The 57,671-nt window shown below is 74.8% G+C and carries 48 protein-coding genes, 3 pseudogenes and 1 riboswitch (1 of these 52 running past the window's edge); of the genes and pseudogenes, 38 read left to right on the top strand and 13 right to left on the bottom strand.

The features are described from left to right. From LWC35_RS15675 to LWC35_RS15625, 11 genes are all read left to right on the top strand, one after another. Window positions 1-1,360: the 3' portion of a valine--tRNA ligase gene (locus LWC35_RS15675; RefSeq protein ID WP_232870859.1), read on the top strand. Its footprint begins 1,268 nt before the window's first position; the window shows 1,360 of its 2,628 coding nt (coding positions 1,269-2,628); its start codon lies off the left edge, out of view; it ends in the stop codon at window positions 1,358-1,360. A 43-nt stretch (window positions 1,361-1,403) separates the two neighbouring features. Beyond that, complete coding sequence (folC, locus tag LWC35_RS15670; protein ID WP_372463054.1) at window positions 1,404-2,888, top strand: bifunctional tetrahydrofolate synthase/dihydrofolate synthase; 1,485 nt, start codon at window positions 1,404-1,406, stop codon at window positions 2,886-2,888. Further along, a complete protein-coding gene (locus tag LWC35_RS15665) occupies window positions 2,885-3,277 on the top strand; it encodes a DUF4233 domain-containing protein (RefSeq protein ID WP_232870858.1) in 393 nt (130 codons plus the stop codon). The genes folC and LWC35_RS15665 overlap by 4 nt, the downstream gene beginning before the upstream one ends. Before the next feature lie 52 nt (window positions 3,278-3,329). Then, entirely contained in the window at window positions 3,330-3,869 is a 540-nt protein-coding gene (locus tag LWC35_RS15660; protein ID WP_232870857.1) for a DM13 domain-containing protein, read from the top strand. Window positions 3,870-3,914: 45 nt separating this feature from the next. Next, complete coding sequence (gene ndk, locus LWC35_RS15655; protein ID WP_232870856.1) at window positions 3,915-4,325, top strand: nucleoside-diphosphate kinase; 411 nt, start codon at window positions 3,915-3,917, stop codon at window positions 4,323-4,325. A gap of 234 nt (window positions 4,326-4,559) precedes the next feature. Then, complete coding sequence (locus LWC35_RS15650) at window positions 4,560-5,483, top strand: ABC transporter ATP-binding protein (protein WP_232870855.1); 924 nt, start codon at window positions 4,560-4,562, stop codon at window positions 5,481-5,483. Beyond that, complete coding sequence (locus LWC35_RS15645; protein WP_232870854.1) at window positions 5,483-6,322, top strand: ABC transporter permease; 840 nt, start codon at window positions 5,483-5,485, stop codon at window positions 6,320-6,322. Before LWC35_RS15650 ends, LWC35_RS15645 begins: the two co-directional genes overlap by 1 nt. Next, complete coding sequence (locus LWC35_RS15640) at window positions 6,319-7,149, top strand: ABC transporter permease (protein ID WP_232870853.1); 831 nt, start codon at window positions 6,319-6,321, stop codon at window positions 7,147-7,149. Before LWC35_RS15645 ends, LWC35_RS15640 begins: the two co-directional genes overlap by 4 nt. 754 nt (window positions 7,150-7,903) lie before the next feature. Continuing rightward, complete coding sequence (dapA, locus tag LWC35_RS15635) at window positions 7,904-8,782, top strand: 4-hydroxy-tetrahydrodipicolinate synthase (RefSeq protein WP_232870852.1); 879 nt, start codon at window positions 7,904-7,906, stop codon at window positions 8,780-8,782. Between the two features lie 548 nt (window positions 8,783-9,330). Next, window positions 9,331-11,274, top strand: coding sequence for a TIGR03960 family B12-binding radical SAM protein (locus LWC35_RS15630; RefSeq protein WP_232870905.1), 1,944 nt, complete (start codon window positions 9,331-9,333; stop codon window positions 11,272-11,274). Next, on the top strand, window positions 11,267-11,791 hold the full coding sequence (locus LWC35_RS15625) for a GNAT family N-acetyltransferase (protein WP_232870851.1): 525 nt from the start codon (window positions 11,267-11,269) through the stop codon (window positions 11,789-11,791). Before LWC35_RS15630 ends, LWC35_RS15625 begins: the two co-directional genes overlap by 8 nt. A 4-nt stretch (window positions 11,792-11,795) precedes the next feature. Here the strand turns inward: LWC35_RS15625 and LWC35_RS40280 are convergent, their stop codons facing one another. After that, complete coding sequence (locus LWC35_RS40280; protein ID WP_232870850.1) at window positions 11,796-14,366, bottom strand: lysylphosphatidylglycerol synthase domain-containing protein; 2,571 nt, start codon at window positions 14,364-14,366, stop codon at window positions 11,796-11,798. A gap of 194 nt (window positions 14,367-14,560) precedes the next feature. Between LWC35_RS40280 and LWC35_RS15615 the strand changes: the two genes are divergently transcribed. The 7 genes from LWC35_RS15615 to LWC35_RS15585 all read left to right on the top strand — a co-directional run bounded on the left by LWC35_RS15615 (window position 14,561) and on the right by LWC35_RS15585 (window position 23,941). Next, window positions 14,561-15,382, top strand: a complete 822-nt coding sequence (locus LWC35_RS15615; protein ID WP_372463053.1) for a TIGR03936 family radical SAM-associated protein — start codon at window positions 14,561-14,563, stop codon at window positions 15,380-15,382. A gap of 163 nt (window positions 15,383-15,545) precedes the next feature. Beyond that, window positions 15,546-19,118 carry a translation initiation factor IF-2 N-terminal domain-containing protein gene (locus LWC35_RS15610; protein ID WP_232870849.1) on the top strand — a complete coding sequence of 1,191 codons (3,573 nt, stop codon included), beginning with the start codon at window positions 15,546-15,548 and terminating at the stop codon, window positions 19,116-19,118. A 136-nt stretch (window positions 19,119-19,254) separates the two neighbouring features. After that, the gene (rplU, locus tag LWC35_RS15605) at window positions 19,255-19,563 is read left to right on the top strand and encodes a 50S ribosomal protein L21 (RefSeq protein ID WP_232870848.1); all 309 of its coding nucleotides are present in this window, start codon (window positions 19,255-19,257) and stop codon (window positions 19,561-19,563) included. Window positions 19,564-19,576: 13 nt separating this feature from the next. Beyond that, complete coding sequence (gene rpmA / locus LWC35_RS15600) at window positions 19,577-19,834, top strand: 50S ribosomal protein L27 (RefSeq protein WP_037043345.1); 258 nt, start codon at window positions 19,577-19,579, stop codon at window positions 19,832-19,834. A gap of 106 nt (window positions 19,835-19,940) precedes the next feature. After that, window positions 19,941-21,533: a GTPase ObgE gene (gene obgE / locus LWC35_RS15595; protein WP_232870847.1), complete on the top strand. Its 1,593-nt coding sequence runs from the start codon at window positions 19,941-19,943 to the stop codon at window positions 21,531-21,533. A gap of 55 nt (window positions 21,534-21,588) precedes the next feature. Beyond that, window positions 21,589-22,701, top strand: coding sequence for a glutamate 5-kinase (gene proB / locus LWC35_RS15590; RefSeq protein ID WP_232870846.1), 1,113 nt, complete (start codon window positions 21,589-21,591; stop codon window positions 22,699-22,701). A 61-nt stretch (window positions 22,702-22,762) separates the two neighbouring features. Continuing rightward, entirely contained in the window at window positions 22,763-23,941 is a 1,179-nt protein-coding gene (locus tag LWC35_RS15585; RefSeq protein WP_232870845.1) for a methyltransferase domain-containing protein, read from the top strand. 189 nt (window positions 23,942-24,130) lie between these two features. On the opposite strand, the pseudogene LWC35_RS15580 reads toward LWC35_RS15585, so the two are convergent. After that, window positions 24,131-24,322: pseudogene (locus LWC35_RS15580) on the bottom strand (nitroreductase/quinone reductase family protein); the annotation flags it as partial. Between the two features lie 212 nt (window positions 24,323-24,534). Here LWC35_RS15580 and LWC35_RS15575 point away from each other — a divergent pair. Then, the gene (locus LWC35_RS15575) at window positions 24,535-24,732 is read left to right on the top strand and encodes a hypothetical protein (protein ID WP_232870844.1); all 198 of its coding nucleotides are present in this window, start codon (window positions 24,535-24,537) and stop codon (window positions 24,730-24,732) included. 215 nt (window positions 24,733-24,947) lie between these two features. Here LWC35_RS15575 and LWC35_RS15570 read toward each other — a convergent pair whose 3' ends face one another. The 3 genes and pseudogenes from LWC35_RS15570 to LWC35_RS15560 form a co-directional block, all read right to left on the bottom strand. Continuing rightward, window positions 24,948-25,406: a DUF6918 family protein gene (locus LWC35_RS15570; protein ID WP_232870843.1), complete on the bottom strand. Its 459-nt coding sequence runs from the start codon at window positions 25,404-25,406 to the stop codon at window positions 24,948-24,950. 684 nt (window positions 25,407-26,090) lie between these two features. Further along, window positions 26,091-28,184, bottom strand: a pseudogene (locus LWC35_RS15565) (RecQ family ATP-dependent DNA helicase). Window positions 28,185-28,415: 231 nt separating this feature from the next. Further along, entirely contained in the window at window positions 28,416-29,534 is a 1,119-nt protein-coding gene (locus LWC35_RS15560; RefSeq protein ID WP_232870842.1) for a lipase family alpha/beta hydrolase, read from the bottom strand. A gap of 140 nt (window positions 29,535-29,674) precedes the next feature. On the opposite strand from LWC35_RS15560, the gene LWC35_RS15555 reads away from it, so the two are divergent. The 3 genes from LWC35_RS15555 to LWC35_RS15545 all read left to right on the top strand — a co-directional run bounded on the left by LWC35_RS15555 (window position 29,675) and on the right by LWC35_RS15545 (window position 32,740). Beyond that, window positions 29,675-30,277, top strand: a complete 603-nt coding sequence (locus LWC35_RS15555) for a TetR/AcrR family transcriptional regulator (RefSeq protein WP_232870841.1) — start codon at window positions 29,675-29,677, stop codon at window positions 30,275-30,277. 133 nt (window positions 30,278-30,410) lie between these two features. Continuing rightward, entirely contained in the window at window positions 30,411-31,286 is an 876-nt protein-coding gene (locus tag LWC35_RS15550) for an AAA family ATPase (protein WP_232870840.1), read from the top strand. A 23-nt stretch (window positions 31,287-31,309) separates the two neighbouring features. Then, window positions 31,310-32,740: a vWA domain-containing protein gene (locus tag LWC35_RS15545; protein WP_232870839.1), complete on the top strand. Its 1,431-nt coding sequence runs from the start codon at window positions 31,310-31,312 to the stop codon at window positions 32,738-32,740. A gap of 167 nt (window positions 32,741-32,907) precedes the next feature. Here LWC35_RS15545 and LWC35_RS15540 read toward each other — a convergent pair whose 3' ends face one another. Next, the gene (locus LWC35_RS15540; protein ID WP_232870838.1) at window positions 32,908-33,693 is read right to left on the bottom strand and encodes a S41 family peptidase; all 786 of its coding nucleotides are present in this window, start codon (window positions 33,691-33,693) and stop codon (window positions 32,908-32,910) included. A 148-nt stretch (window positions 33,694-33,841) separates the two neighbouring features. On the opposite strand from LWC35_RS15540, the gene LWC35_RS15535 reads away from it, so the two are divergent. The 3 genes from LWC35_RS15535 to LWC35_RS15525 all read left to right on the top strand — a co-directional run bounded on the left by LWC35_RS15535 (window position 33,842) and on the right by LWC35_RS15525 (window position 35,997). Further along, window positions 33,842-34,858, top strand: a complete 1,017-nt coding sequence (locus tag LWC35_RS15535; RefSeq protein WP_232870837.1) for an iron-siderophore ABC transporter substrate-binding protein — start codon at window positions 33,842-33,844, stop codon at window positions 34,856-34,858. A 132-nt stretch (window positions 34,859-34,990) separates the two neighbouring features. Continuing rightward, complete coding sequence (locus tag LWC35_RS15530) at window positions 34,991-35,353, top strand: SPW repeat domain-containing protein (RefSeq protein ID WP_232870836.1); 363 nt, start codon at window positions 34,991-34,993, stop codon at window positions 35,351-35,353. A 74-nt stretch (window positions 35,354-35,427) separates the two neighbouring features. Beyond that, window positions 35,428-35,997: a TetR/AcrR family transcriptional regulator gene (locus tag LWC35_RS15525; RefSeq protein ID WP_232870835.1), complete on the top strand. Its 570-nt coding sequence runs from the start codon at window positions 35,428-35,430 to the stop codon at window positions 35,995-35,997. Window positions 35,998-36,000: 3 nt separating this feature from the next. Here LWC35_RS15525 and LWC35_RS15520 read toward each other — a convergent pair whose 3' ends face one another. Both LWC35_RS15520 and LWC35_RS15515 read right to left on the bottom strand, forming a co-directional pair. Further along, window positions 36,001-37,188 carry an MFS transporter gene (locus tag LWC35_RS15520; RefSeq protein WP_232870834.1) on the bottom strand — a complete coding sequence of 396 codons (1,188 nt, stop codon included), beginning with the start codon at window positions 37,186-37,188 and terminating at the stop codon, window positions 36,001-36,003. Between the two features lie 193 nt (window positions 37,189-37,381). Continuing rightward, complete coding sequence (locus LWC35_RS15515) at window positions 37,382-38,110, bottom strand: MsnO8 family LLM class oxidoreductase (protein ID WP_308194554.1); 729 nt, start codon at window positions 38,108-38,110, stop codon at window positions 37,382-37,384. Here LWC35_RS15515 and LWC35_RS15510 point away from each other — a divergent pair. The 8 genes and pseudogenes from LWC35_RS15510 to LWC35_RS15475 all read left to right on the top strand — a co-directional run. Then, entirely contained in the window at window positions 38,009-38,653 is a 645-nt protein-coding gene (locus LWC35_RS15510; protein ID WP_232870833.1) for an alpha-ketoglutarate-dependent dioxygenase AlkB, read from the top strand. The two genes, LWC35_RS15515 and LWC35_RS15510, sit on opposite strands and share 102 nt — an antisense overlap. Window positions 38,654-38,715: 62 nt before the next feature. Then, window positions 38,716-39,330 (top strand): nicotinate-nucleotide adenylyltransferase, encoded by a 615-nt coding sequence (gene nadD / locus LWC35_RS15505; protein WP_232870832.1) that lies wholly within the window; start codon window positions 38,716-38,718, stop codon window positions 39,328-39,330. Between the two features lie 77 nt (window positions 39,331-39,407). Then, the gene (rsfS, locus tag LWC35_RS15500) at window positions 39,408-39,794 is read left to right on the top strand and encodes a ribosome silencing factor (protein WP_232870831.1); all 387 of its coding nucleotides are present in this window, start codon (window positions 39,408-39,410) and stop codon (window positions 39,792-39,794) included. Next, a complete protein-coding gene (locus LWC35_RS15495; RefSeq protein ID WP_232870830.1) occupies window positions 39,791-40,417 on the top strand; it encodes a histidine phosphatase family protein in 627 nt (208 codons plus the stop codon). The genes rsfS and LWC35_RS15495 overlap by 4 nt, the downstream gene beginning before the upstream one ends. Window positions 40,418-40,460: 43 nt before the next feature. After that, on the top strand, window positions 40,461-41,297 hold the full coding sequence (gene octT / locus LWC35_RS15490; protein WP_232870903.1) for a diglucosylglycerate octanoyltransferase: 837 nt from the start codon (window positions 40,461-40,463) through the stop codon (window positions 41,295-41,297). A 167-nt stretch (window positions 41,298-41,464) separates the two neighbouring features. Then, window positions 41,465-42,310 (top strand): DegV family protein, encoded by an 846-nt coding sequence (locus LWC35_RS15485; protein WP_232870902.1) that lies wholly within the window; start codon window positions 41,465-41,467, stop codon window positions 42,308-42,310. Between the two features lie 334 nt (window positions 42,311-42,644). Next, on the top strand, window positions 42,645-43,817 hold the full coding sequence (locus LWC35_RS15480; protein WP_232870829.1) for a ComEA family DNA-binding protein: 1,173 nt from the start codon (window positions 42,645-42,647) through the stop codon (window positions 43,815-43,817). Next, window positions 43,814-46,069 (top strand): annotated as a pseudogene (locus LWC35_RS15475) (ComEC/Rec2 family competence protein); the annotation flags it as partial. The gene LWC35_RS15480 and the pseudogene LWC35_RS15475, both read left to right, overlap by 4 nt. 249 nt (window positions 46,070-46,318) lie before the next feature. On the opposite strand, the gene thrC reads toward LWC35_RS15475, so the two are convergent. After that, complete coding sequence (thrC, locus tag LWC35_RS15470) at window positions 46,319-47,584, bottom strand: threonine synthase (RefSeq protein ID WP_232870828.1); 1,266 nt, start codon at window positions 47,582-47,584, stop codon at window positions 46,319-46,321. A 6-nt stretch (window positions 47,585-47,590) separates the two neighbouring features. Continuing rightward, window positions 47,591-47,735, bottom strand: a riboswitch (SAM riboswitch). Between the two features lie 241 nt (window positions 47,736-47,976). Between thrC and holA the strand changes: the two genes are divergently transcribed. Then, window positions 47,977-48,945, top strand: coding sequence for a DNA polymerase III subunit delta (gene holA, locus LWC35_RS15465; protein ID WP_232870827.1), 969 nt, complete (start codon window positions 47,977-47,979; stop codon window positions 48,943-48,945). A gap of 415 nt (window positions 48,946-49,360) precedes the next feature. Here the strand turns inward: holA and rpsT are convergent, their stop codons facing one another. Further along, a complete protein-coding gene (rpsT, locus tag LWC35_RS15460; RefSeq protein WP_232870826.1) occupies window positions 49,361-49,627 on the bottom strand; it encodes a 30S ribosomal protein S20 in 267 nt (88 codons plus the stop codon). A 302-nt stretch (window positions 49,628-49,929) separates the two neighbouring features. On the opposite strand from rpsT, the gene LWC35_RS15455 reads away from it, so the two are divergent. From LWC35_RS15455 to LWC35_RS15445, 3 genes are read left to right on the top strand one after another with little or no spacing between them, the layout of a single operon-like run. Further along, on the top strand, window positions 49,930-51,705 hold the full coding sequence (locus tag LWC35_RS15455) for a circularly permuted type 2 ATP-grasp protein (RefSeq protein WP_372463052.1): 1,776 nt from the start codon (window positions 49,930-49,932) through the stop codon (window positions 51,703-51,705). Continuing rightward, window positions 51,705-52,649 (top strand): alpha-E domain-containing protein, encoded by a 945-nt coding sequence (locus LWC35_RS15450; RefSeq protein ID WP_232870825.1) that lies wholly within the window; start codon window positions 51,705-51,707, stop codon window positions 52,647-52,649. Before LWC35_RS15455 ends, LWC35_RS15450 begins: the two co-directional genes overlap by 1 nt. A gap of 2 nt (window positions 52,650-52,651) precedes the next feature. Continuing rightward, window positions 52,652-53,494, top strand: coding sequence for a transglutaminase family protein (locus LWC35_RS15445; RefSeq protein ID WP_232870824.1), 843 nt, complete (start codon window positions 52,652-52,654; stop codon window positions 53,492-53,494). Between the two features lie 85 nt (window positions 53,495-53,579). Here LWC35_RS15445 and LWC35_RS15440 read toward each other — a convergent pair whose 3' ends face one another. Continuing rightward, the gene (locus LWC35_RS15440) at window positions 53,580-55,019 is read right to left on the bottom strand and encodes a DHA2 family efflux MFS transporter permease subunit (RefSeq protein ID WP_232870823.1); all 1,440 of its coding nucleotides are present in this window, start codon (window positions 55,017-55,019) and stop codon (window positions 53,580-53,582) included. A 156-nt stretch (window positions 55,020-55,175) separates the two neighbouring features. Here LWC35_RS15440 and LWC35_RS15435 point away from each other — a divergent pair, with 156 nt between their 5' ends. Continuing rightward, window positions 55,176-55,928 (top strand): alpha/beta fold hydrolase, encoded by a 753-nt coding sequence (locus LWC35_RS15435; RefSeq protein ID WP_232870822.1) that lies wholly within the window; start codon window positions 55,176-55,178, stop codon window positions 55,926-55,928. On the opposite strand, the gene cynS is transcribed toward LWC35_RS15435, so the two are convergent. Continuing rightward, window positions 55,929-56,393, bottom strand: coding sequence for a cyanase (gene cynS, locus LWC35_RS15430; protein WP_232870821.1), 465 nt, complete (start codon window positions 56,391-56,393; stop codon window positions 55,929-55,931). Between the two features lie 113 nt (window positions 56,394-56,506). Next, window positions 56,507-57,580 (bottom strand): glycosyltransferase family 9 protein, encoded by a 1,074-nt coding sequence (locus tag LWC35_RS15425; RefSeq protein ID WP_232870820.1) that lies wholly within the window; start codon window positions 57,578-57,580, stop codon window positions 56,507-56,509. Between the last annotated feature and the right edge of the window lie 91 nt (window positions 57,581-57,671).

The following is a 57,671-nucleotide window of genomic DNA, read 5'->3' as shown; positions in this document are numbered from 1 at the left end:
CTGGTACGGCCCCGAGGGCCAGATGGTCTGCGTCGGGCCGGACGAGGAGCCGCCGACGGGCGAGGGCTGGCGCCAGGACGAGGACGTCCTCGACACCTGGTTCTCCTCGGGCCTGTGGCCGTTCTCCACGCTCGGCTGGCCGGACGAGACCCCGGACCTGGAGCGGTACTACCCGAACTCCGTCCTGGTCACCGGCTACGACATCCTGTTCTTCTGGGTCGTCCGGATGATGATGTTCGGGACCTACGCGATGGGGCGCTCGCCGTTCCAGGACGTCTACCTGCACGGCCTGATCCGGGACGAGCACGGCAAGAAGATGTCGAAGTCCAAGGGCAACGTCATCGACCCGCTGGAGCTCATCGACACCTACGGGGCGGACGCGCTGCGGTTCACCATCGCCCGCGGGTCGAACCCGGGCACGGACATGTCGCTGTCCGCGGAGTGGGTCGCGGGTTCGCGCAACTTCACCACCAAGCTGTGGAACGCCGTCCGGTTCGCGCTGGCCAACGGTGCCGACCCGGCGCTGCCGCTGCCGCAGCGGCCCACCGACGCGGACCGCTGGATCCTCGGCCGGCTGCGCGAGGTCCGGGAGCAGACGGACGCGCTGCTGGAGGACTTCCAGTTCGCGAAGGCCACCGAGGGGCTCTACCACTTCACCTGGGACGAGCTCTGCGACTGGTACCTCGAGCTGGCCAAGCCGCAGTTCGACGACCCGGCCACCGCGGAGGGCACCAGGGCGGTCCTCGGGCACGTCCTCGACGCGCTGCTGCGGATCCTGCACCCCGTCGTCCCGTTCGTCACCGAGGCGCTGTGGACCGCCCTCACCGGCGGCGAGACGGTCGTGACGGCGCCCTGGCCGGGGGAGGACACCGGGCTGCCGGTCGACACCGCGGCCGTCGCCCGGGTCGAGGCGCTGCAGAAACTGATCACCGAGCTCCGCCGCTTCCGCACCGAGCAGGGCCTGCCGGACCGCAGGTCGGTCGAGGCCCGGCTCGTCGGGCTCGACGCCGCGGGCCTGGCCGGGCACGAGAAGGCCGCCCGGTTCCTCACCCGCCTCGACCCGGCCGGCGCGGACTTCGCGCCGACCGCGACCGTGGAGGTCGCGCTCGCGTCGGGGACCGTGCACGTCGAGCTGGACACCTCGGGGGCGATCGACGTGGCCGCCGAGCGGGCCCGGCTCGGCCGCGACCTCGCGGCCGCGCAGAAGGAGCTGGAGCAGGCCGAGAAGAAGCTCGGGAACCCCAAGTTCACCGAGAAGGCCCCGGCCGCGGTCGTCGACGGGATCCGGGCCCGGCGGGAGGCCGCCGTCGCCGAGATCGAGCGGGTCACGGCCCGGCTCGAGGGACTGCCGGCCTCATGATCGCGGTGAGCCCGGCCCGGCGCGCGAGGGGTGCGGAGCAGCGGTGACGGATCCGGAACCCCCGGAGGGCGAGGGCGAGGTCCGCGCCCCCGAGGAGCAGGCCCAGGACGCGGTGATCTCGCACGTCCTGGACCAGATCCGCGGGTCGGACACCCCGGACGTCGTGCCCGCACAGTCCACGGTGGCGGGGTACGCCGAGTTCCTCGCCGTCGAGGCCGAGCTGGACCGGCGCTGGCCGGAGACGGTCATGGAGCCGTCGCTGGACCGGATCCGCGCGCTCGTCGAGGTCCTCGGCGACCCGCAGAACGGCTACCCGGTCGTGCACCTGACCGGCACGAACGGCAAGACGTCGACGGCCCGCATGGTCGACGCGATCCTCAGCGAGATCGGCCTGCGGACCGGCCGGTACACCAGCCCGCACCTGCAGCGGGCCACGGAGCGGATCAACCTGGACAACCGGCCGGTCTCGCCCGAGCGGTACGTGCAGGCCTACCGGGACGTCGAGCCGTTCGTGGACCTGCTCGACGCGAAGAACGAGATCCGGCTGAGCAAGTTCGAGGTGCTCACGGCCATGGCCTACTCGGCGTTCGCCGACGCGCCGGTCGAGGCCGGGATCGTCGAGGTGGGGCTCGGCGGGCGCTGGGACGCGACCAACGTCGTCGACGCCCGGGTCTCCGTCATCACCCCGGTCGGCCTCGACCACGCCGAGTACCTCGGCACGGACCTGCTCGGGATCGCGCGGGAGAAGGCCGGGATCATCAAGCCGGGGTCCGTCGCCGTGCTCGCGGCGCAGGACAAGGAGGTGGCCGAGGTGCTCATCGAGCGCTGCGCCGAGGTCGGCGCCCAGGTGGCCCGCGAGGGCGCCGAGTTCGGCGTGCGCGAGCGGGAGCTGGCCGTGGGCGGGCAGCTGCTGGAGCTGCAGGGCCTGTCCGGCCGGTACGACGACATCTTCCTGCCGCTGCACGGCGAGCACCAGGCGTCGAACGCCGCGATCGCGCTGGCCGCGGCCGAGGCGCTGGTCGGCGCCGGGCCTCAGCAGCCGCTGGATGCCGACGCGGTGCGGGCGGCGTTCGCGTCGGTCACCTCGCCCGGGCGGCTGGAGCCCATGCAGGGCGGCCCCGGCAGGCCGACGGTGCTGATCGACGCCGCGCACAACCCGCACGGCGCCCGCGCGCTGGCCGCCGCCCTGATGTCGGAGTTCCGGTTCACGCGGCTGGTCGCCGTGATCGGCGTGATGCGGGACAAGGACGCGAAGGGCCTGCTGGAGGCCCTCGAGCCGGCGGTGCACGAGGTCGTGGTGACCATGAACGCGTCGCCGCGGGCGATGGACCCGGACGAGCTGGCGGCGCTGGCCGTCGAGGTGTTCGGGCGGGACCGGGTGAGCGTCGAGCCGCAGCTGGCGGCGGCGATCGACCAGGGCGTCGAGCTGGCCGAGGAGGCCGGGGACTCGGGCGTCGGGGTGATCGTGACCGGCTCGGTGGTGACCGCGGGCGAGGCCCGGTCGATCTTCGGGAAGGAGCCGGCGTGAGCACGGAGCCGGTGCGTCCGCCCGCCACGGACCCGATGAAGGGCTTCCGCGGCGTGTGCGCGGGGCTGCTGGTGCTCGAGGCGATCGTGGTGCTGCTCGGGGTGCTCGTCGTCGCGAGGTTCACCCAGGGCGCGCTGAACCCGGTCGCGATCACCGTCGTGCTGGTGCTCGGGCTGCTGATGATCGTCGCCTCCGGGCTGCAGCGCCGGCCCTGGGGGCTGGGGTTCGCGCTGGTCCTGCAGGCCGGGCTGCTGGCGACCGGGATCTTCCACGTCTCCCTGCTGGCGATCGGGCTGCTCTTCGTCCTCGTGTGGGGCACGGTGCTGTGGATGCGCCGCGACGTCGCCCGCCGGATGGCCCGCGGCCAGCTGCCGTCCCAGCAGCAGTAGCGACCGTCGTCGGGCTCTGGTCACGGGGCCCGCGGCCCGGCATCCTGCGCGCATGTCCGGTCGCCCGGGGGCGCGCCGCGGATGGCGGCGCCGGTCCGTCCTGCTGCCCGCCGCCGTCGTGCTCGCGCTGGTCGTCGCGGCCGGGCTGGTGTGGTTCGAGCCGTGGAAGCTCGTCGTCGACGCGCCGGTGGCGGAGCCCGCTCCCGTGGCCGCGGCCCCGGGCGGCGTGCCCGCGGCGGCGCCCGTCGTGCTCGCCTCCGGCACGCTCGTCGCCCACGAGCACGCGACCACTGGGAGGGCACTGCTCCTCGCGCTGCCGGACGGGTCCCGGGTGCTGCGCCTGCAGGACCTGGCCACGAGCAACGGGCCACGCCTGCGGGTGTGGCTCACCGACGCGCCCGTCCTGCCCGGGCGCGACGGCTGGTACGTGTTCGACGACGGCCGCCACCTCGACCTCGGCCCGCTGAAGGGCAACGTCGGCAGCGCCAACTACCCCGTCCCGGCCGGGGCCGACCTGACCGGGCTGACCAGCGTGAGCATCTGGTGCGAGCGGTTCTCGGTGTCGTTCGGCGCGGCCACGCTGGCCGCCTGACGGCCCGGTGACGACCCGACCGGGGGCGTCGCTACGCTCCGTCGCGTGACTGAACGCACCCTGGTCCTCGTGAAGCCCGACGGCGTCGCCCGGAACCTGATCGGCGAGTGCCTGGCGCGCATCGAGCGCAAGGGCCTCACGGTGGTGGCGCTGGAGATGCGCACCGTCGACCGCGATCTGGCGAGCCAGCACTACGCCGAGCACGACGGCAAGCCCTTCTTCGAGTCGCTGCTCGAGTTCATCACCTCCGGCCCCGTGGTCGCGGCCGTGGCCGAGGGCCCGCGCGCGATCGCGGCGTGGCGGCAGATCGCCGGTGGCACCGACCCGGTCGAGAAGGCCACCCCGGGCAGCATCCGGGGCGACTTCGGCCTCGAGACCCAGTCGAACCTGGTCCACGGCTCGGACTCGCCCGAGTCCGCGGAGCGTGAGATCAAGCTCTGGTTCCCGAACCTCTGAGCGGGGCCGAGGCGACGGCCGGGCTCACGGGCCCGGCCCCGCTCGCGCGCGGCGGCACCGGGCTCCCGGGGTGGTACGCCGCGCGGGGCTGGACCGAGGTCGGCCGGTTCCCCGCCGCGTTGCGGCTCGGACCGGACGACGTCCGCGACGAGCACTGGTTCCAGCGCGCGATCGGGCCGTGCGGTACGCGGAATCGACGAGAAAGTGTCGGCCCCGCCCGTTAGCGTTCCGGGCGTGGGGGACGGACTGGTCCAGGCGCGGGACCTGCGCAAGCGCTTCGGGACGTTCGAGGCCGTCCGCGGGATCGACGTGGACGTCGCGCAGGGCGAGGTCTTCGGCTTCCTGGGGCCCAACGGGGCGGGCAAGTCGTCGACCATGCGGATGATCGCGTGCGTCTCGCCGCGCACGTCCGGGTCGCTGCAGGTCCTGGGGATGGACCCGGACCGGGACGGGCCGCGGATCCGGGCGCGGCTCGGCGTCGTCCCGCAGCTGGACAACCTCGACACCGAGCTGTCCGTCCGGGAGAACCTGGAGATCTACGGCCGCTACTTCGGGCTGCCGCGCAGGCACGTGCGGGCGAAGGCGGCGGAGCTGCTGGAGTTCGCGCGGCTCACGGAGCGGGCCGAGGACCGGGTGGAGCCGCTGTCCGGCGGCATGAAGCGCCGGCTCACGATCGCCCGTTCCCTGGTCAACGACCCCGACCTCCTCCTGCTCGACGAGCCGACCACGGGCCTGGACCCGCAGGCCCGGCACCTGCTGTGGGAGCGGCTGTACCAGCTCAAGCGCGAGGGCGTCACCCAGATCATCACCACGCACTACATGGACGAGGCCGAGCAGCTGTGCGACCGGCTGGTCGTGATGGACGGCGGGGTGATCGTGGCCGAGGGCTCGCCCGCCGAGCTCATCGAGCGGTGGTCCACGCGGGAGGTGCTGGAGCTGCGGTTCGCCCCGGAGGACCGGCCCGCGGCCGCGGACCTGGAGCGCCACGCCGAGCGGGTCGAGGTCCTGCCGGACCGCGCGCTGCTCTACACCGCCGACGGGGAGCGGTCCCAGGCCGCGCTGCACGCCGCCGGGCTGCGGCCGCTGTCGGCGCTGGTGCGGCGCTCGACGTTGGAGGACGTGTTCCTCCGCCTCACGGGCCGGACGCTGGTGGACTGATGGCGATCGAGGAACGCGCGGCCGCCGCCCGCGCGGCCCCGGCGGCGGCTCCCCGGTGGGTGCACGGGGTGCTGCTGGTCGTCGAGTCGTTCTGGCGGTGGTACCGGCGCAACTGGCGGGCCACCGCGGTGTCGTCGGTGCTGCAGCCGCTGCTGTTCCTGCTCGCGTTCGGGCTCGGCTTCGGCAGCCTGATCGCGACCCGCCCCGGCGCCGCGGCGGCGACCGGAGGCGTGCCCTACCTGGTCTGGCTGGCCCCGGCGCTGCTGGCGATGTCCACGGTGCAGAGCGCGGCTTTCGAGATGACCTATCCCGTGCTCTCCGGCTTCAAGTGGCAGCGCGTGTACCTGGGCATGGCCGCCACGCCGCTCACCGGCGCGCAGATCGCGCTCGGTCACCTCGTCTGGGTCGCGGCCAAGATGACGCTCACCGGCGCGGTCTACCTCGTCCTGATCGCGCTGTTCGGCGGGGCCGCCTCGATCGGGGTGCTGGGCTCGCTCGCCGCCGCGGTGCTGACCGGGGCGGCCGTCGCGGCGCCGGTCATGGCGTTCTCGGCGAGCCGGGAGGACGAGGGCGCGGCGTTCAACGCGCTGTTCCGGTTCGTCGTGCTGCCGATGACCCTGTTCTCCGGCACGTTCTTCCCGGTCGCGGCGCTGCCGGCGTGGGTGCAGCCGCTGGCGTGGATCTCGCCGCTGTGGCACGGCACCGAGCTCGCCCGTGCCGCCGCGCTGGGCACCGGCACCGCCGGGGCGGTCCTCGGGCACCTCGCCTACCTGCTCGCGCTGCTCGCCGTCGGGGCCTGGCTGGCGGTCCGGGTCTTCACCCGGAGGCTCGCGCCGTGACCGCCCTCGACACCGCCACCCGCGCCGCCCCGGGGTGGGCCCGGCTGCTCCCCGGCGGCAGCTACGCCGGCCGCTCGCGCATGCTGCTCCTGCGGTCCGCCACCGCCTCCCGCCGCACCTGGCCGGCGATCGTGTCCGGGTTCGCCGAGCCGGTGTTCTACCTGCTGGCGATGGGGTCGGGGCTGGGCTCGCTGGTCGGCACGCTGCCCGGGCCGGACGGCCGGCCGATCTCCTACGCCGCCTGGATTGCTCCGGGCCTGCTGGCCGCCTCCGCCATGAACGGCGCGGTGTTCGACGCGACGTTCAACGTGTTCTTCAAGCTCAAGTACAACCGGCTCTACGACGCGATGCTGGCCACCCCGCTCGGCCCGGTCGACATCGCGCTCGGCGAGATCGGCTGGGCGCTGCTGCGCGGCGGGCTCTACGCCACCGGCTTCCTCTCGGTCATGGCGGTCGCCGGGCTCCTCACCTCGCCCTGGGCGCTGCTGGCGCTCCCGGCGGCGCTGCTCGTGGCGTTCGCGTTCGCCGCGATCGGGATGGCGGCGACCTCGTTCATGCGGTCCTGGCAGGACTTCGACCTGGTCACCCTCGCCGTGCTGCCGATGTTCCTGTTCGCCACGACCTTCTACCCGCTCGGCGTCTACCCGCGTCCGCTGCAGATCCTCGTCGAGTGCCTACCGCTGTTCCACGCCGTCGAGCTGATGCGCGGGCTCACCACCGGTGCGGTGCACCTGGGCCTGCTCGGCCACCTCGCGTACTTCCTGGTCATGGCGGCGGTCGGGGTCGTCGTGGCCGCACGCAGGCTCGAGGCGCTCCTGCTGCGATGACGGTGGTCGCCGTGCCGGTTCCCACGCCGGGCCCCGCTCCGACCGCTCCGACCGCTCCGACCGCACGACGGAGCCCGCCAGCGCCACCAGGCCCAGTGCCCCGGTGAGCCAGGCGCCGAGCGCGACGGGGCACCGCGTCAGCGTCTGCACCGCGGCCACCACCGAGGTCGCCCCGGCGGCGGCCAGCGCGACCTGGTGCGGCCAGCACGGCAGCCGCCCGGAGCGGACGAGGCCGCCGGTGACCAGCGCGAGCACCGCGAGCCCGAGCAGCAGCAGGACCGGCACCCGGCCCGCCCGCCCCAGGCCCAGCAGCGTCCGGACGTGCCACTCCGCCACCCGTGTGACCGGCACGTCGTGCCACGGCGACCCCCACCACCGCAGCCCGAGCGCCGCGACCGCGAGCAGGGCCGCGGCCGTGCCCGCCTCACGCAGGCGCGGCAGCTCGCGGGGTGCGGGGCGGGGCCGCCGCCGGGCCGGCGGGGCCGGGGAGGACACCGCGCTCATCACCGCTCCTCCGCTCCTGCCCGGACCCGCAACGCTGCCCGGAACGCTAGGCAGTGGCGGGGAGCCGGTCGCCAGTGCGAGCCCCCGGATCCGGGCGCACCATCCCCCCGGCCCGGGTGGGGCCAGCACCACCCCCGGATCGCCCGGGCCGGGGCCGGGGACCCTGCCCACCCGGGCCGGATCGCCCTGGGCTCGTGTCGCGCGCGCTTGCTACCGTCGCCGTCGCGTTCGCGTCACGAAGGGCATGCTCATGATCACCGGAAGTCTCGTCGCGCTGGTCACTCCCATGCGGGAGGACGGCTCGATCGACCACGAGGCGCTGGAGCGGCTCGTCGAGCGGCAGGTGCTGGCCGGGACCGCGGCGATCGTGTCCGTGGGCACGACCGGCGAGTCCTCCACGCTGTCGGTCGAGGAGCACACGGACGTCATCCGCCGCACGATCGACGTCGTCGGCGGCCGGGTCCCGGTCATCGCGGGCACCGGCGCGAACAACACGGACGAGGCCATCCACCTCACCCGGTCCGCCGCGGCGGCCGGCGCCGACGGTGCGCTGCTCGTCACGCCGTACTACAACAAGCCCCCGCAGGAGGGGCTGTTCCGGCACTTCAAGAAGGTCGCCGAGGCCGTCGACATCCCGCAGTACCTCTACAACGTCCCCGGCCGCACCGCCTGCGACATGCTGCCCTCGACCGTGGAGCGGCTCGCCGAGGTGCCGAACATCGTCGGGCTCAAGGAGGCCAAGGGCGACCTGGACCGGGTGCGCGACCTGGTCGCGCTGGGGCTGACCGACTTCGCCCTCTACTCCGGGGACGACGCCACCGCCCGCGCCAGCATGCTCGCCGGCTTCCACGGCGACATCTCGGTCACCGCGAACGTCGCGCCCGAGCAGATGGCGCGGATGTGCAAGGCCGCCATCTCCGGCGACGACGAGGAGGCGGCCGCCATCGACGCCGACCTCGCCGGCCTGCACCGGGCCCTGTTCGCCGAGCCCAACCCGATCCCGGTGAAGTGGGCGCTGGCCGAGATGGGCCTGATGCCCCGAGGCATCCGGCTGCCGCTGGTCCCGCTCGACGAGTGGCACCACGAGGACGTGCGCGCCGCGCTGCGCACCGCGGGGCTGCTCGACTGACGGCGGCCGGGCTCAGCCGCCCGGGCCAGGGCGTGCCGGCGGCCGTGCAGCCACGCGGCGAACTCCGGTAGGTCCGGCTCGGCGTCCCGGGGGACGGGAGGGCGCGGTCCGCGCGTCTCGACGCGCGGCGGCCCGAGCAGGCGGACGACGACGGCGGGCCCCGCCCCGCCGTCCTCCCCCCGTCCCGGCCCGTCCGGGTCCATCCGCGTCCTCCCGTCCACGGGGAAGGAGCCCAGGAGGGCAGCGCCCGATACGTCCGGCGGCGCCCGTTCGGCCGGTTCCGCCGTTCGCGTCAGACCCGTTCGCCCATCATGAGCAGGTGCTCGGACTCCCGGAGGGGTGAGGTCGGCGGCGACCGTGCCGTAGCCGCCGGAGGCCCGCAGCGCGCGGTGCCTGGGGCCGACGGCGCGGATCGGGTCGGTGGTCGGGGTGCTCATGGGGCTCCTCGTCGGGTGCTCTCGCGGTGATGCCGGTCACGGGGAGCGTGGCGGGGGAGCGTGTGCGGAGGAGTAATCGGCGCGGGGCTACCCTGGGTCCGCGTGAGCGCTGTGCTGTCAGGGTCCGTCTTCCCGGCCCTCGAACCGCTTCTGCCGCGGGTGTCCAAGCCCGTGCAGTACGTCGGCGGCGAGCTGAACGCGCAGACCAGACCGTGGGAGTCCGCCGAGGTGCGGTGGGCGCTGCTGTACCCGGACGCGTACGAGGTCGGCCTGCCCAACCAGGGCGTGATGATCCTCTACGAGGTCCTCAACGAGCGCGCCGACGCCCTCGCCGAGCGCTGCTACGCCGTCTGGCCGGATCTCGAGGGGCTCATGCGCGAGCACGGGGTCCCGGCCTTCACGGTCGACTCGCACCGCCCGATCGGCGCGTTCGACCTGCTCGGCGTCAGCTTCTCCACCGAGCTGGGCTACACCAACCTGCTGACCACGCTCGACCTCGCCGGTATTCCGCTGCACGCGGCCGACCGCGACGAGAGCCACCCCGTCGTCGTCGCGGGCGGGCACGCCGCCTTCAACCCGGAGCCGATCGCCGACTTCGTCGACGTCGCCGCGCTGGGGGACGGCGAGGAGGTGGTCGGCGACATCACGGACGTCGTCAAGGCGTGGAAGGCCGAGGGACGCCCGGGTGGCCGCCGCGAGCTGCTCCTGCGGCTGGCGAACACCGACGGCTGCTACGTCCCGTCGCTGTACTCGGTGACCTACTCCGGCGGCGCGATCGCCGCGGTCACGCCCGAGGCGGGGGCCCCGGCCACCGTCCAGAAGCGCACCACCAGCGACCTCGACGAGTGGCCCTACCCGAAGGCGCCGCTCGTCCCGTTGGCCGAGACCGTGCACGAGCGGGCCAGCGTGGAGATCTTCCGCGGCTGCACCCGCGGCTGCCGGTTCTGCCAGGCGGGCATGATCACCCGCCCGGTGCGCGAGCGGTCGCTGCCGGGGATCGGCGCGATGGTCGACGCCGCCGTGCGGGCCTCCGGGTTCGACGAGGTCGGCCTGCTGTCGCTGAGCAGCGCCGACCACTCCGAGATCGCCGACATCACCAAGGGGCTGGCGGACCGCTACGAGGGCACCAACACCTCGCTCTCGCTGCCCAGCACCCGCGTCGACGCCTTCAACATCGACCTCGCGAACGAGATCAGCCGCAACGGTCGCCGCTCCGGGCTCACCTTCGCCCCCGAGGGCGGGTCCGAGCGGATCCGCCGGGTGATCAACAAGATGGTGTCGGAGGAGGACCTCATCCGCACCGTCTCCGAGGCCTTCGCGCAGGGCTGGCGGCAGGTCAAGCTCTACTTCATGTGCGGGCTGCCCACCGAGGAGGACGAGGACGTCCTCGAGATCGCGGGCATGGCGCACCGGGTCATCCAGGCCGGCCGCGCCGCCTCGGGTCGCAACGACGTGCGCTGCACCATCTCCATCGGCGGTTTCGTCCCGAAGCCCCACACGCCGTTCCAGTGGGCGGCGCAGGCGCACCCGGACGTCGTCGACGCCCGGCTGCGCAAGCTCCGCGAGGCCGTGAACAGCAACAAGAAGCTCGGCCGCAACATCGGCATGCGCTACCACGACGGGCAGCCCTCGCTCATCGAGGGCCTGCTCGCCCGCGGCGACCGCCGGGTCGGCGCGGTGATCGAGCGGGTGTGGCGCGAGGGCGGCCGGTTCGACGGCTGGTCCGAGCACTTCTCGTACGAGCGTTGGACCACCGCGGCGAAGGCCGAGCTGGAGCCGTTGGGCGTCTCGCTGGAGTGGTTCACCACCCGGGAGCGCGAGGAGGGCGAGATCCTGCCCTGGGACCACCTCGACTCCGGGCTGGAGCGGGACTGGCTCTGGGCGGACTGGCAGGACGCGCTGTCCGGCCGGGAGCAGGACGACTGCCGCTGGACCCCCTGCTTCGACTGCGGGGTGTGCCCGTCGACGGGCGCCGACATCGAGGTCGGGCCGAGCGGGACGACGCTGCTCCCGCTGACGGTGGTGAACCCCGTCGGGCGGGAGCTGGGTGGCTGAGGAACCGCAGCCGGCCGGTTCCCAGTCGGCGGGCACCCGGCAGATCACCGTCCGCGTCGCGGACGAGCGCGACGTCGAGGCCCTCGCCAGGCTCCGCCGCGCCTGGACCGAGGAGCGGGCCGGGCGCCCCGTCCCGGACCAGGCGTTCGAGGCGGCGTTCGCGCAGTGGGCGCGCGTCGAGCAGCCCCGGCGGACCTTCTGGCTGGCCGAGATCGGCAGCGACCGGGCCGGCTGGACGCCGATCGGCTCGATCAACGTCGTGGAGATCGTCCCGATGCCCCGCCCCGGGACGCGCGCGGGGAGGGTCGGGCAGGTGGGCAACGCCTTCGTCCTCGAGGCCTTCGCCGACCGCGGGGTCCCGCGCGCCCTGCTGCAGGCCGTCGTCGACCACGCCCGGGAGCGCCGCTACCGGCGGCTGATCCTCGCGCCGACCGCCCGCAGCACGACCTTCTACCGACGCGCGGGCTTCCGGCCGGCGGGGGAGACCCTGCTGGTCCTCGAGCCCGGTCCGGAGTAGCCGGTCAGACCACACCCCGGTGTTGCAGGTAGCGGAACATCCCGATCCCGGGCAGCACCGGCAGCCAGTAGGTCAGCAGCCGCGAGGTCAGGGTCGCCGCGACCGCGGGCGCGGGGGCCACGCCGACGGCGACGAGTCCGGCGACGAGCAGCGCCTCCACCGCGCCGAGGCCACCCGGCGTCGGGGCGATGTGCCCGAGGGTCTGCCCGACGACGAACACCACCAGCACCTCCAGCCACGGGAAGTGCGGGTCGAAGGCGGCCAGGCAGGTGGCCAGGCCGAGCGCGGACACCAGGTGGTACGCGGCCGCGCCGCCGAAGAGCTGCGCCGCCCGCAGCGGGCGCCGGATCGCCCCCCACAGCTCGCGGACGACCTGCAGCCCGGGCCGGACGATCCGCCGTCGGCCGAGCGGTGACCCGAGGACGAGCCCGGCCAACACGAGGATCCCGGCGATCGCCCCCAGCAACGGCCAGCCGGTGGGGATCTTCACGAACCGGAGCGTCCCGGTGATGCCCACCGCGAACACCCCGACCACGCAGATCACGGCCGAGACCGCGCCCGTCGCGGCGAGGTTCAGCATCGTCACGCCGACGGCGAGCGAGCGACGCATCCCCAGCTTCTCCATGAACGCGATGTTGATCCCGAAGAAGCCGACGCCGCCGGGCGTGGTGCGGCCGGTGAAGGCCGCGGCGACCTGCACCTCCACGGTGCGCCGGAACGGCAGATGGGCGTCGCAGGAGCCCAGCAGGGACACCGCGGACAGCACGATGGCCAGCATCCCGGTGAACACGGCCAGCGCGAGCCACCACCAGTTGGCGTCGCGGAGCAGGCTGACCGTCTCCGGCAGATCGGCGAGCTGCGGCAGCAGGAGGTAGATCGCGCCGCCCAGGAAGAGCATCGTGACCAGCGCGCGCGGCCGGACGGGCGACGGGTAGCTCGGCAGCGGCCGCCCGATCCGGTCGGCCAGTGCCTCGCGCAGCTCGCTGAACAGGTAGTGGCCCTCGGCGATCTGCTCCCGGACCCCGCGGTGCAGGGCGAGGGGCTGCAGGTAGGCCAGCGCGGCCTCGAGCCGGTCCGCGGACAGGGTGCGGTGCGCCGCCGACACGGTCCGGTCGACGCCCACGATGGAGACGAGGGTGATCAGCACGTCGGCGAGGTCCTGGGCCAGCAGCGACGGGCTCGCCCCCACCTGGCCGAAGGTGAAGTTCAGCAGCCAGGGGTCCCCGTCGGCGTCCACCAGGATGTTGTCGGCCTGCAGGTCGTGGTGGGCGATGTGGGCCCGGCCGAGGATCGCGACCTGTGCGCACACCGCGTCGAGCAGGCGGTCGTCGATCTGCGCGGCGGGCAGGTCGGCGAGCCGGCGGCCCTCGACCACCCGGTGGACCAGCACCGGCGAGCCGTGCTGGATCACGCAGGCGAGCTCCACGGGCGGGGTCCGCACCCCCGCGGCCTCGGCCAGGCGCGACACGTAGGCCTCGTGCTCCACCTCGTGGTGCGTGCTCGACACCCGGGGCACGTCCTGGACGTCGATCGTCGCGAGCAGCCGGCGGAACCGGTACCAGGGGCCCGCCCGCCGGTGCAGCCGCGCCACGGCGCGCGCCCGGAGCCGCTTGCCGTCGCGGGTGGTGATGGTGAAGCGGCGCGGGCCCAGCAGGTGGGTGCGCTCCTCGTGGATCTCGTCCGGGCACAGCCCGGCCTCCTCCAGGGTGCGCCGCACGGCCTCGACGGACGTCCGGCGCCCCGGCGCGCCGCCGACGAGGTGCGACGCCGACCCCGCGCCCCAGCCGACCAGCGCGCCGGCGAACACGGCGAGCGGCAGCACGCCCAGGTACACCTCGGCCAGCGCGACGGCGACCGCCACGACCCAGGCGACGGACGTGGCCTTGCGCGGCAGGTAGGGGGCGACAGCGGTGACGAGGGCCGCCGCGACGGCGGTGTGGGTGGCGGCGAAGGCGAACCCCTCGGGGCCCGGGAGCCGCAGGCCGAGCTCGCCCACCAGCTCGGGTGGCACCGGCCGGGTGGGCACGACGTGCCCGAGCGCCGTCGTCACCAGCCAGGCGACCGTGCCGGCCGCGATGAGCTGCAGCGCCGCGCGGACGTGTTTGACGTACAGGGCGACGGCCGCCGCCCCGGCCACGCCGGCCCACGACCCGACCCACAGCAGCCCCACGGCGACCGGGGTGAAGCCGGCGGGGAGGGCGCCGATCTCCTCGAAGATCGCCGCCTCGACGGGGTTGACGGCGCCGTCGGCCGCGAGCGCGCACAGCGTGACGACCGCGGCCGCGAGGACGATCCGCACGACGTCGCCGGGCCGGCGGCCGACGGAGAACCGCCGCAGCGAGCGGGGCCCGGGCGCGGGGACCGGGCCCTCGGCGGAATCCTCGGCGGAATCCTCGGCGGGATCCTCGGCGTGTTCCTGCTGCCGGTCGTCCGTCCGGCCCTCCCGTCGTGCCGCGTCGCCCGTCCTGCGCGGGCCGCCGCCGGCCCGCTGGCCGCCGCCGTCCCCGGCGCCGTCCCCCGCGCCGTCCCCGGCCTGCTCGGCGGCCCGTTCCTCGAGGCTGCTGCTCTCGTCCACGCTCCCGACCTCGCCCTCGACCCCGCTCCCGTTCCCGTTCCGCCGCGCCCGGCGTCCGTACCGACTGCGACGAGTGTGTCCCCGCAACCCGCGCGGCCCAACCGCCGGATCGGGGCTCCGTCGCCGGCCGCCCGGGTGGCGCGGCCGGTGGGCCGGGCGGCGGGACCACGGGGGCCGGGGCCTACCCTCCTCCCGTGGCTCGAGTGCGACCCGGGGAGGCCGCGAACCCCGCCCCGCCGACGGTGCAGCGCGTCCGCGTGCGCTTCGCCAAGCGCGGGCGGCTGCGGTTCCTGTCGCACCGTGACGTGGCCCGCAGTGTGGAGCGCGCGGTGCGCCGCGCGGGCGTCCCCGTGTCGCACTCGCACGGCTTCAGCCCGCACCCGCGCATCTCGTGGATCGGCGCGGCCCCGACCGGCACGGCCAGCGAGGCCGAGTACCTCGAGATCGGCCTGACCCGCGAGGTCGATCCGGAGGTGGTGCGGGCGGCGCTCGACGCGGCGCTGCCCGCGGGCCTCGACATCCTCGACGCCGTGGTCGCCGAGCCGCCGGCCCTCGCGGACCGGATCGACGCGAGCCTCTGGCGGATCGTCCTGCCCGGTGTCCCCGAGGCGGCGTTGCGGGCGGCGGTCGAGGCGCTCCTGGCCCGCGACACGCTCGTGGTCGAGCGGGTCATGCCGGCCGGGCGGCGGGAGATCGACGTCCGGGCGGCGGTCGTGTCGGCAACCGTCACGGCCTGCGACGACGTGCCCGTGGCAGGCCCGCCGGAGGGTGACGTACCGGGCGGAGTCACACCGGAACCGGACGCCGCCGGACCGGACTGTGCGATACTGACGGCGGTCGTACGGCAGACGACACCCGCTGTTCGACCCGACGACGTGTTGGGTGCTCTCGACGTTGTCGCAGGCCTGAAGCCGCCGGTGCCCGCGAAGGCGACCCGGATGGCGCAGGGCCTGCTCGACGACCGGGGCCGCCTCACCGATCCGCTCGGACCGGGCCGGGTCACCGCCCGGGCCTGACCGCCGCGGAGCGGTGCCGCCGCCGGCCCGGGGTGGGTCGGCCGGACGCGGCGTCGAGCACCGCCGAGCGACCAGGATTGCCCGGCCCGCACCGCGGGACGGGAGAACGCGTGAGGCCCCTGTGCGGCCGCCCTCGAAGGGCGCCCGGGGGCGAAGGAGTTGGATGTCGATCAACGATGCGCCCGCCGGGGGTTCCGGCGGGCAGTTCTCCGTGTCGGAACTGCCGGAGAAGCTGCGTGTGCACGCCCTCGCCCGGCTGATCGGGCGGACCAGCAAGGAGGTCCTCGCGGCGCTCGCCGAGCTCGGCAACGCCGCGCGGAGCGCGCAGGCCGGCGTCGACCGGAAGACGGCGGAGCAGGTCGTCACCGCGCTGCTCGGCGAGCGGGCCGCCGCCGGGGCCGCCACCCAGCCCGGCGCCGAGCCGGCCGCCGAGCCGGGGTCCCGGTCCGCCGCCCCCGAGTCGGACACCACGGAGGAGACCGCAGCGCCGGAGACGGTCGCCGCGGCCGAGACCGGCGGTGCGACCCTCGCCGAGGAGTCCTCCCCGGCCGCCGAGCAGCCCGCCGCCGAGCAGCCCGGCGCGGACACCCCGGCCGCGCAGACCGAGGGCCCCCTCTCGCCGGTCTTCGCCCCGCCCGCCCCGCTCTTCCAGGCTCCCCTGCCCGATGCCGCTCCCGCCCGCGGTCGGCGCCGGAAGGCCGCCGCGCCCGCCGCGCCCGCCGCTTCCGCCGAGGAGGCCGGGACCGCCGAGGACACCGGTGCCGGCCCCGCCGAGGACGAGGCCGCCCCGAAGCCCCGCCGCACCCGCCGCCGCGGCGGTGGCAAGGCCGAGCCGGAGGCCGCCGAGGAGACGACCGAGACCCCCGCCGAGGCCACCGCGCCGGCGGACGAGTCGGAGACGAGTGACGACACGGAGGTGGCCGACGCCTCCGACACTTCCGACACCTCCGATGCGGCCGACGAGGGCGACGACGAGGCCGCGGGCCGCCGCCGTCGGCGCCGGGGCCGGCGTGGCCGTGGCCGTGGCCGCGGCGAGAACGGCGAGGCCGGCGAGGACGCCGACGGCGAGGCCGGGGACGGCACCGAGGACGCCGACACCGCGGACTCCGACGAGTCGGCCGACGACGCCGACACCGAGGACGAGGACGGCGACGAGGAGGGCGACGCCGGCGGTTCGCGCCGCCGCCGTCGTCGCCGTCGTCGCCGCGGCGCGGGCGACCCGTCCGACGAGCGCGGCGACGACGACCCGCCGAACACCGTCACGAAGGTCCGGCAGGGCCGGGACAAGGACCGGGACAAGGACCGGGACAAGGACCGGGACTCCCGCGACTCCGGCGACGACGGGGTGCAGTCCGTCCGCGGCTCCACCCGGCTCGAGGCCAAGCGCCAGCGCCGCCGGGACGGTCGCGACGCCGGCCGCCGGCGCCCGCCGATCCTGTCCGAGGCCGAGTTCCTGGCCCGGCGCGAGTCCGTCGAGCGGTCGATGGTGGTCCGGCAGAGCGGGCCGCGCACCGAGATCGGCGTGCTCGAGGACGGGGTGCTCGTCGAACACTTCGTCGCCGACGCCGGCAACGGGTCGTCGGACCGGTCGGCCCCCGCCTCGATGGTCGGCAACATCTACCTCGGCCGCGTGCAGAACGTGCTGCCGAGCATGGAGGCCGCGTTCGTCGACATCGGCCGCGGCCGCAACGCCGTGCTCTACGCCGGCGAGGTCGACTGGGACGCCGCCGGGCTCAACGGCAAGGCCCGCCGCATCGAGCAGGCCCTCAGCAGCGGCGACAGCGTGCTCGTCCAGGTCACGAAGGACCCGGTCGGGCACAAGGGCGCCCGGCTGACCACCCAGATCAGCCTGGCCGGCCGCTTCCTGGTCTACGTGCCGAGCGGCGGCGCGGCGGGGATCTCCCGCAAGCTGCCCGACGTCGAGCGCAAGCGCCTCAAGGACATGCTCAAGGAGATCGTCCCGGCCGACGCCGGCGTGATCATCCGTACGGCCTCCGAGGGCGTGAGCCACGAGGCCCTGGAGCGCGACGTCCGCCGGCTGCAGGCGCAGTGGGAGGTCGTCAAGGCGAAGGCCGAGAAGACGGGCCCGAAGGCGCCGAAGGCCCCCGCGCTGCTCTACGAGGAGCCGGACCTGCTGGTCAAGGTCGTCCGGGACCAGTTCAACGAGGACTTCTCCTCGCTGATCGTGTCCGGTGACGACGCGTGGGAGACCGTCTCGGACTACGTCGAGCACGTCGCTCCGGAGCTGGCCGACCGGCTGCACCGGCACGTCGGTCCGAAGGACGTCTTCGCCGAGTACCGGATCGACGAGCAGCTGCTCAAGGCGCTGGACCGCAAGGTCTGGCTGCCCTCGGGCGGCACGCTGGTGATCGACCGGACCGAGGCCATGACGGTCATCGACGTCAACACCGGCAAGTTCACCGGCTCCGGGGGCAACCTCGAGGAGACCGTCACGCGGAACAACCTGGAGGCGGCGGAGGAGATCGTCCGCCAGCTCCGGCTCCGCGACATCGGCGGCATCATCGTGGTCGACTTCATCGACATGGTGCTCGAGGCCAACCGGGACCTGGTGCTGCGCAGGCTGACCGAGTGCCTGGCCCGGGACCGCACCCGGCACCAGGTGGCCGAGGTCACCTCGCTGGGCCTGGTGCAGATGACCCGCAAGCGGGTCGGCGGCGGGCTGCTCGAGCACTTCTCCACCCCGTGCGAGCACTGCCGTGGCCGGGGCGTGATCGTCTCGACCGACGGCGACCACGTGCACGTCGTGAACGGCAGCGCCGGTGGCGGTGGCGGCGTGGAGGGCGGCCGCAAGCGCGGCCGGCGCCGCGGCGAGGACCGCGACCGCGCCGAGCACACGCACACACCGGACACCCGCAGCGCGGCGGCGGCCGCCGCCGAGATCGTCGCGGCCGCACGGCACGCGGGCGGGAGCGCACCGGCCGACGTCGCCGACGTCGCCGACGTCGAGGACACCGACACCCCGGCGGGCCTGGCCGGTCCGGCCGCGGTCGTCGAGGTGGTCGAGGCCACCCCGGCGCCGGTCGCCGAGGCCCCCGAGGCGCCCGCGGGCATGGACGAGCCGGACACCGGTCGTCCCGCCCGGCGGCGTGGGCGGCGCCGGGCCGAGCGCCCGGCGGGCAGCTCCGGCAACGCCGAGGCCGTCGTCGTGACGGCGGAGGTGCCGGAGGAGCCCGCGACGGACTCCGGGGGGGTCGCGGAGCCGGCGGCTCCGGAGACCGCTCCGGTCGAGGCGGCCCCGGCCGCGGAGGCGGCGCCCCAGGACGTGTCTGCGACCGCGACGTCGAACGGGCACGCCCCGGAGCCCGCGGCGGCGGCCCCCGCCGTGAGCGAGGTCACCGAGTCGGCGGCGTCGATCGAGGCGAGTGGGTCCACCGGGTCCACCGAGCCGGCCGACGCCCCGGCCCGGCCCGAGAAGCGCCGCCGGGTCACCCGCTCGGCCGGCGCGCCGAGCACGGCGGCCGAGCCGGTCGTCGTGACGGCGCCGCTGCCGGACTCCGGCAGCGGTTCCGGCCCGGCCGCCCCCGCGCACCCGGAGCCCGCGAACGACACCGCGGTGACCTCCCGTCCGCGCAGGTCGCGGCGGGCGGCGTCGCGCCCGGCGGGTCCGCCGAGCGAGGGCGAGGCGGCCGGCACCGGCACCGTCACGGTGACCTCGTCCGTCGGGGCCGGCACGCAGGACGGCCCCGCGGGATCGACCGGGGGGGACCCGGTTTGACCCTGCGATTTCCCCTTCCGTACCCTGGGAGTCAAGGAGCCGCGGCCCAGTGCTGCGGCGTGCGTGCCGCGCCCCGTTCGTCGGGACCGGGCCGCCCATGAGTCCCCCCGAGAGTTTCAGGAGTCGTGCGTCAACGATGTACGCGATCGTCAAGACCGGCGGTAAGCAGTACAAGGTGGCCGTCGACGACGTGCTGACCGTCGAGAAGATCGACGGCGAGCCCGGCGCCGAGATCAGCCTGCCCGCCGTGCTGCTCGTGGACGGCGACAAGCTGACCACGGATACGGATGCACTGGCCAAGGCCTCGGTGACCGCAACGGTCGTCGAGCACACCAAGGGCCCGAAGATCCGGATCCACAAGTTCAAGAACAAGACCGGGTACCACAAGCGTCAGGGCCACCGTCAGCCGCTGACCAAGGTCCAGGTCACCGGCATCAGCGCGTAAGGAGACCTGCGCCATGGCTCACAAGAAGGGTGCGTCCAGCTCCCGCAACGGGCGCGACTCGAACGCTCAGCGGCTGGGCGTCAAGCGGTTCGGCGGTCAGACCGTCAACGCCGGCGAGATCCTGATCCGCCAGCGTGGCACCAAGTTCCACCCGGGCGACGGTGTCGGCCGCGGTGGCGACGACACGCTCTTCGCGCTCGTCGAGGGTGCCGTCCAGTTCGGCCACAAGCGCGGCCGCAAGGTCGTCAACGTGGTGCCGGTCGAGGCCTGAGGCCCGACCACCACAGGCAGTTCGCGAGCGGCGGGCCCCGGGCTGGGGTCCGCCGCTCGTGTCGTCTGGGCGGCTCCGCCGCCGGGACGGAGAGGAGTAGTCAGACATGTCGCGGTTCGTCGACCGGGTCGTCGTGCACGCCACCGCGGGGGCGGGCGGCAACGGCTGCGCGTCGATCCACCGCGAGAAGTTCAAGCCGCTCGGCGGTCCGGACGGGGGCAACGGCGGCCGCGGCGGCTCGGTGGTGCTCGTCGTCGACCCGGGCGTGCACACCCTGCTCGACTTCCACCACCGCCCGCACGCCGCCGCGAAGAACGGCAAGCAGGGGCAGGGCGGGTTCCGGGCCGGCGCCAACGCCGAGGACCTGGAGCTGCGCGTCCCGGACGGCACCGTGGTGTTCGACCAGCGCGGCGAGATCGTCGCGGACCTGGTCGGGCCGGGCACCCGGTTCGTCGCCGCCGAGGGCGGCCGGGGCGGGCTGGGCAACGCCGCACTGGCCTCGCAGGCGCGCCGGGCCCCGGGGTTCGCGCTGCTCGGCGAGCCGGGCGAGGCCCGCGACCTCACCCTCGAGCTCCGTTCCATGGCCGACGTCGGCCTGGTCGGTTTCCCGTCCGCCGGCAAGTCCTCGCTGGTCGCGGCCCTGTCCGCGGCCCGGCCGAAGATCGCGGACTACCCGTTCACCACGCTCGTCCCGCAGCTCGGCGTGGTCACCGCCGGTGACTCCGCCGACGGCACCGTGTTCACCGTCGCCGACGTCCCGGGCCTCATCCCCGGCGCCTCCGAGGGGCGCGGGCTCGGCCTGGACTTCCTGCGCCACATCGAGCGCTGCTCCGTGCTGGTGCACGTCGTCGACTGCGCCACCTTCGAACCGGGCCGCGACCCCGTGGCCGACGTCCAGGCCCTCGAGGACGAGCTCGCCCGCTACACCCCGGCGCTGGGCGGCGACCTCGCCGACCGGCCCCGGCTCGTCGCGCTCAACAAGATCGACGTGCCCGACGCCGCCGACATGGTCGAGATCGTGACCGCCGACCTGCAGGAACGCTTCGGTTGGCCGATCTTCCCGATCTCCACCGCCAGCCGGAAGGGCCTGCGCGAGCTGGCCTTCGCGATGGGCGAGCAGGTCGCGGCCTACCGGGCCGCGCAGCCCGTGGTCGAACCGACGCGGATCGTGCTGCGCCCGCAGGCCGTCGACGACGCCGGGTTCACCGTGGAACCGGACCCGCAGCTCGAGGGCGGCTTCCTGGTGCGCGGCCCGCGGCCCGAGCGCTGGATCCGGCAGACGAACTTCGACAACGACGAGGCCGTCGGCTACCTGGGCGACCGGCTCGCCCGGCTCGGCGTGGAGGACGCGCTCGCCGAGGCCGGCGCCGTGCCGGGTTGCCCGGTCACGATCGGGGACGTCACGTTCGACTGGCAGCCCAGCACCCCCGCCGGGATCGCGCGGGTCATGTCCGGCCGCGGCACGGACGCCCGCGTGGAGGGCGGATCGGTGCGGGTCAGCGCCGCGGAGCGCAAGCTCGCGAAGCTCGCCCGCCGCAGGCACCTCACGGACGCCGAGCTGGCCGAGGGCGCGAGCTACGCCCACGAGGCCCGCTGGACCAACGACGCCGGCGACGAGGACGACGAGGAGCTCTTCGAGCTCGGCGAGGACGAGCTGGAGGTCTGGGCGGACTCCGACGACCAGGACGGGGCCCGGTGAGCGGAGCGGCGCAACTCGGTCGCCCGGCAGTGCCGACTCGCGGGATGGTCTGCCGGTGACCGACACCCGCAGGCTGCTCGGCGACGCCCGCCGGGTCGTCGTCAAGGTGGGGTCGTCGTCGTTGACCAGCCTGGCCGGTGGGCTCGACCCCGCCCGCCTGCACCGGCTGGTCGACGCGCTCGCGGCCCGGCGCGCCGCCGGATCGCAGGTCGTCCTGGTCAGCTCCGGTGCGATCGCGGCCGGCCTGGCGCCGCTCGGGCTGGCCCGCCGGCCCCGGGACCTGGCCACCCAGCAGGCCGCGGCGAGCGTGGGGCAGCTGCTGCTCGCGCACGCGTACTCGGCCTCGTTCCTGCGCCACGACCAGCGGATCGGGCAGGTCCTGCTCACCGCGGACGACATGATCCGCCGCTCGCACTACCGCAACGCCCAGCGCACCCTCGAACGGCTGCTGGGGCTCGACGTCATCCCTGTCGTCAACGAGAACGACACCGTGGCCACGGACGAGATCCGCGTCGGCGACAACGACCGGCTCGCCGCCCTCGTCGCGCACATCGTCGGGGCGGACGGGCTGGTCCTGCTCAGCGACGTCGACGGGCTCTACGACGGCGATCCCCGCCGCGCCGGCGCCACCCTGCTCGCCGAGGTCGACTCGCCCGCCGACCTCGATGCTGTCGCGGTGGCGAAGCCCGGTCAGGGCAGCCTCGGCACCGGCGGGATGGCCACGAAGATCACGGCGGCGGCGATGGCGTCGGCCTCGGGGATCCCGGTGCTGCTCGCCGCGGCCGACGAGGTGGCCGACGCCCTCGACACGGAGGGGCCGAAGGTCGGCACCGCGTTCCGGGCGTCCGGGCGGCGGATGTCCGCGCGGCTGTTCTGGATGAAGCACGCCGCCGACGTCCGCGGGCGCCTCGACCTCGACGCGGGCGCCGTGAGCGCGGTGGTCGAGCGGCGGCGGTCGCTGCTGGCGCCGGGCGTGCACGGCCTCGACGGCGACTTCGTCTCCGGCGACGTCGTCGACCTGGTCGGGCCGTACGGCGCGGTCGTTGCCCGGGGCGTGGTCAACTACGACGCCGCGGAGCTGCCGGGCATCATCGGGCGGCGCTCGTCGGACCTGCCCCGCCACTACCGGCGGGAGATCGTCCACGCCGACGACCTCGTGCTCCTCTGAGCGGGTCCCGGGCGTCGGACCACGGATGCGGTGGACGGCCGGACGGGGGCAGACTCGGCGGATGACCGACCCGGACCAGGCCCGTGCGCGGCTGGTGCGCGGCCTCCGCGCGCACGGCTGCGCGCTCACCCCGGCCGTGGTCGAGGCCTTCCTGGCCGTGCCGCGGCACCTGTTCCTGCCCGACGTCCCGATCGACGACGCCTACGCCGACGAGGCGGTGCCGACCCAGGTCGTCGACGGAATCGCGACCAGCTCGGCGTCGCAGCCCTCGATGATGGCGATCATGCTCGAGCAGCTCGCGCCGGCCCCGGGGCACCGCGTCCTGGAGATCGGCGCCGGCACCGGGTACAACGCCGCGCTCCTCACCCGGCTCGTCGGGCCGTCCGGCCGGGTCGTGTCGGTGGACATCGATGCAGAGCTGGTCGAGGACGCCACGCGGCACCTCGCGCAGGCGGGGGTCACCGGCGTCGACCTGCGGGTCGGCGACGGCGCGCTCGGGGTGCCCGAGGCCGCCCCCTACGACCGTGTCGTGCTCACCGTCGGCAGCTGGGACCTCCGGCCCGAGTGGGTGGCCCAGCTCGCGCCGGGCGGGCGGCTGCTGCTCCCGCTCACCGTCCGGGGCAGCCAGCTGTCGGTGGCGTTCGACCTGCGGCCCGACGGGGTGCTGGAGAGCCGTTCGGTGCGCAGCTGCGCGTTCATCCGGCTGCGCGGGGCGGGAGCGGGGCCGGAGGCGACCGAGCGGGTGGGCCCCGGGTGGGCCGCCCAGGTGCAGGAGGGCACCCGGCCCGATCTCGAGGCGGTTGCCGCGCTGCTCGACGAGCCGCGGAAGCTGCACCGCTCGACCGGGAGCCTGGATCGCGCGGACGTCTGGGACGGGCTGGGGCTGTGGATCATGCTGGCCGTCCCCGGCGCCCTGCGGCTGCTGACCGGCGACGCCGAGGACCCGCCCGGGCACTGGCTGGTCCCGACCGGACAGGGCCGCGCGACGGTGGCGGTCGCGGTGCCGGGCGGGCTCGCCGCGCTGGTGACCGAGCCCGCGGGGGTGCGCGCCTTCGGGCCCGAGGGCGAGACGGCCGTGCAGCTGCTGCGGGCGGGGGTCGAGGCCTGGCACGCGGCCGGCCGTCCGCACGCGGCGGACCTGCGGATCCTCGCCGTGCCCGCCGGGGCGGCGCTGCCCGGCGAGGGCGCGGTCGTCGAGAAGGAGCTCAGCCGGCTGGTGGTGACACCGGCACCAGCCTGACCAGCGGGACCTCCCGCTCGGTCCGGCGCTGGTAGCCCGCGTCGTCGCGGTGGCGCGAGGTGATCCGCTCCCACAGCACCGGCCGCTCGTCGGGCCCACGTTCTCGGCCCGGCGCGGCTCGCGCGGGCCGCCGCGCACCGAGAGCTGCACCTCGGGGCGGTCGCACAGGTTGAACAACCAGGCCGGGTGGCGGCCGTCGCCGCCGCGCGGAGCCGCCACCACGAGCGTGTCGCCCTCCACCAGCGGCGCGGTGAGCAGGACCGGACGGGGCTCGCCGTTGCGCCGGCCGACGGTGGTCAGCTCGAGGACGGGCGTCCCGCGGCGTCGCGGCCGACGCGGCCCCCGGGTCGCCTTGAGCAGCAGGCGGTGTGCGGCGTTCATGCCCTTCAGCACGAGATCATGAGGCACGTCCCGAGCCCAGGGACCCCCGGCCGGGTAACGACGGTCGGGGGCGGGGCGAACCGAACGGGGTGAACGGCGGGGAGAGCGGGCGGGACCGGCGGCGAGGCGTGCTCCTGGAGCCGCCTGCGGGCCGGTGGACGACCCGGTCAGTGGGGACCCGGCTGCCGTGGTCGGCGCGGCCGCCGCGAGCCGTGCCGATCCCGATCGAGGACGTCCTGCGGATCCGGCGCGCGGTGAGCGTCGCGCTGGACCGGTACCCCGGCCCGGTGGGCCGGCTGATCGCCGCGGAGCTGCTCGACTACGCCGACCAGGGCTGGCGCGGGGAGGCCGAGGGCCTGTCCGAGCGGCTGGTCGCGGACCTGCTCGGCGAGACCCCGCCGGGGCGCTGAGGCGCGGTGCCGGGGCGCGGTGCTGGGGCGCTGGGGCGCGGTGCTGGGGCGCGGTGCGGACCTGCCGGGGGGACAGCGGGGGGTGGACCGAGCCGCTGGGCTGAGCCCTGCGCTGACCGGCCGGGAACCGGGGGGAGCGGCCGGACGGGCCGGGGCGACGTCATCGGCGCCCCAGGCCTCGCCGGCCTGCCGCGCGGCAGGCGCGCGGGTGCGGCTCAGGCGCCGGCGGAGGCGGCGTGCTTGCCGATGAGGGTGCCGAGGCGGGGGAGGGCCTCCTCGACGTTCTTGCGGGCGTTCGGGCGCAGCTTGGCATAGGCCTTCTTCAGCGCGTCCGAGCTGGAGCTCTCGGCACGCCGGTCGGTGACGCCGAGGAGCGCGTCGGCGGCCTCGGGGCGGCCGGCCAGGTAGGCGCCGAAGTCGCTGCCCGCGGCACCGGCCTGGTAGTCGGCGTAGAAGGGCTGCAGGGCGCCGGCGAACTGCGGCAGCATGCGGTCGACGGCCGAGGGCACGACACCGGGCCGGACCTTCGACACGGTCTGGTAGCCGAGCTTGATGGCGGCGCCGGACATGCCGCCCTTGTCCTTCACCTCCTGACCGACGAGCTCGTTCAGGTCGGCGACGACGGCGGGCCGGCGCGCGGGGTCGGTGAGGATGGTCTCGAGGTTCTGCGTCACGGGGGCTCGTCCTCTCTCACGGGGAGTCGGTGCGGGCGAGACCGGAAGGTATTACACGCGTGTGATTCACCCTGACGGGCCCCGTGAGCGGACGGCTACGGGCGGTGCGCTAGGCGTCGTTCCCGCCACCCGGCCGGGTACCGGCCCGTGACCCATCGCCTCTCCATCCGGCGCGGGGACGTCGGCGGTGCAGCGGCCGGACAGCACAATCCGCGCCCTCCGTACGCTGGAGGCCCGACAAGATCACTGGTCTTGGAGCGCGACGGTCGGATTCCGACTCTCTCGCTCCACGACCAGCGACCATGCTGCTCAACGGTCTCGAGAGCCCACCGGCCTGCGGACAAGATCACCGGGTCTGGAGCTCGATGGTCGGAATTCGACCCTCCGACGCCCCGAATGACGATCATGATCTCGGGGGCCGCTGCGGACGAGCCGCGGAGTCGGCCGAGTCCGTGGGGCCGCGGGAGACGCCACTTCCGCTGCGCGACTCACGATCGGATGCGCGACTCACGATCAGGCCACCGACAGGGCCGCTCGTTGCGACAAGATCGCCGGTCGAGGAGCGGGGCGGTCGGATAACGACTCTCTTGCCCCCCGACCAGCGATCATGATGCACAGCGACCTGCACCGCGCCGCCGAGTCAGCAAGCCGCGATCGGCCGCGCCCCACCACGTGCCGAGCGGGTCAGCCCGCCAGGGCCAGGGCGAGCGGGAGGACCGCGGGGGCGCCGGCGCGGCGGACCGCGCGGGCGGCGACGGTCATCGTCCAGCCCGAGTCGACCAGGTCGTCGACCAGCAGCACCGGGCCGTCGAGGCCGGCGAGGTCGGGCAGCGCGGCGGTGTCGAACCCCTCCCACACCGCGGCGAGCCGCTGTGCCGAGTTCTCGTGCGTGCCCGGGCGCTCGCCGGCCGGCGGCAGGGTGCCGAGGAGCGGCAGCCGCCCGATCTCGGCGATCCGCCGGGCCAGGTGGTCGAGCTGGTGCGGCCGGGTGCGCGACCCGAGCCCGACGACGCCGACCGGCCGCTGCGCCCAGTCCCACCCGGCGAGCACGCGCACCACGGCGTCGAGCAGGTCGGACGGGACGGGTTGGTCCGGTCCGGCGAGCAGCTCGCGCAGCCGCGTGCCCCAGCCGATGTCCGACAGCCGCCCGACGGCCCGTCCGGGCTCGGCGAGCTCGTCGGCCTTGAGCCGGCCCGACACCGGGATCCCGAGCTCCTTCATGCCGCTCGGCCACATCTTGCGCGGCGCGATCTCCACACCCGGCTTCTGGAGCCGCTCGGCCGCGGCCGCGGCCACCTCGGCGGACACCTCGGGCGACCAGACGGTGCCGGTGCACACGTCGCACCGGCCGCACGGCGTGGGATCCGGGTCGTCGAGCTGGCGGCGCAGGAAGACCAGGCGGCACTCGCGCGTGCCGAGGTAGTCGAGCATCGCCTGCTGCTCGGCCTTGCGGGCGGCCGCGATCCGCTGGTGCCGCTCCCGGTCGTAGACCCACTCCGCCCCGGTGCCGATCCACCCGCCCTTGACCCGCTTGGCCGCCCCGTCCGAGTCGAGGACCTTGAGCAGCATCTCCAGCCGGGTGCGGGACAGGTCGACGCGGGTCTCCAGCACGGCGGTGGAGAGCGGCTGGTCGGAGAGCGCGGCCAGGGTCTGCCGCACCAGCGGCTCCGGCGGGAAGGCCAGCGAGGCGAAGTACGCCCAGATCTCCCGGTCCTCCTACCCGGGCAGGAGGACCACCTCGGCCCGGTCCAGGGCGCGCCCGGCTCGGCCGATCTGCTGGTAGTACGCCACCGGCGACGACGGCGCCCCGAGGTGCACGACGAACCCGAGGTCCGGCTTGTCGAAGCCCATCCCGAGGGCCGACGTGGCGACCAGCGCCTTCACGCGGTTCGCCAGCAGGTCGCCCTCGGCGTCGAGCCGCTCCTCGGCGTCCGTCTTCCCCGTGTACGCGCGCACCGCGTGGCCCCGCGAGCGCAGGAACTCCGCGACCTCCTCGGCCGCCTGCACCGTGAGCGTGTAGACGATCCCGGCGCCGGGCAGCTCGTCGAGCCGCGAGGCGAGCCAGGCCAGCCGGTCCGCCGGGCTCGTGATGTCCACCACCGAGAGCCGCAACGACGCCCGGTCGAGCGAGCCGCGCAGCACCAGCGGCCGGCCGGACTGCAACCCCAGCTGCTCGGTCACGTCCGTGACCACCCGGTCGTTCGCCGTGGCGGTGGTGGCCAGCACCGGGATGCCGGGCGGCAGCTCGGCGATGAGCGCGCGCAGCCGCCGGTAGTCCGGCCGGAAGTCGTGTCCCCAGTCGGACACGCAGTGCGCCTCGTCGACCACCAGCATGCCCGCGGTCCGGGTCAGCTCGGGCAGCACGCGGTCCCGGAAGTCCGGGTTGTTCAGCCGCTCGGGACTGACGAGCAGCACGTCGACCTCGCCGGCGGCGATCTCGGCGTAGGTCTGCTCCCACTCGTCGAGGTTGGCGGAGTTGACCGTGACGGCCACGATCCCGGCCCGGGTGGCCGCGTCGATCTGGTTGCGCATGAGCGCGAGCAGCGGCGACACGATCACCGTGGGCCCCGCGCCCTGCTCCCGCAGCAGCGCCGTGGCCAGGAAGTACACCGCGGACTTGCCCCACCCGGTGCGCTGCACGACCAGCGCGCGCCGGCGCTCGGCGACGAGGGCGTGGATGGCCGTCCACTGGTCCTCGCGCAGCCGGGCGCCCTCACCCGCGAGGGTCTGCAGCAGCTCCTCGGCGCGGGAGCGCAGGTCCTGTTCCGTCGTGGTCACCACCCCATGGTGGCGGCAGCCCCCGACAGAACCGGACGGGCCCCGCGGATCGGGCGCGCGGAACCGCGAGACCCGTCCCGACCGTCGTCGGGCCCGACCGGTCGGCCGGTTCAGGTAGCGCCCGGCGACCGCGCAGATTTTCGAACGCTGCCGGATGCCGTGGGGTCGAGGTGGCTGCACGACCAGCAGGGCACGGTCGCCGTGTCGGGCGACCGTGCCCTGTCCCGAACGTCAGCCCGTCAGTGTGTAGGGCTCGAGCTGCGGCTCGGCGGGGACCTTGGGGAAGAGCGCGAGCTGCCGGGCGATGGTCCCGGTCAGAGCGGCGTAGTTGCCGGGGAACGCAACCGGGTCGACGCCGGGCATGAACACCTGGCCGCAGACAGCACGGTCGATGCGGGCAGGCTCGGCCGGCCCGTCGTGGTCGAACGCATCCATGGCGAGGGCGTAGGCGACCGGGTCGTAGGTGCCGAGTGCCAGGTGCTCGGCGGCGAGGTCGGTGGGGCAGATGTCCTGGAGTGCGACGTTGGTGATGGCTCCGTCGCCGGTGTGCAGCGAGGTGGTGCCGGTGTTGTCGAGGTTGGGCTGCACGAACTCGTCGGTGCGGGTGTAGATCTGTGTGTAGGAGATCCCGGCGAAGGTCTCCTGTCGTGAGTTCATCGCTTGGGTGTATTTGGAGTTCAGCGTCTGCTGCCACAGCGACTCCGAGCACCCGGTCGCCGGCGTACAGAGCGCTCCGCTGATCGCGACGCTGCCGTGGTTGGTGGCTCCGAGGGCGACGTAGTCGTCGACCATCGGGCGCAGGTCGGGCCAGAACCGTAGGGCGAAGCGGGGCTCCGTGCCGCCCTGGCTGTGGCCGACGACGTCGACCTTCCGGTCGCTGAGCGCGTGCACGGTGCGGATGGCGTGCACGACGTACTCGGCCGAGACCTGCGCGTCGGTCATCGCCTGATTCGGCAGCGTCACCGAGCAGTAGGGTCGCCCGAGCTGATCGAGGGCTCGGAACCAGTTCCAGCTGAAGTCATCGGTCGGTGTGAGGGTGGTGCCGGGTACGAAGAGCACGACCTCGGTGTCGGCGTGCGCGGCGTTGGCCGTGCAGTGCAGCGCGGCGTCGAGGTCGGGCTCCGGGACGTCGAGCGCGGGGCCGGGCCGGTCGACCGGGGCGAAGGCGTCGTCCGGGATGGTGGGTGGTGGCAGCGGCAACGACGAGGGGGCGACCACGGGGAAGGGGGACGGCGTGAGCGGAGGTAGCGGCGCCGCGGGTGCCGCGAACGCCTGCCCGGCCAGCGCGAGCGCGGCCGCGGCGACCGCCGCGAGCACCGACACCCCGTGGCGCGATTTCAACTTCATCATGCGACTCTCCGTTACATACACTTCGATGTGTTGCAGCACGGATCTCAGGGCCCCTGCTGTAACTCGATCAACGTGGCCGGGGCGCGGCCGGTGACGACGGCGCGATGAACGGTCCCCGAACTGCGACGAACGGAGTAATCGTGGCTGCACGGACCCCGCTGCAACGGCAGCTTGCCGACGGGCCACGCCCGGCGCGGGCCACCGCGCTCGACGCGCTCGAGTTGGCCAGGAAGTGCTTCAACGAGGGCAGGCGGCTCGACATCCAGGCGCTGGCCGCCGAGCTCGGCGTCAGCCGGGTGACCCTGCACCGCTGGGTCGGGACCCGCGAGCAGCTCCTGGTCGAGGTGCTCTGGGTGAGCGCTGACCGAGCCCTCACCAAGCTGTGGCAGGAGGTGCAGGCCAGTGACCTGACACGCAGCCACACTGCCGAGGTGTTCAGCCGCTGGGCAGCAGACGTCATCGCGCACCCCGGCATCAAGCGGATGCAGGCCGACGAGGCCGTACTGATGGCGAGGCTGCTCACACAGGACGCGAGTGAGTTTCAGCGGCGCATGATCGAACGAGCCGCCGAGTACCTGCAGGACGACTTCGCTGCCGGACGCGTGACGGTGGACCTGACCGCTGACGAGCTGGCCTACGCCACCGTGAGGCTCGTCGAGTCGTTCGTGCACACCCCCGCAATCACGGGCGGAGCGCCTGACCCCGCACGCAACGCGCGGGTCTTGCGGGCACTGCTCCGCTAGCAGAACTCGATCGCCACCGCCCTGCGGCTGCTGGACCGGCGGCCGCGATGTGACGCACCGAACAGCTCCGACTGAACGTCCGATCGGCAACACGGCTGGGCCTGACCCACCCCCGCAAGGCAGGATGATCCGGGTGAAGGCCACCCAGTCACCGCTGTTCGGTTCGGTCGACGAGGTCGCCGAGCGCCTCGAGGGCGTCGGCTACCTCGCGTCGACCGCCGTCGCGACGACCGTGTACCTCGCCGACAGGCTCGGCAAGCCGCTCCTCGTGGAGGGCCCCGCCGGCGTCGGCAAGACCGAGCTCGCGAAGGCCGTCGCCGCCGCGACGGGCTCCGGGCTGGTGCGCCTGCAGTGCTACGAGGGCATCGACGAGGCTCGCGCGCTGTACGAGTGGAACCACGCCAAGCAGCTGCTGCGGATCACCGCCGGGCAGGGGCACGAGAGCTGGGACGCCACCCGGGACGACGTGTTCTCCGAGGAGTTCCTGCTCCCGCGCCCGCTGCTCACCGCGATCCGCCGCGACGACCCGACGGTCCTGCTCATCGACGAGATGGACAAGGCCGACGTCGAGGTCGAGGGCCTGTTGCTGGAGGTCCTGTCGGACTACCAGGTCTCGATCCCCGAGATGGGCACGGTCACCGCGACCCGCAAACCGTTCGCGCTGCTCACCTCCAACTCGACCCGCGAGCTGTCCGAGGCGCTCAAGCGCCGCTGCCTGTTCCTGCACCTCGACTTCCCCGACCCGGACCTCGAGCGCAAGATCGTGCTGACCCGCGTGCCGGAGCTGCCGCAGGCGCTGGCCGACGCGCTGGTCCGCACCGTGCGCGTGCTGCGGGCCATGGAGCTGCGCAAGGTCCCGTCGGTCGCCGAGACCATCGACTGGGGCCGCACCCTGCTGGCCCTGGGCCTCGACACCCTCGACGACGACGCCGTCCGGCAGACCCTCGGCGTCGTCCTCAAGCACCAGTCCGACCAGGTCAAGGCGAGTGCCGAGCTGCGGCTGAACTGAGCCGCCGATCCGAGGAGGCCCCGATGGCCGTCACGATCCCCGAGCACGGGCTGCCCGGTCACCTCGTCGACTTCGTGGGCGCGCTGCGCCGGCACGGCGTGGCGGTCGGGCCGGGCGAGACGGTCGACGCGGCGGAGGTCGTCGGCGCGCTCGACCTGCTGCGCCGGCGCGAGCTGCGCGAGGGGCTCGCGGCCGCGCTGCTGCGCCGTTCCGGGCAGCGCGAGGTCTTCGACACCCTCTTCGACCTCTACTTCCCGCCCGCCCTCGGCGTCGGGGCGCAGGAGATCGAGGTCCCGCGCGCGGCGACCGACGACGGCTCCGAGGGCCCCGTCGACGTCGACGCGTTGCGCGACCTCCTGGCCGACCTGCTCCTCGCCGGCGACGAGGAGGGGCTGCGCGAGCTGGCCCGCGCCGCCGTCGACGCGCTCGGCACCGCGGGCGCGACCGGCACCGGGGTGCAGGGCGTCAACGGGCAACCCGGCTGGTCGGCCTACCAGGCCCTGCGGCTGATGTCGCCGGAGACGCTGCTCGCCCGGATCCTCGACGCGATGCGCCAGGACGGCGACCCGACGGACGACTTCACCGACGAGGTCCGCCGCCGCGAGATCCGCGACCGCATCGCCCGGTTCCGCAAGATGGTGCAGGACGAGGTGCGGCGCCGGACCGCCGAGCAGCGCGGCCGCGAGCAGGTGGCGAAGACCGCGGTGCCCAAACAGGCCGAGCAGGTCGAGTTCCTCTCCGCCTACGCCGAGCAGCTCGCGCAGCTCCGCCGTACCGTGCACCCGCTGGCCCGGCGGCTGGCCAGCCGGCTCGCGGTGCGCCGCAAGCACGCCAGGCGCGGACAGCTGGACATGCGGCGCACCCTGCGGCGGTCCATGTCCACCGGCGGTGTGCCGATGAAACCCGCCTACCGCACGCGCCGGCCCGGCCGTCCGGAGCTGGTGATCCTCTGCGACGTCTCCGGCTCGGTCGCCGGGTTCTCGCACTTCACGCTGCTGCTCGTGCAGGCGCTGCGGGAGCAGTTCTCCAAGGTGCGGGTGTTCGCGTTCGTGGAGAAGACGGACGAGGTCACGCACCTGTTCGAGCCCGGCGCGGAGCTCTCCGGGGTGATGCAGCGGGTGCTGCGCGAGGCGGATCTCACCGCGTTCGACGGGCACTCCGACTACGGGCACGCGCTCGGCAGCTTCGCCGAGTTCTGGGGCGAGGCGATCACGTCGAAGACGTCGCTGCTGATCCTCGGCGACGCCCGCACCAACTACCGCGATCCCAACCTCGCCGTGGTGCGCCGGCTCGTCGGGCAGGCCCGGCACGCGCACTGGCTCAACCCGGAGCCGCGGCGGCAGTGGGGGACCGGCGACTCGGCGGCCCACCGCTACGCCGACGTCCTGCCCATGCACGAGTGCCGCACCGCGGGCCAGCTTGCCGACGTCGTCGAGGCCCTCCTGCCGGTCTAGGCCGTGTCTCTCGATCCGGCGCCGCCGGGCCCGGTGATCCACCTCGTTCCCGGCAAGGCAGCCGGGCCGCCCTCATACCGGGCGTATTCGGGTGGCCCGGCAACGCCGGCGGGGACGGCGTGGGCGCCGGGAGCGGTGGTGGCGGGTTGGGAGACACGGCCTCTAGGTCACAGGTCCCACAACGCCATGCTGAGCGGGTCGTCGCTGGGGACGTCGGGGGCGACGGGACCGCCGTAGACCCGCCCGGTGCGGTCGGCGAAGCGGCTGGTCGCGACCGTGAGCACCAGCCCGCCCGGCAGCGGCGCGGACTCGACGCCGGTGCTGAAACCGAGGGTCGGGGCGCCGTAGGAACGGGCGTCGGGACGGCCCCGGAAGGCGACCGCCACCGCCTCGCCCGCGTCCGCCGTGTTCCCGTCCGTGAGCACCGAGACCGGCCCGGCGAGCCGGCCGGACGGGCCCTGGAGCTGCGGGGACGCGCCCGACGAGACCACGCCGTCGCGCACGGTCCACGGGGTGCGCCCGCCCTCGCGGTCCACGAACGCGCCCACCTCGCCCTCCCCGAGCAGCGGCGCGACCGCGGCGAGCAGCGGCCAGGGCGACCCGCCGCCGGTGCCGCGCACGTCCACGATCCACCGGTCGGCGTTGCGCCCGTCGAGGGCGGCCCGGGCGGCGTCGGCGTACGCCCGCGCGGTGTGCTCGGCGCAGGCGGGCAGGGTGACGACGACGGCCTCGCCCTGCTCCTCGACCCGCGGCAGGTCCGGGGCCCCGGTCGCCGGCCGGGCGCGGCGCACGCCGCCGTGCGGGCCGCCCGCCTGCCTGACCAGGTGGAACAGCTTGAGTTCGAGCTGTTCCGGATCGTCGAGCGCGCCGAGGACGTCCGCCCGCGCGGCGGCCCAGTCGACCCGGTCGGCGTGCAGCGCGCGCCCCTCCAGGAGGTCGAGCGCCGCGGTCACCGCCCTCTCCGAGGTCTCCCTGGCCTTCCGTTCCCGCCTGCCGCGCCCGATCACCGGGCCAGTATGGCCCGTGCAGCGGTGCGTCCGATTCGTCCCGGGCTGAGGTTAGGCTCACCGATGTTCTGTCCCTCGACCCGGGAGCTCGCCCGTGCCCAGCCTGTCCCGCCGTTCCTTCGTCCTGTCCGCGTCGGGCCTCGCCGCGCTGACCCTCGCCGGCTGCGCCTCCGGCGGCGCACCGACCTCGGGAGGAGGCGGCGGCGACGGCTTCCCCGTCACGATCACGCACCAGCTCGGGACGACGGCGATCGAGGCCGAGCCCACCCGGGTCGCGACGGTGAGCGCCGCCAACCAGGACGTGGCGATCGCGCTGGGGGTCGTGCCCGTCGCGATGCCGTTCTTCGACTACGGCGGCGACGCCGAGGGCGTGCTCCCGTGGGTCCGCGAGGCGCTGGCCGGCAAGCCGATGCCGCAGGTCGTCGGGCGTTCGCCGGAGCCGATCGCCTTCGAGGCGATCGCCGCCGCGCAGCCCGACCTGATCCTCGCCACCTACTCCGGCCTCACCCAGGACGAGTACGACACGCTCGCCCGGATCGCGCCGGTCGTCGCCTACCCGGACGCGCCGTACTCCACGAGCTGGCAGGAGCAGACCCGCATCGCCGGCCGGGCGCTCGGGCGCAGCACCCTGGCCGAGGAGCTCGTCGTGGCCACGCAGTCGCGGCTGGCCGCGGCGGCGTCCGAGTACCCCCAGCTCGAGGGCGCGACGTTCGCCTACACGGGCGGGATGGACAGCGGGCAGCTCGGCATCTTCCGGCCCAGCGACGTGCGCGTGCGGCTGCTGGAGGACCTCGGCATGACGTCGGCGCCCTTCGTCGAGCAGAACGCCCCGAGCGGCGACGCCGTCTACTACACCGTCAGCGCCGAGCTGGTCCCGCGGCTGCAGTCCGATCTGCTCGTCGGCTTCTTCGGCACCCCGGACCTCGACGCGGCGTTCCGGGCCGAGCCGGCCGTGCGGGAGATGCCCGCGGTGAAGGCCGGCGGCTACGCCCCGATCATCGGGGCCGACCGGGTGGCGGCCAGCTCGTCGCCGTCGGTGCTCTCGATCCCCTGGGTGCTCGACGCCTACCTGCCGGTCCTCGCCGAGGCGGCCACCCGAAGCCGCCGCTGACCTGCGCCGTCGCCGGTCGGGACGGTGCCCGGCCGGCGAGGCGTGGATCACGTCGGCGCGAAGTTGACCGGTCGGCCAGTCAAGGCGTAGACCGGAGGCATCGGGAAGAACTCCTGGAGGGAAGTGATCGTGATGACCGCGAAGGCGTGGACACGGTGGCAGGACTGGGTCGCCCTGGTGATCGGCGTCCTGACCGCCCTGTCGCCCGTCGTGGTGGCCACGGACGCGGCCGCGGCGTGGACGCTCGTCGTCCTCGGTGTGGTGCTCGCCCTGACCGCCCTGTGGTCGCTCGCCGCACCGGGTTCGGTGGCGAGCGAGTACGGGCACGGCGTCCTCGGTGTGCTGCTGTTCATCGCCCCGTGGGTGATGAGCTACAGCGACCTCGCCGGGGCCGCGTGGACCTCGTGGATCGCCGGTGTCCTCGCGGTGCTCGTCGCCGCGAGCGCTCTGCCGGCGGCCACCAGTGCCCACCGCGGGCTGGCCGGAACGCACTGATCGCACCGATCGGTCGGAACAGGGGCCGCGACCCGCGAGGGTCGCGGCCCCTCGCGCGTGCAGGATGGACCGTCATGACCGGACCGGAACCGGCGCGCGAGCGCATCCTCGCCGCGGCGGAGCAGCTCTTCGCCGAGCGCGGGTTCGACGCGACGCCCACCTCGAAGATCGCCGAGCGTGCCGACGTGCCGAAGGGCCTGGTGCACTACTACTTCGCGAAGAAGGTCGACCTGCTCTCGGCGCTGGTGGAGCGGCTGCCGGAGGAGGCCGTCGACCGCGCGGCGGTGGTCGTACCCGGCGACGTCACCGAGAGCCTCTGCCGGCTCGTCGCCGCGCTCGACGACCGGCTCGGCTCCTCGGCGGTGCTCTCGCACCTGCTCTGGCGCGAGGCCGACACCCACCCCGCCGTCCGCGACGCGCTGCACGGCCGCTTCGACCGGTTCGTCGAGGAGATCCGGGCCGTGCTGCTCGCGGCCCGCGAGGGCGACGCGACCGGCGTCGACAGCGCGGCGCTGCTGCTCGCGTCGACGGTGAGCTACCGGCACTCCGTGTTCCGGCACGCCGACGAGGAGTCGCCCGCCCGCGTCGACCTGCGGCCCGAGCTGCGGTTCCTCGCCGCGGCCCTCGAGGCCGGCGCCGGTTAGCGGCTACCAGCTCGGTTCGGGTTCGTCCCGGACCGGGGTGAGGGCGATCGCGGCCAGCGGCGCCGCGGCGGCGACCACGAACCCGAGCGCGTAGCCCGCCGCCCCGACGACCGCGCCGAGCGCGACCGGGGTCAGCGACGACACGACGTTCTGCCCGGTGTTCTGGATGCCCAGGGCCCGTCCCGACCAGGTTGCGCCCGCGATCTCGGCGACCGCGGTGAAGGCCAGGCCGTTGTCGGCGACGGTGACGATCCCGCCGATCGCCAGCGCGACGACGGCCAGCCAGGGCGCCACCGCGTCGCCCAGGGCGAAGACGAGGAGGACGAGCGTCGCGCCCACCGCGAGCTGGCGCATCGGCCGCAGCCGCGACCCGACCCGGTCCGACCAGATGCCCGAGCCGATGCGGGAGAGCGCGCCGGCGATCTGGACCGCGGCGACGAACGCGCCCGCCCCCGCGGCGCTCCAGCCCTGCTGGCGCACCAGGTACTCGGTGGCGAAGGCGCTGATCGCGAACTGCGGGACGACGAGCATCGCGCTCGCGGCGTGCACCCGCCACAGCACCGGCGCCCCGTACGGCGAGCCCTCACGCCCGCCTTCGGTCCGCGCGGGCCGCGCCGGGTCGGGCGCGAAGGCGGTCACCAGCAGGGCCGAGAGCAGGCACAGTGCCGCGGGGACGACGAGCGCGCCGATCGCGCCGGTCCGCCCCGCAAGGCCGGGCAGCACCAGCCCGGCCAGCGCGACGCCGAGCGGCTGGGCCGTCTGCCGGATGCCCATCGCCAGCCCGCGCTCGGTCCGCGGGAACCAGCCCATGATCATGCGGCCGCTGGCCGCGAACACGCTGGCCGACGCCGCCCCGCCCACGGCCAGCAGGCCCAGCACGGCGGCGTGCCCCGGAGGCGGCAGCAGGGCCACCGTGCCGACGACGAGCCCCGCCAGCAACAGCCCCGACGCCATGACCCGCCGCTCGCCGAACCGGTCCGCGGCCGCGCCCCACGCGATCAGCGTGAGCAGGAGCCCCGTGGTCGGCGCGGCGACGTAGGTGCCCGCGGCGGCCAGGGACAGGCCCAGCGCGTCGCGCAGGCCCGGCACCAGGAACGGCACGCCGTAGACGAACGCGCAGGCCGAGGTCTGGGCGAGGACTCCGATCGCGAGCACCACCCAGCGGCGGCGGGAGGCGGTGGTGGGGGGCATGGGTGGACCGTACGCCCGCATACCAATAATTGAGAATCATGTTCCGAAATCTGGGATCCGAGGCTGGCACAGATCTCGCACGACCGGCGCCGCGCGACGTGGTCGTGCACCGGGGTGGTGATCATCAGCTCGTCCGTCCCGGTGTCGTCGACGAGGCGTCGCAGGGCGTCCTGCACGGTGGTCGCGGCCCCGATCACGTGGCCGGCCGGCTCGAACCCAGCAGCCACATCTCCGGCCGGAGCCCGACGGCGGGGACGGCCGGGCCGCTGCGGAAGTGGTCGAGGAGTCGGGCGAGCTGCTCGCGGAACGGGACGGCCGTGCGGGCCTCCTCGCTCCTGACCAGGTCGACCACCGGGCGTCTGCCGCCCGGGGCTCGTCCGGCACCCAGGTCGATGCGGCCCGGACGGAAGATCCCGAGCGTGCCGAACTGCTCGGCGACCACGAGCGGCGCGTGGTTCGGCAGCAGGACGCCGCCGGAGCCGACCCGGATCCGCGTGGTGGCCGCGGCGACCCGCCCCACGACGACGGCGGGCGCCGCGCACGCGACGCCCCGCATGCCGTGGTGCTCGGGCGCCCAGTACCGGTGGTAGCCGAGGTCGTCGGCGAGCCGGGCGAGGTCGAGGGTGAGGCGCAGCGCCTCGGCGGCGGTCGAGCCGGCGACGATCGGCGAGGTGTCCAGGACGGACAGCGGAACGGGCGACGGGACGGTCTCCCTTCGCGACGTCCCGACCCTCGCACGGCGACCCCGCGGCGGGCCGTCGCGGCGACCGACCGGATGACGGACTCGAACTGATGTTCGAGAAGAGGTAGCGTCGGCTCCATGGGAGTGGACCTGGTGTGGCAGCCGTCGTTGTTCGGCGAGGGCTTCGACGGGGTCGTCGGCGGGTCGGCGCCGGCGGTCCAGGTCGACCCGGACTTCCACGGCCTGGTCCGGCACGAGCTGGGCGCCGGGGCCTGGGTGGATCTCGTCCCCGGATGGCTGCGCGGGGCGGACGCGCTGTTCGCCCGCCTGCTGCGGAGCACGCCGTGGGCGCAGCGGGACATCCGGATGTACGAGCGGGTGCTGCCCGAACCCCGGCTCACGCACCGGTGGACGGTCGACCAGGGGCTGCCCGAACCCGTGTTCGCAGAGGCCGCCCGCCTGCTGAGCGAGCGCTACGGGGAGGAGTTCACGCAGGTCGGGGCGAACCTCTACCGCGACGGCGCGGACAGCGTGGCCTGGCACGGGGACCGGGTGGCGCGCGAGCGGCGGACCGCGCTCGTCGGGCTGGTCTCGTTGGGCGGGGTGCGGCCCTTCCGGCTGCGCCCGCACGGCGGCGGCGCGTCCGTCGGGTTCCTCCCGGGCCCCGGCGACCTGCTGGTCATGGGCGGGACCTGCCAACGGACGTGGCAGCACAGCGTCCCGAAGGTGCGGTCGGCCGCGGCCCGGATCAGCGTGCAGTTCCGCCACACCTACGAGCGCTGATCCCGCCGGCCGGACGGCGGTGTGTCCGTTCCGGACCTCCGGGGCCGGGATATCCTGCCGCGATGCAGCGCAAGATCGGGGTGATGGGCGGGACCTTCGATCCCGTCCACCATGGCCACCTGGTGGCGGCCAGCGAGGTCGCCGACCGGTTCGCGCTCGACGAGGTCCTCTTCGTCCCGACCGGGCAGCCCTGGCAGAAGTCGGCGAAGGCGGTCAGCCCACCCGAGGACCGCTATCTGATGACGGTCATCGCCACGGCGTCGAACCCCCGGTTCTCCACCAGCCGGGTCGACATCGACCGCGCCGGCCCGACCTACACGGCCGACACCCTGGCCGACATCCACGCCGCGTTGCCCGACGCCGAGCTGTACTTCATCACCGGCGCCGACGCGCTGTCCCAGATCCTGTCCTGGCACAGGGTCGAGGAGCTGTTCACGCTGGCGCACTTCGTCGGCGTCACCCGGCCCGGCTACGAGCTGGCCGACGCGCACCTGCCGAAGGGTGCGGTCACGCTCGTCGAGGTCCCGGCGATGGCCATCTCCTCGACGGACTGTCGCGACCGCGTCGCCGCCGGCCGGCCGGTCTGGTACCTCGTGCCCGACGGGGTGGTCCAGTACATCTCCAAGCGCCGGCTCTACACCCCGGACGCGCCCGCGGGAACCGGTATCCCGGCCTGAACCGGACCCACCCGGCGCGGCCTGCGACACTGGGGGGTGACGAGGGCCGAGGTCCGGCCGTCGCGGGAGGAGGCCGAGTGGCGGCAACGGCAGAGGCGGTGGAGATCGCCCGGGTGGCGGTGGCCGCCGCCGCGGACAAGCTGGCCCAGGACATCGTCGTGCTCGACGTGTCGGGGCAGCTCGTGATCACCGACTGCTTCGTCCTCGCCTCGGCGCCCAACGAGCGGCAGGTCCAGGCGATCGTCGACGGGGTGGAGGAGAAGCTCCGCGAGCACGGCGTGAAGCCCACCCGGCGCGAGGGCACCCGCGAGGGCCGCTGGGTCCTGCTGGACTACACGGACGTCGTGGTGCACGTCCAGCACACGGAGGAGCGCGGCTTCTACGGGCTGGACCGGCTGTGGAAGGACTGCCCGGCCATCGACTTCCCCGAGGCGCGCACCACCCCGGTCGAGGAGTCGGAGTGACGCTGCGCCGGGTCGTCCTGCTGAGGCACGGGCAGACGGACTACAACGTCGCCGGACGCATGCAGGGCCACATCGACTCCCAGCTCACCGAGGAGGGCCGGGAGCAGGCGCTGCGCGCCGCGCCGGTGCTCGGGGCAATGCCCTTCGACCGGGTCGTCAGCTCCGACCTGGCCCGGGCCGTCGACACGGCGAACACGATCGCCGACGTCCTGGGGCTGCCCGTCAAGCTCGACAAGCGGCTGCGCGAGACGCACCTGGGGGAGTGGCAGGGCCGCCGCGTCGACGAGGTCGAGGTCGACTACCCCGGGCAGATCGCGGAGTGGCGCGGCGACCCGCGGTGGACGCCGCCGGGCGGCGAGTCCCGGGTCGACGTCGTGCGCCGGTCCCTGCCCGTCGTCGAGGAGATCGACGCCGACCTGGCCGAGGAGTCCGGGTCGCAGTCCGTGCTGATCGTGGCGCACGGCGGGATGATCGGCGGCCTGGTGTCCGGGCTGTTGGACCTGCCCGAGAGCGTCTGGCCGATCATCGGCGGCATGGGCAACTGCAAGTGGGCGGTCGTGGCGCGGCGCGCGGACCACCCGCGGTGGCGGCTGTCCGGGTACAACATCGGTGTCACCTCCTGAGAACCCCTCGGCCCCGAACCGGAGCGCCTCCGGACGACGGGGCATCCGATCCTCCCCGTCGACGCTGCTGGTCGTCGGCGACTCGCTCGCGTTCCACGGCCCCGAACGGGCCGAACCCGCCGACCATCCGCGGATCTGGCCGCAGGTCGCGGCGGCCGCACTCGGCGGCCGCGTCGAGCTCGTCGCCGGGATCGGGTGGACGGCCCGGCACGCCTGGCACGCGCTGACCCACGACCCGCGGGTGTGGGCGGCGATGCCGCGGGTCGACGCGCTGGTGCTCGGGGTGGGCGGGATGGACGCGCTGCCCTCGCCGCTGCCGACGGCCTTGCGGGAGCTGATCCCGGTGCTGCGGCCCGCGGGCCTGCGCGGCCGGGTCCGCGACGGCTACCTGCGCGCGCAGCCGCTGCTGGCGCGGGCGTTCGCGGCGCTGCCCGGCGGTGGGCCGGTCGCGTTGCCCCCGCACCTGACGGTCTCGTACCTCGAGCGGTGCCGGGCCGCGGTGACGGCGCTGCGGCCGGGGATCCCGGTCGTCGCGATGCTCCCGTCGGTGCACCGGGCCGCGGTCTACGGCGGGGTCCACGCCGGGCGGGCGGCCGCCGAGCGGGCCACCCGGACCTGGGCCGACGCCCACGGGGTGCGGGTGCTCGACGCCCCCACCCTCGTCGCGGGGCACGTCCTCGGCGGGCACGGCAACCCGGACGGGATGCACTGGGGCTGGGAGGCGCACCGGCGGGTGGGCGAGACGCTGGCCGAGCTGCTGCGGGGCGAGTTCGCGGGTCGGCGCGACGGACCCGCCGAGGCCGGTTGGAGATCGACTGGAGTGGTTCTAGGTTCGGCCCCGTGCCCGATTCCGCAGTCGAGCCGCGGCCCGCGGCCGTGACCGAGCGAGCCGACGCCGCGGCCTCCGTCGCGGACCCCGCCGCCGTCGGTACCGCCGTCACCCCCGCCGTTACCCCCGCCGTCACCCCCGGCGCCGGGTCCGCCGACGACGCGGCCGCCGGTGCGGCAGGGCCTGCGGGGTCCGAGGCGCGGGCCGGCGCCGAGGGCCTGGCCGGGCGCGTCGCGGTGGTGACCGACTCGACCGCCGACCTCCCGGCCTCCCTGGCCGGCGCGGTGCGCGTCGTCCCCCTCGAGGTGCGGCTGGGCGACCGCGTGGTGCGCGACGGCGTCGACATCGGGCCGGGCGAGCTCAGCGCGGCGATCGCCGACCGCAGGCTCGACGTCCAGACCTCGCGTCCCACCCCCGAGGCGTTCGCCGAGACGTACCGCGACCTGCTCGCCGCGGGCGCGTCGGCGGTCGTCTCGGTGCACCTGTCCCGCGAGCTGTCGGGCACGTGGGACGCGGCGCGCCTCGCCGCCGAGGAGGTCGACCCGAGCCGCGTCCGGGTCGTCGACTCGCGGGCGATGGGCATGGGCCTGGGGTTCGCGGTCCTCGCGGCCGACCGCGTCGCCGCCGAGGGCGCCGACCCCGCCGACGTCGAGGCGGCGGCCTCGGCCGTCGCCGCGCGGTGCCGGGTGATCTTCTGCGTGGACGAGCTCGACCGGCTCCGCCGGGGTGGCCGGATCGGGGCCGCGGCGGCGGTGGTCGGCACCGTCCTCGCCGTGAAGCCGCTGCTGCACCTGGTCGACGGCCGCATCACCGCCCTGGAGAAGGTGCGCACCTCCAGCCGGGCGGCGCAACGGCTCGTGGAACACGCGGTCGCCGCCGCGGGCCCCGAGGCCGACCTCGCCGTGCACCACCTCGGCGTGCCCGAGCGGGCGGAGGAGCTGGCGGACCGCCTCGCCGAACGCCTGCCCGCCTCCCCCCGACCCGTCGTCTCCGAGATCAGCGCCGTCATCGGCGCGCACGTGGGCAACGGCGCCCTGGGGGTCGTGGTGGTGCCGCGAGGCTGAGGCGGGGACCGCCTCCCGCGCCGGCCGGTCGCGGATCCGGCCGCGCGGTACCCCCGCGGCCCGCCCTCGGCACCCCGCGGCCCGCCCTCGGCACCCCGCGGCCCGCCCTCGGCACCCCGCGGCCCGCCCTCGGCACCCCGCGGCCCGCCCTCGGCACCCCTGCCCGCCCTCGGCAACTCGGCGGCGACAGACCCCGCTTCATCCTGCCCCTCACCCCCGACAGGTTCCGCGCTCCAGGGCCGGAACGAGCCGCGTTGTCCCCACCCGGGCTCCTCCGTCCACAGCCGACGCACTCGTCGGGGAGAGGGGCGTCGGCGGCCCTAGCGTCGCGGGTGTGGCACGGAGCTCCCCGAACACCCGGTCCGCGGCGCGGCTGTCCGCGCTGCTCGGGACACCCGTGGGCCGCCCCTACCCGGCGAGCGGGCGGCGCGGCGAGGGGATCCCGTCGCCGTGGGCGCCGTCGGCCCGGATCCCACGCCACGCCCCGCTCCCTCAGGTCTTCCGGCCGGCGATCCCCGTGGGAGGTGATCCGGTCGCGGAGGATCCGCCCACCCTCCCGCTGCCGCTGCCGACGAGGTGGGCGTCGGGACCGTCCGGGGTGGACGCGGACCTGCCCGCCCCCGGCAACGCACACTTCGCCGCACTGCTCGCGGGGGCCGACGACGACCGGGCCGACGACCGGGCCGACGACCGGGCCGACGACCTGGTCGACGGGGCCGTCGACGACCCGGGCGACGGAGTGGCCGAGGACCACCTCGCGCCGACCGACGAGTACCCCGGGGCGAGGGGCTCACGGAGCCCCGGCAGCCGGCCCGGCCGGCTCACCCGGGTGACCGCACGCTGGGTCCCGGCGGCCTGGCGCGGCTCGCGGCTCGATCCCGGTCGTGCCGGTGCGCTGGCGTTGGTGCTGGTCGCGGCGGTGGCGGCCGTCGTCGCGGCCGTGGGGGTGTGGAGCGCGCGACCCCGCGCCGAGCAGGTCCCCCCGTTGCCCGCGGTCTCGCTGGGTACCGCGGTGGAGGCGACCGCGACGAGCGCGGCACCGGTGACCGCGGCACCCGTCGAGCTGGTCGTGAGCGTGTCGGGCAAGGTCCGCAGGCCCGGCCTGGTGCGCGTGCCGGACGGCTCCCGCGTGGCCGACGTGCTCGAGGCGGCCGGTGGTGCGCTGTCCGGCACGGACCTCGCCGGCCTGAACCTCGCGCGGCGCGTCGCCGACGGAGAGCAGGTGGCCGTCGGTGTCCCCGCCGCACCCGACGCCGGCGGCGCACCGTCCGGCCTCCCACCGGCGGGAGGCGATGCCGGGGGTGCGGCACCGGCCGGGAAGGTCGACCTCAATCGCGCGACCGCCGAGCAGCTGGACGCCCTGCCCGGCGTCGGACCGGTCACCGCGCAACGGATCGTCGACTGGCGCACCCGCAACGGCCGCTTCGCCCGCGTCGACCAGCTGCGTGAGGTGGAAGGCATCGGCGAGCGGCGGTTCGGGCAGCTCCGGGAGCTGGTCACGGTATGAGGACCCGCGAGGAGCGCCGGGCGGTCGCCGAGGAACCGCGGGCCCGGCCGGACCTGCGGCTGGTTCCTGCGGCCGTCGCGGCCTGGGCGGCGGTGCTCTGCGCGGTTCTCGGCGGCCCCCTCGCGGCGCTGGCGGCGTGCATCGTCGCGCTCGCCACCCTGGTCACGACCGCGCGGCGGCGGGCATCCGGCCGCACCCGGTTCGCGCTGCTCGCCGCGGCAGGGTGCGCCCTGGCCGTGGGGCTGCCCGCCGGTCTGCAGGCCCTCCACGTGCACGACCACCCGCTGCGCGCCGCCGCCGAGCGCGGCGCGGCCGCGGTCCTGCGCGTCGCGCTGACGGACGACCCGCGGCCCCTGCGCGGCCCGGCCTACGGCGCCGACTTCGGGGCGGACCGGGTGCTGGTCGAGGCGGAGCTGGAGGGTGCGACGGTCGGGGCGGGGGAGTGGCGGTCGGGCGGTCGCGTGCTGCTGCTGGCGCCCGCCGACGGCTGGGGCGGCCTCCTCCCGGGGCAGTCGGCCACCGGCGAGGGACTGCTCCTGCCCGCGCAGCGTGCCGACCTCACCCTCGCCGTCCTGCGGGTGCGCGGCTTCCCGACGGCCGTGGACCCGCCGCCCTGGTGGCAGACCGCGGCCGGGGCGCTCCGCGACGGACTGCGGCGGGCGGCCGGCGTGCTGCCGGAGGACGCCGCAGGACTCCTGCCCGGACTCGCGGTCGGCGACACCCGGGAACAGACGACCGAGGTGGAGGAGGACTTCCGCGCCGCCGGGCTCACGCACCTCACGGCGGTGTCCGGCGCGAACCTCGCGATCGTCGGCGGTGCGGTGCTCGGCCTGCTCCGGCTCTTCCGGGCGGACCCTCGGGTCGCCGCGGTGCTGGCCGGGGCCGCGGTCCTCGGGTTCGTGGTGCTGGCCCGCCCCTCGCCCAGCGTCGTGCGGGCCGCGGTGATGGGCGGCATCGTGCTGCTGGCGCTCGCGCTCGGCCGTGGCCGCTCCGCGGTGCCGGCTGTGGCGGCCGCGGTGCTGGTGCTGCTGGTGGTCGACCCGGCCCTCGCGGTCGACGTCGGGTTCGCTCTCTCCGTCCTGGCGACCGCGGCGCTCGTCCTGGTCGCGCCCGGCTGGGCGGCCGCGCTGCAGCGGCGCGGTGTGCCCCAGGGCGTCGCCGAGATGCTCGCGGTCCCGGCGGCCGCCTGCCTCGTGACGGCGCCCCTCGTCGCCGGGCTGAGCGGCCAACTGAGCCTGGTCACGGTGCTGGCGAATCTGTTGGTGGTGCCGGCGGTCGCGCCGGCGACGGTGCTCGGGGTGCTCGCCGCCGTCCTCTCACCCCTGGCACCCGGAGCGGCCACCGCCTGCGCCTGGCTCGCCGGGCCCGCCGTCGCCTGGCTCGTGCTGGTGGCCGACCGCGCGTCGGCGGTCCCCGGGGCCGTGCTGCCCTGGCCCGCGGGGGTGGGCGGCGCGGTCCTGCTCACCGGCGTGCTGCTGGTGCTGGTGCTGCTCGTGCGGTTCCGCCGCTCGCGGTCGGTCGTCCTGGCGGTCGTGATCGGCCTGGCACTGGTCCTGGTCCCGACCCGGGTGATCCGGCCCGGCTGGCCGCCGCCGGACTGGGTCGTGGTCGCCTGCGACGTCGGCCAGGGAGACGCGCTCGTCCTCGCCACCGGCGTGCCCGGCCGGGCGGTCCTCGTCGACGCCGGTCCCGACGACGGTCCGACGGACGCCTGCCTGCGCCGCCTGGGCGTCGACGCCCTGGCGCTCGTGGTGGTCACGCACCTGCATGCCGACCACATGGGTGGCCTCGCGGGCGCGCTGCGGGGCCGGTCGGTCGGCGGGGTCGCGGTGGGGCCGGCACGCGCTCCGGCCGGCGCCCTGCGCCGGGTCGCCGCGCAGGCCGCGGAGGCCGGCGCGCCGGTGCTCGAGCTGACCGCGGGCCGGCGCCTGGCATGGCCCGCCCTCACGCTCGACGTCCTGGCCCCCGACCGGGCCCCGGAGTACGTCGACGGCGAGGACGGCACCGCCGTCAACAACACCTCGGTGGTGCTCCGGGCGAGCACACCGGCCGGTCGGATCCTGCTGACCGGCGACGTGGAGCTCGACGCCCAGGCCGATCTCCTGCACCGCGGCGCCGACCTGCACGCCGAGGTGCTCAAGGTGCCCCACCACGGTTCCCGCTCCACCAGCCCCGCGTTCCTGCGGGCCGTCGCGCCGCGGGTCGCGTTGGTCAGCGTGGGGGCCGGCAACTCCTACCGGCACCCGAACCCGGGGCTGCTGGACCTCCTGACGGCCTCCGGCGCGGTCGTGCGGCGCACGGACCAGTCGGGCGACGTGGCCTTCACCCGCGATGACGAGCTGCTCGCCCGCGGGGACCCGCTGCCGGCGCCGCGCCGCGCCCGCGCGGGCCGCAGCACCTCCCGCAGCACCGGCCGCCGGACGGCCCGCCGGGCCTCCGTACCGACGACGAGCCCGGGGGAACGCGTCCCCCGGGCCCGGTCGTGGTGTCGACGTGCGGGCTCAGCGGCCCTCGAGCGCCTCGCGCACCGCCTTGCTGGTCGCCGGCACGGTCGCGGTCGGACGGGCGTGGGCGGCCACGGCATCGAGCGTCTTGAGGCCGTCGCCGGTGATCAGCAGGACGGTCTCGGCGTCGGGGTCGATCTTGCCGGCCTCGATCAGCTTCTTCGCGGTCGCGACCGTCACGCCACCCGCGGTCTCGGCGAACACGCCCTCGGTGCGGGCGAGCAGGCGGATGCCCTCCACGACCTCCTCGTCGGACACGTGACCGACGGCGCCGCCGGTGCGGCGCACGGAGTCGAGGACGTAGGGGCCGTCGGCGGGGTTGCCGATCGCCAGCGAGCGGGCGATGGTGTCCGGCCGGACGGGCTGGATCACGTCGTGACCCTGCTCGAAGGCCGAGGCGACGGGCGAGCAGCCGGTGGCCTGCGCGCCGAAGATCGTGTACGGCTTCTCGTCGACGAGGCCGAGCTTCACGAACTCGCCGAAGCCCTTGTCGACCTTGGTCAGCTGCGAGCCGGAGGCGACGGGGACGACGATCTGGTCGGGCAGTCGCCAGCCCAGCTGCTCGGCGACCTCGTAGCCCAGGGTCTTGGAGCCCTCGGCGTAGTAGGGGCGGACGTTGACGTTCACGAACGCCCACTCCTCGTGCTCCGCCGCGAGCTCCGTGGCGAGCCGGTTCACGTCGTCGTAGTTGCCGTCGACGGCGAGGAGGGTGCCGCCGTAGACGGCGGTGGTGGTGATCTTCGCCTGCTCGAGGGAGGAGGGGATCAGCACGACCGAGTCCCACCCGGCGCGCGCCGCCGCGGCGGCGACCGCGTTGGCCAGGTTGCCGGTGGAGGGGCAGCAGAGGACGGAGAAGCCCAGCTCGCGCGCGGCGGCGAGGGCGACGGCGACGACCCGGTCCTTGAAGGAGTGCGTCGGGTTGCCGGTGTCGTCCTTCACCCAGAGCTTGCGCACGCCGAGCTCGGCGGCGAGCCGGTCCGCCTGGATGAGGCGGGTGAACCCGGGCTCGGTGTTGGGGAAGGCCTGCACGTTCGCCGGGACCGGGAGGAGGTCCTTGTAGCGCCAGATCGACTTGGGGCCGGACTCGATCGACTCCCGGGTGACCTGCGGGAAGTCGTAGGCGATCTCGAGCGGGCCGAAACACTGCGGACAGGCGAACTCCGCGGCCAGCGGCGTCTGGTGGCCGCACTCGCGACACGACAGGGCACGAGCGGAGCCGAGGTCGATGGAGGTGCTGGCAGGCGTGTCTGCAGTGAGAGTCATCAGATCTCCTCATCTGTCCCGCTGGCGCGGGCCGGAATTGGCACCTGGTCCGTCGACGTGCAGGCACCCAGCGGTGCACTGCGCGGATCGTCGTTCGACGCCGGTTGCCGGGGCTTCGTCGGGCCGTTCCCTCTGCCCCTCTGGATGAGCCATATGCGGTTGTGCCGGGCAGGCTTCGTGCGCACAGCCTTCGTGCGCAGAACCAGGCACGGCGACCGGATCGGTCCGGATGACACGCACGTTACGGCACCGGGACCGGTCCCGGCCAGCCGGATCCGTCATGTGGGAGGCGTGTCACGGATCGTCGGTGCCGTGCGCGACGATGGTCCGTGGGCCCGCCGAGGTCGGGCCCGGTGCGGGGCACCGCCCGACGCGCGAGAGGAGCTCGGCCCATGCCGGCCACGAAGCCGCCCGCCCCCGTGCAGCTCGTCGTGGGCGAGGAGGAGCTGCTGGTCGAGCGGGCCGTGAGCGAGATCCTGCGCGCCGCACGGGCGGTCGACCCGGAGGCCGACATCCGCCGGTTCCGCCCCGCCGAGCTCACCCCGGGCGAGCTGGTCGGGCACCTGAGCCCCTCGCTGTTCGCGGAGGGCCGGGTCGTGGTGATCCAGGGGGCGCACGAGGCGGGCAAGGACCTGGTGGCCGCGATCATGGCCTACGTGGCCGAGCCTGCCGACGGAATCGTGCTGGTCGCGGTGCATGCGGGCGGCGCCCGGGGCAAACAGCTGGCCGACGACCTGCGCAAGGCGGGCGCGGCCGTCACCAGGTGCGACCGGCTGACCCGGGCCGAGGAGCGCGCCGACTTCGTCCGTGCCGAGGTGCGGCGGGCCGGCGGGTCGATCACCGCCGAGGCCGTCGGCGTGCTGCTCGAGGCGGTCGGGTCGGACCTGCGCGAGCTGGCGTCGGCCACGAACCAGCTGGTCTCCGACACCGGCGGGCAGGTCGACGGCCAGGCGGTGCGGCGGTACCACCGCGGCCGGGCCGAGTCGTCGGGCTTCGCGGTCGCGGACAAGGCCGTCGCGGGGGACCGGGCGGGTGCGCTGGAGGCGTTGCGCTGGGCGCTCGTGCTGGGGGTGGCGCCGGTCCTGGTCGCCGACGCCCTGGCCGACGCCGTGCGCACGCTGGCCAAGGTCGGCGCAGCGGGACGGGGGGACCCGAACCGGCTGGCGGGGAGCCTCGGCATGCCGCCCTGGAAGATCCGCAAGGCGCAGGGCCAGGTGCGGGCCTGGCGTCCGGCCGGCCTGGCCACGGCGATCGCCGCGACCGCGCAGGTCAACGCGGACGTCAAGGGTGCGGCCGCCGACGCGGGCTACGCCCTCGAACGCGCGGTCCTCGCCGTCGTCGACGCCCGCGGCACCGGCTGAGCGCCGCCCCTCCCACGCGTTGTGGATCCCTAACGCTCTGAGCGCCGTCTTTCCCACGCGTTATGGATCCCTAACGCTCTGAGCGCCGTCCCTCCCACGCGTTGTGGATCCCTAACGCTCTGAGCGCCGTCCCTCCCACGCGTTGTGGATCCCTAACGCTCTGAGCGCCGCCCCTTGGACGCGTTATGGATCCATAACGCTCTGAGCGCCGTCCCTTGGACGCGTTATGGATCCATATCGCTGTGAGTGGCGTCCACGGGTGTTCCTCCAGCGCGTGAGGGAGCGCCGTAGCGCACGCGACACGCCGAGAACGCGTCGACGGCCCTGCCCCACGGGAAAGGGCAGAGCCGTCGACGGGAACGCTCGACCGGGCGGGCGAGGGAGCCTCAGCGGGCGCGCGACGGCGCCCGGAACATCACGCGCTGATCTTGGCAGCGCGCTTGGCGATCGCCGACTTGCGGTTGGCGGCCTGGTTCTTGTGGATCACGCCCTTGCTGGCGGCCTTGTCCAAGGCACGGGCGGCGGCGCGCTGCAGCTCGACGGCCTTCTCGGTCTCGCCGGCCTCGGCGGCCTCGCGGAACTTGCGGATGGCGGTCTTGACCGACGACTTGACCGCCTTGTTGCGCTGACGGGCCTTCTCGTTGGTCTTGACCCGCTTGATCTGGGACTTGATGTTCGCCACGCTGGTGTGCCTCGAGTCTTCCTGGTGCTGGTACGTATCGGGGGGCTCTGGCGACCCCGACCGGTTCTCCACCGATGCGAGCGAGCACGCCGAGCACTCGGTCGTCCATGCTACAACCCGGCGCGGACGGCTCTGCACGGGCCCGCGCTCCGCGGGCCGGCGGAGCCAGGACCGCACAGGCCGGGCCCGCGCGGCGGCGGAACGCGCCGTCCTCCGTACGGCTCGCGCCGCTCGCGTCCGTAACGCGGACGTAGCACCGCTCCGTCTGGCTCCGGCCAGGGGGAACGGTCAAGATGACCCCCGTGAGCCGAGCAGTGGACCGCAGACCAGCACGAGCGGGCGGCAAGCCCACGGACGACGGAGCCGCTGCCACGGACGGGTCGACCGCGCCGAGCACGAACGGGGCCGGCCGGGCGGGCGGGTCCGCCCTGTTCGACGGCTATCTGGAGCCGGACCGACCGAACCCCGACGCGTTCGACGAGATGTTCAACGCCGACGGCAGCGTCCGCGCCCCCTACCGGCACCTGCATGACGCGATCGCCCCCACCGCGGCCGCGGACCTGGCGGCACGCTCGGAGGCGCTCGACCGGGCCTACATGGACCAGGGCATCACGTTCAGCCTCTCGGGCAAGGAGCGCCCGTTCCCGCTGGACATCGTGCCGCGGGTGATCAGCGCGAGCGAGTGGAGCCGGCTGCAGCGCGGGATCGTGCAGCGGGTGAAGGCACTCGAGGCCTTCCTCGCCGACGTCTACAACGACGCCCAGATCGTCCGCGACGGCGTGCTCCCGCGCCGTCTGATCACCAGCTGCGAGCACTTCAAGCGCGCGGCGCACCTGCTCAACCCGCCCAACGGGGTGCGCATCCATGTCGCCGGCATCGACCTGGTCCGCGACCAGGAGGGCACGTTCCGGGTGTTGGAGGACAACCTCCGCAACCCCTCCGGGGTGTCCTACGTGATGGAGAACCGCCGCACCATGGCGCGGGTCTTCCCCGACCTGTTCACGCGCCAGCGGGTCCGCGCGGTCGCCGACTACGCGACCCACCTGCTGCACGCCCTGCGCGCGGCCGCGGCGCCCAACGTCGCCGACCCGACGGTCGTCGTGCTCACCCCGGGCGTCTACAACTCCGCCTACTTCGAGCACTCGCTGCTCGCCCGCCAGATGGGCGTCGAGCTCGTGGAGGGCCGGGACCTCTTCTGCCGCGACAACGTCCTCTACATGCGCACGACCGAGGGCGAGCAGCAGGTCGACGTCGTCTACCGGCGGATCGACGACGACTTCCTCGACCCCCTCCAGTTCACGCCGACCAGCGTCCTCGGCGTCGCCGGGATCATGAACGCCGCGCGCGCCGGCAACGTCGTGATCGCCAACGCGGTCGGCAACGGGGTGGGGGACGACAAGCTCGTCTACACCTACGTCCCGCAGATGATCAGGTACTACCTCGACGAGAAGCCCCTCCTCCCGAACGTCACGACCTTCCGGTGCTGGCTGGACGAGGAGCGCGGCCACGTCCTCGACGCGCTCGACGAGCTGGTGCTCAAGCCGGTCGAGGGCTCGGGCGGCTACGGCATCCTGTTCGGCCCGAACGCCACGGCCGCCGAGCTGCAGAAGGCGCGCAAGGCGATCCGGGACGACCCGCGCGGCTGGATCGCCCAGCCCGTCGTCCAGCTGTCCACCGTGCCGACGAAGGTCGACGACCGGCTGGTGCCGCGGCACGTCGACCTGCGGCCCTTCGCGGTCAACGACGGCGAGGACGTCTTCGTGCTGCCCGGCGGCCTCACCCGGGTGGCCCTGCCGAAGGGCAGCCTGGTGGTCAACTCCAGCCAGGGCGGTGGCTCGAAGGACACCTGGGTGCTGGCGGCGAGCCGCTCGAGCGAGGCCGAGCGCGAGCTGGGGGAGCGGGGGATCGCCTCGGCGGCCCCGGCGCGCGGGCCGGCCGCCGAGCACGGCCCGGAGCTGAGCCTCGGCCAGCAACAACAACAGCAGCAACAGCAGCAGCGACAACAGCGACAACAGGTGCAGGAGCTCGGCGGGATGCGCCAGGAACAGGTGCCGTTCCGGACGGAGGTCCGGCGCTGATGCTCGCCCGCAACGCCGAGTCGCTCTACTGGATCGGCCGCTACGTCGAGCGCGCCGACGACACCGCCCGGATCCTCGACGTCTCCGTCCACCAGCTGCTCGAGGACGCCACGATCGACGTCGACGCGGTGGCCCGCCGGCTGCTCGGCGTGATGGGCGTCGATCCCGGCACGGACGAGCCGCTCGACGCCTTCTCGCTCACCGAGGTGCTCGGCTACTCGGCCGACACGCCGGGCTCGATCGTCTCCTCGATCTCCAGCGCCCGGGAGAACGCCCGCGGCGCCCGCGAGGTCGTGTCGTCGGAGATGTTCGAGTGCCTCAACGCCACGTGGAACGCGCTGCCCGAGCGGCAGCGGTACGCGCGGTGGGTGGGGCCGCACGCCTTCTTCAGCTACATCGAGGACCGGGCGGCGATGTTCTCGGGGCTCGCCGCCTCGACGATGAGCCGCGACGACTCGTGGCGCTTCTACCTGCTCGGCCGCTCGGTGGAGCGGGTCGACATGGTGGTGCGGCTGCTGCTGTCCCGTGTGTCGGACCGGATGAGCTCGCCGGGCTGGCTGTCGGTGCTGCGCTCGGCCGGCGCCCAGGACACCTACCTGCGCACCTACCGCGGCGCCGTCGACGCCGTGCGGGTCGCCCAGTTCATGCTGATGGACCGGCTCTTCCCGCGGTCGGTCTTCTCCTCCCTGCGCGAGGCGGAGACCTGCCTGCAGCAGCTCGACCAGCGGCCGACGGTCCGCGTCGGCGCGAAGGCCGAGGCGCTGCGGCTACTCGGCCGGGCCCGCAGCGAGCTGGAGTTCCTCCGGCCCGAGGAGCTGCTCGACGACCTGCCCGCCCAGCTGCTGTCCCTGCAGGAGACGATCCAGAAGGTCGGCGAGGCCGTCTCGCTGCAGTTCTTCCACGCCGCCCCGTGGGTCGCGTGGACCGCGCCGGAGGTGGTCTGACGATGGGCTGGCGCATCCGCGTGGTGCACGAGACGGGCTACAAGTACAGCTCGCCGGTGCACGAGACCTACAACGAGGTGCGGCTGACCCCGCGCAGCGACTCCCACCAGAACGTGATCGTCAGCCGCGTCGAGACGGTGCCCGCGACCCGCGCGTACCGCTACGAGGACTACTGGGGCACGCAGGTCACGGCGTTCGACCTGCACGCGCCGCACACGGAGCTGCTGGTCACCGGGACCTCCGTGGTCGAGACCGGCGAGGCCGCGGAGCCGGTACGCGACGCGACGTGGGAGGACCTGGCGTCGGAGGCCGTACGGGACCGCTACACCGAGATGCTCGAGTTCACCGAGTACGTCGGGCGGGACGCCGAGCTGGCCCGGATCGCGAAGAACCTCAAGCGGGGCAAGGACCCGGTCGACGCCGCGCTCGCCGCCTGCGAACGGGTCCGCGAGACGATGACCTACCAGGCCGGGACGACGGGGGTGCACACCTCGGCCACCGAGGCCTGGCAGGCGGGCAAGGGTGTCTGCCAGGACTACGCGCACCTCACCCTGGTCCTGTTGCGCGAGATGGGGATCCCGGCCCGGTACGTGTCGGGCTACCTGCTGCCGCGCCAGGAGGTCGAGGTCGGCGAGACGGTGTCCGGGCAGTCGCACGCCTGGATCGAGGCCCGCACCGGCGGCTGGTGGGGCTTCGACCCGACCAACGGCATCCCGATCGGGCACCGGCACGTGTGGGTCGCGGTCGGCCGCGACTACGCCGACGTCTCGCCGCTCAAGGGCATCTACTCCGGCGGCTCCGCCGAGGCGCTCGACGTGTCGGTGCACATGACCCGGCTGGCCTGACCGTTCGTGCCGGGTGCCTGGCGGGCACCCGGCACGATCGACGGTGGGCCGCCCGCGCCGCCGAGTACAGAGCCGCGCGGCCCGCTCAGACGGCGGCGGGCGCCTGCTCGGGGGTCTGCTTCCTCCCGCCGACGAGCAGCGACACCGGCACGGCGACCGTCGCGATGATCGCGGCGCAGAGGAAGGCCGCACGCGCGCCCGTGGCGTCGGCCGCCACGTCCGGCGTGGTGGCGAAGACGACCATCAGCGTGACGAAGAGCGCGGTGCCGGCCGCCCCGGCGACCTGCTGCAGCGTGGCCAGGATGGCGCTGCCGTAGGAGTCCAGCGAGCCGGGCAGCTTGCCGAGCGCATCCGTCATCAGCGGCGTGAACATGAACGACAGCCCGACGACCAGGACGACGTGCAGCCCGACCAGCGCGAGCACCGGCGTCGTCTCGCCGACGGTGGTGAAGCCCCACAGCGACAGGGCGAGCGCGACGGTCCCTGGGACCACCAGCGGCCGCGCGCCCACCTTGTCGTAGAGCCGACCGACGAACGGGCCGAGCAGACCCATGACCAGGCCGCCCGGCAGCACGGCGAGGCCGGTCACGAACGCCGAGACCCGCAGTACGTCCTGCATGAACAGCGGCAGCAGGATGAGCGCGCCGAACAGCGACATCATGCCGAGGATCACGAGCACCAGCGGCACCGTGAACGAGCGGTACCCGAGGGGGCGCAGGTCGAGCAACGCCGACCCGGTGCGCTGCAGGCGGAGCTGACGCGCCACGAACAGCGCCAGCGCGACGACCCCGACGACGATCGGGAGCCACGGCGGCACGTGGGCCTCGCCGCGGGCCGACTCGCCGATCGTCGACAGGCCGAAGACCAGCCCGCCGAACGCGAGCGCGGACAGCACCACCGACAGCCAGTCCAGCGGGATCGCGCGCGTCTCGCCGTCGAGCTTCAGCCACACGGCCCCGGCCGCCAGCGCGAGCAGGGCGATCGGCAGCACGATCAGGAACATCCACCGCCAGCTCAACGCGGACAGGATGATGCCGGAGATGGTCGGGCCGATGGCCGGCGCGACGGCGATGACCAGGCTGATCGCCCCCATCTTCGCGCCGCGGTTCTCGGCCGGGACGAGCCGGATCACCGAGGTCATCAGCAGGGGCACCATCACCGCTGTCCCGAGGGCCTGGACCACGCGCCCCGTCAGCAGCACGCCGAATCCGGGCGCGACCGCGGAGATCAGCGTGCCGAGGCTGAACAGCGACATCGAGGTGAGGTAGACGGTGCGGGGGGTCAGCCGCTGCAGCAGGTAGCCGGTGATCGGGATGACCACCGACATCGTGAGCAGGAAGCCGGACGTCAGCCACTGGGCCGTACCCACCGTGATACCGAGGTCGGTGACCAGGACGGGCAGGGCCACGCTCATGATCGTCTCGTTGAGGATCATGACGAACGCGGAGCCCACCAGCAGCCAGATCACCGTGGAGGCGGCGCGGGGCACCGCGACGGAGCCGGGGGGTGCGTCGGGCGCGGTCATGCGGGGTTCTCCGATCGGGGGACGGCACACGTGGATCTCACGTACGGATGGACGCTATCCGGACACGAAGCTCATCGGCCACGCGGTTTCGCGGTCCGCGGACGGCGCGCGGGCGACCGTCCCGGAACTGTCGGGGGCTGCTCGTAGGGTGCCCCCATGACCGTCGTCCTGGTGCACGGCAACCCCGAGACGCCCGCGGTGTGGGACCTGCTCGTCCCCCACCTGACCCGCGGGCCCGTGGTGCGGCTCGCCCCGCCCGGGTTCGGCGCGCCCGTCCCGGACGGCTTCGGCGCCACCGTGCTCGAGTACCGGGACTGGCTGGTCGGCGAGCTGGAGCCGATCGCGGCGGCCGAGGGCCCCGTCGACCTCGTGGGGCACGACTGGGGCGGCGGGCACGTGCTGAACGTCGCGATGGCCCGACCGGACCTGCTGCGCAGCTGGGTGTCGGACGTCGTCGGCATCTTCGACCCGGGCTACGTGTGGCACGAGCTCGCCCAGGTCTGGCAGCAGGAGGGCGCGGGCGAGGAGGCGGTCGCGGCGATGCTGGCGGCCGGCCCGGAGGCCCGGGCCGCGCGGCTGACCGGGTTCGGGATGGACGCCCGGGTGGCCGAGCGGGTCGGGGTCGCGTTCGACGCGGCGATGGCCGACTCGATCCTGCGGCTCTACCGCTCGGCCGCACAGCCGGTCCTGGCGGACCTGGGCGCGGACCTGGAGAAGGCCACCGCGCGCCCCGGGCTCGCCCTCGTGCCGAGCGAGGACCACATGGTCGGCACGGAGGAGCAGCGGCGCCGGGCGGCCGCCCGCGCCGGGGCCCGCGTGGAGGTGCTCGCGGGGCTCGGGCACTGGTGGATGACGCAGGACCCCGAGCGCGGTGCCGCGGTGCTCGACCGGTTCTGGGTGGAGGTGTGATCACCAGACCCGGTACGGCAGGAACTTCCCGTTGAGCGTGATCTGCACGCGGTCGCCCTTGGGGTCCTCGACGCGCCTCAGGTCCAGCTCGAAGTCGATCGCGCTCACGATGCCGTCGCCGAACTCCTCACGGACCAGCTCGGAGATCGTGGCGCCGTAGACCTGCACGACCTCGGTGAGTCGGTAGACCAGCGGGTCCGTGGTGTCGACGGCCGCGGCCCCACGCACCGGGGGCAGGGTCAGGGCGTCGACGACCTCGTCGGTCAGGTCCAGCAGCGACCCGGCGGCCTCGGCCTGTGCGCGGCTCAGCGTCTGCTGCCCCAGCAGCGCCGACGTCGTCCACTCCACGGACTTCCCGACGGTCTCGGCGATCTTGTCCCAGCGCAGGCCGAGCTTCTTCTTGGCGGCCAGGACGGCGCGGGCCGCCTCGGCGCGGTCGGGGGTGGGCAGCGGGGTGACGGGCACGGACGGCCTCCTCGTGGCGGGCGGGCGGCACGGCGTCGGGCCGGGTCCGGCCCATGCTTCCGCAGCCCACCGCGTGTGGCCAGGGGGAGGACGAACGGAGACGGAGATCGCGCCTACGCCGGGAGCAGCGCGAGCGCCGCCTCCTGGACCTCCGGCACCTCGACGCCCGCGAGCACCGTGGCCTCGTGCCCGCAGCTGCGGCCGAGGTACGGGTCGCCGCAGACCGCGCAGCGGCTCTCCCAGTCGACCACCACCCGGTGCCGGGCCCGGAACAGCGGGCTGACGTCGATGAGGTTGGCCCGGGTGAACACCCCGACGGTCGGGGTGCCGACCGCCTCGGCGATGTGCCGTGGGCCGGAGTCGTTGCCGACCAGGAGGTCCGCCCGCTCGAGCACACCCACCAGGCCGTTCAGGTCCAGCGTGCCCACGAGGTCGAGGACGGGCGCGTCGCCGAGGCCGGCGCGGACCTGCTCGCCGAGCTCGAGGTCGCCCTTGCCGCCGACGACCGCGACGCAGGCGCCACGCCGCTCCGCCAGCGCGCGGCCGACCTGCCCGAGGCGCTCGGGCGGCCACTGCCGGCCGACGTCGGTGGCGCCCGGGTGCAGCACGACGAGGGGGCCGTGCAGGGCAGGGAGGGCGACGTCGGCCGCCGCGCGGTCCGCCCCGGTCACGGCGAGCTCGGGCCGCAACGCGACCGGGCGCGCCCCGACGAGGTCCACGACCTCGAGCCAGCGCAGGACGTCGTGCTGGAAGGACGTCCACGGGATCGTCCGGGTCAGGGCGGGTGCGTCCGCGGCACGGCTGCCGGCGGTCACGCGGGCGCCGAACCGCAGCAGCAGCGGGTTCGCGTTGGCACCGCCACCGTGGAGCTGCACGGCGAGATCGAACTCCCGAGCCCGCATCGCCGCGCAGAACTCCTCGACGACCTCGGGGGGGTGGTCGGGCGCTCCGCCGACCTCGCCGCGCACCCCCGACACCCGCGGGGCCTCGAGCACCTCGTCGACGGGGAACGGGCGCCCGCGCAGCAGCTCGGCCACCGGCGCCGAGGTCGCGAGGGTGATCGAGGCGTCGGGGTAGGCGGCCCGCAGGGCCGCGAGGGCGGGCTGGGCGACGAGGGCGTCGCCGAGGCCGTTGGCACGGAGCACGGCGATCCGCCGTACCCCGGGGAGCAGACCATGATCGGGCACGGCGGAGGGGTGCCCGCTCGGGCGTGCGGCACACCTCGGCCGGGTGGCGCGGGGTGACGGGGGAGCGCCGGGACTCCTACGGTGAGCGTCG

It is taken from the genome of Pseudonocardia kujensis (genome assembly GCF_021283305.1).
Classification (GTDB): Bacteria; Actinomycetota; Actinomycetes; order Mycobacteriales; family Pseudonocardiaceae; genus Pseudonocardia; species Pseudonocardia kujensis.
This window is presented reverse-complemented; position numbering and strand designations above follow the sequence as displayed.

Coding starts and splice junctions, on each gene's coding strand:
- LWC35_RS15585 (WP_232870845.1), top strand. CDS start 22,763: ATGACCGACCCGGACCAGGCCCGTGCGCGGCTGGTGCGCGGCCTCCGC.
- obgE (WP_232870847.1), top strand. CDS start 19,941: ATGTCGCGGTTCGTCGACCGGGTCGTCGTGCACGCCACCGCGGGGGCG.
- rpmA (WP_037043345.1), top strand. CDS start 19,577: ATGGCTCACAAGAAGGGTGCGTCCAGCTCCCGCAACGGGCGCGACTCG.
- rplU (WP_232870848.1), top strand. CDS start 19,255: ATGTACGCGATCGTCAAGACCGGCGGTAAGCAGTACAAGGTGGCCGTC.
- LWC35_RS15520 (WP_232870834.1), bottom strand. CDS start 37,188: ATGCCCCCCACCACCGCCTCCCGCCGCCGCTGGGTGGTGCTCGCGATC.
- LWC35_RS15510 (WP_232870833.1), top strand. CDS start 38,009: ATGGGAGTGGACCTGGTGTGGCAGCCGTCGTTGTTCGGCGAGGGCTTC.
- nadD (WP_232870832.1), top strand. CDS start 38,716: ATGCAGCGCAAGATCGGGGTGATGGGCGGGACCTTCGATCCCGTCCAC.
- LWC35_RS15450 (WP_232870825.1), top strand. CDS start 51,705: ATGCTCGCCCGCAACGCCGAGTCGCTCTACTGGATCGGCCGCTACGTC.
- LWC35_RS15610 (WP_232870849.1), top strand. CDS start 15,546: ATGTCGATCAACGATGCGCCCGCCGGGGGTTCCGGCGGGCAGTTCTCC.
- LWC35_RS15645 (WP_232870854.1), top strand. CDS start 5,483: ATGGCGATCGAGGAACGCGCGGCCGCCGCCCGCGCGGCCCCGGCGGCG.
- LWC35_RS15545 (WP_232870839.1), top strand. CDS start 31,310: ATGGCCGTCACGATCCCCGAGCACGGGCTGCCCGGTCACCTCGTCGAC.
- holA (WP_232870827.1), top strand. CDS start 47,977: ATGCCGGCCACGAAGCCGCCCGCCCCCGTGCAGCTCGTCGTGGGCGAG.
- LWC35_RS15525 (WP_232870835.1), top strand. CDS start 35,428: ATGACCGGACCGGAACCGGCGCGCGAGCGCATCCTCGCCGCGGCGGAG.
- LWC35_RS15435 (WP_232870822.1), top strand. CDS start 55,176: ATGACCGTCGTCCTGGTGCACGGCAACCCCGAGACGCCCGCGGTGTGG.
- LWC35_RS15445 (WP_232870824.1), top strand. CDS start 52,652: ATGGGCTGGCGCATCCGCGTGGTGCACGAGACGGGCTACAAGTACAGC.
- dapA (WP_232870852.1), top strand. CDS start 7,904: ATGATCACCGGAAGTCTCGTCGCGCTGGTCACTCCCATGCGGGAGGAC.
- LWC35_RS15440 (WP_232870823.1), bottom strand. CDS start 55,019: ATGACCGCGCCCGACGCACCCCCCGGCTCCGTCGCGGTGCCCCGCGCC.
- LWC35_RS15530 (WP_232870836.1), top strand. CDS start 34,991: ATGACCGCGAAGGCGTGGACACGGTGGCAGGACTGGGTCGCCCTGGTG.
- LWC35_RS15660 (WP_232870857.1), top strand. CDS start 3,330: ATGTCCGGTCGCCCGGGGGCGCGCCGCGGATGGCGGCGCCGGTCCGTC.
- LWC35_RS15560 (WP_232870842.1), bottom strand. CDS start 29,534: ATGATGAAGTTGAAATCGCGCCACGGGGTGTCGGTGCTCGCGGCGGTC.
- thrC (WP_232870828.1), bottom strand. CDS start 47,584: ATGACTCTCACTGCAGACACGCCTGCCAGCACCTCCATCGACCTCGGC.